47 protein-coding genes and 3 tRNA genes (1 of these 50 only partly in view) are annotated in these 56833 nt (G+C 72.6%); 22 read left to right on the top strand and 28 right to left on the bottom strand.

All coding sequences use genetic code 11. The features are described 5' to 3' along the window. Positions 1-110: 110 nt before the first annotated feature. A complete protein-coding gene (locus ABZZ04_RS01515) occupies positions 111-974 on the top strand; it encodes an RNA polymerase sigma factor SigF (protein ID WP_148837044.1) in 864 nt (287 codons plus the stop codon). Positions 975-1041: 67 nt separating this feature from the next. Next, positions 1042-1836: a hypothetical protein gene (locus ABZZ04_RS01510; protein WP_356930152.1), complete on the top strand. Its 795-nt coding sequence runs from the start codon at positions 1042-1044 to the stop codon at positions 1834-1836. 142 nt (positions 1837-1978) lie between these two features. Here the strand turns inward: ABZZ04_RS01510 and ABZZ04_RS01505 are convergent, their stop codons facing one another. Next, positions 1979-2188: a hypothetical protein gene (locus ABZZ04_RS01505; protein ID WP_148837043.1), complete on the bottom strand. Its 210-nt coding sequence runs from the start codon at positions 2186-2188 to the stop codon at positions 1979-1981. A gap of 436 nt (positions 2189-2624) precedes the next feature. Here ABZZ04_RS01505 and ABZZ04_RS01500 point away from each other — a divergent pair, with 436 nt between their 5' ends. From ABZZ04_RS01500 to ABZZ04_RS01485, 4 genes are all read left to right on the top strand, one after another. Then, positions 2625-3146: a MarR family transcriptional regulator gene (locus ABZZ04_RS01500; protein WP_356930151.1), complete on the top strand. Its 522-nt coding sequence runs from the start codon at positions 2625-2627 to the stop codon at positions 3144-3146. 23 nt (positions 3147-3169) lie between these two features. Continuing rightward, positions 3170-5743: a DHA2 family efflux MFS transporter permease subunit gene (locus ABZZ04_RS01495; RefSeq protein WP_356930150.1), complete on the top strand. Its 2574-nt coding sequence runs from the start codon at positions 3170-3172 to the stop codon at positions 5741-5743. A gap of 184 nt (positions 5744-5927) precedes the next feature. Beyond that, positions 5928-6743: a YceI family protein gene (locus ABZZ04_RS01490; RefSeq protein WP_356930149.1), complete on the top strand. Its 816-nt coding sequence runs from the start codon at positions 5928-5930 to the stop codon at positions 6741-6743. 95 nt (positions 6744-6838) lie between these two features. Next, the gene (locus ABZZ04_RS01485) at positions 6839-7309 is read left to right on the top strand and encodes a PPOX class F420-dependent oxidoreductase (RefSeq protein WP_356930148.1); all 471 of its coding nucleotides are present in this window, start codon (positions 6839-6841) and stop codon (positions 7307-7309) included. Between the two features lie 83 nt (positions 7310-7392). Here ABZZ04_RS01485 and ABZZ04_RS01480 read toward each other — a convergent pair whose 3' ends face one another. Both ABZZ04_RS01480 and ABZZ04_RS01475 read right to left on the bottom strand, forming a co-directional pair. Continuing rightward, positions 7393-8151, bottom strand: a complete 759-nt coding sequence (locus ABZZ04_RS01480; protein ID WP_356930147.1) for a TetR/AcrR family transcriptional regulator C-terminal domain-containing protein — start codon at positions 8149-8151, stop codon at positions 7393-7395. Between the two features lie 120 nt (positions 8152-8271). Continuing rightward, a complete protein-coding gene (locus tag ABZZ04_RS01475) occupies positions 8272-9795 on the bottom strand; it encodes an MFS transporter (RefSeq protein WP_356930146.1) in 1524 nt (507 codons plus the stop codon). A 131-nt stretch (positions 9796-9926) separates the two neighbouring features. On the opposite strand from ABZZ04_RS01475, the gene ABZZ04_RS01470 reads away from it, so the two are divergent. After that, positions 9927-10814: an endonuclease/exonuclease/phosphatase family protein gene (locus ABZZ04_RS01470; protein ID WP_356930145.1), complete on the top strand. Its 888-nt coding sequence runs from the start codon at positions 9927-9929 to the stop codon at positions 10812-10814. Between the two features lie 45 nt (positions 10815-10859). On the opposite strand, the gene ABZZ04_RS01465 is transcribed toward ABZZ04_RS01470, so the two are convergent. From ABZZ04_RS01465 to ABZZ04_RS01430, 8 genes are all read right to left on the bottom strand, one after another. Continuing rightward, a complete protein-coding gene (locus tag ABZZ04_RS01465; RefSeq protein WP_356930252.1) occupies positions 10860-13109 on the bottom strand; it encodes a glycosyltransferase family 39 protein in 2250 nt (749 codons plus the stop codon). A 47-nt stretch (positions 13110-13156) separates the two neighbouring features. After that, on the bottom strand, positions 13157-14515 hold the full coding sequence (locus tag ABZZ04_RS01460; RefSeq protein ID WP_356930144.1) for a bifunctional glycosyltransferase family 2/GtrA family protein: 1359 nt from the start codon (positions 14513-14515) through the stop codon (positions 13157-13159). 25 nt (positions 14516-14540) lie between these two features. After that, positions 14541-16133: a HAMP domain-containing sensor histidine kinase gene (locus tag ABZZ04_RS01455; protein ID WP_356930143.1), complete on the bottom strand. Its 1593-nt coding sequence runs from the start codon at positions 16131-16133 to the stop codon at positions 14541-14543. A gap of 50 nt (positions 16134-16183) precedes the next feature. Continuing rightward, positions 16184-17023, bottom strand: coding sequence for a response regulator transcription factor (locus ABZZ04_RS01450; RefSeq protein WP_356930142.1), 840 nt, complete (start codon positions 17021-17023; stop codon positions 16184-16186). Positions 17024-17113: 90 nt separating this feature from the next. Next, positions 17114-18001: an amidohydrolase family protein gene (locus ABZZ04_RS01445; protein WP_356930141.1), complete on the bottom strand. Its 888-nt coding sequence runs from the start codon at positions 17999-18001 to the stop codon at positions 17114-17116. 142 nt (positions 18002-18143) lie between these two features. Further along, the gene (locus ABZZ04_RS01440; RefSeq protein WP_356930140.1) at positions 18144-19025 is read right to left on the bottom strand and encodes a DUF2797 domain-containing protein; all 882 of its coding nucleotides are present in this window, start codon (positions 19023-19025) and stop codon (positions 18144-18146) included. A gap of 113 nt (positions 19026-19138) precedes the next feature. Beyond that, positions 19139-20224, bottom strand: coding sequence for a pyridoxal-phosphate dependent enzyme (locus ABZZ04_RS01435; protein WP_356930139.1), 1086 nt, complete (start codon positions 20222-20224; stop codon positions 19139-19141). Positions 20225-20394: 170 nt separating this feature from the next. Next, positions 20395-20790, bottom strand: a complete 396-nt coding sequence (locus ABZZ04_RS01430; RefSeq protein WP_356930138.1) for a DUF6578 domain-containing protein — start codon at positions 20788-20790, stop codon at positions 20395-20397. 354 nt (positions 20791-21144) lie between these two features. Between ABZZ04_RS01430 and ABZZ04_RS01425 the strand changes: the two genes are divergently transcribed. Genes ABZZ04_RS01425 through ABZZ04_RS01415 form a run of 3 tightly spaced genes read left to right on the top strand, consistent with a single transcriptional unit; the run spans position 21145 to position 23605 of the window. Continuing rightward, positions 21145-21594 (top strand): hypothetical protein, encoded by a 450-nt coding sequence (locus ABZZ04_RS01425; protein ID WP_356930137.1) that lies wholly within the window; start codon positions 21145-21147, stop codon positions 21592-21594. A 47-nt stretch (positions 21595-21641) separates the two neighbouring features. Further along, positions 21642-23099 carry a hypothetical protein gene (locus ABZZ04_RS01420; protein WP_356930136.1) on the top strand — a complete coding sequence of 486 codons (1458 nt, stop codon included), beginning with the start codon at positions 21642-21644 and terminating at the stop codon, positions 23097-23099. Further along, positions 23096-23605, top strand: coding sequence for a hypothetical protein (locus ABZZ04_RS01415; protein ID WP_356930135.1), 510 nt, complete (start codon positions 23096-23098; stop codon positions 23603-23605). Before ABZZ04_RS01420 ends, ABZZ04_RS01415 begins: the two co-directional genes overlap by 4 nt. Before the next feature lie 64 nt (positions 23606-23669). On the opposite strand, the gene ABZZ04_RS01410 is transcribed toward ABZZ04_RS01415, so the two are convergent. Further along, on the bottom strand, positions 23670-24800 hold the full coding sequence (locus ABZZ04_RS01410) for an ISAs1 family transposase (RefSeq protein WP_356930134.1): 1131 nt from the start codon (positions 24798-24800) through the stop codon (positions 23670-23672). Here ABZZ04_RS01410 and ABZZ04_RS01405 point away from each other — a divergent pair. Then, entirely contained in the window at positions 24763-25071 is a 309-nt protein-coding gene (locus tag ABZZ04_RS01405) for a hypothetical protein (protein WP_356930133.1), read from the top strand. The genes ABZZ04_RS01410 and ABZZ04_RS01405 overlap by 38 nt on opposite strands. 238 nt (positions 25072-25309) lie before the next feature. On the opposite strand, the gene ABZZ04_RS01400 is transcribed toward ABZZ04_RS01405, so the two are convergent. Next, positions 25310-25382 (bottom strand) — tRNA-Arg (locus ABZZ04_RS01400). A 639-nt stretch (positions 25383-26021) separates the two neighbouring features. Between ABZZ04_RS01400 and ABZZ04_RS01395 the strand changes: the two genes are divergently transcribed. After that, complete coding sequence (locus ABZZ04_RS01395; RefSeq protein WP_356930132.1) at positions 26022-27419, top strand: hypothetical protein; 1398 nt, start codon at positions 26022-26024, stop codon at positions 27417-27419. Between the two features lie 144 nt (positions 27420-27563). Here ABZZ04_RS01395 and ABZZ04_RS01390 read toward each other — a convergent pair. Next, positions 27564-27654 (bottom strand) — tRNA-Ser (locus ABZZ04_RS01390). 228 nt (positions 27655-27882) lie between these two features. On the opposite strand from ABZZ04_RS01390, the gene ABZZ04_RS01385 reads away from it, so the two are divergent. Together ABZZ04_RS01385 and ABZZ04_RS01380 are read left to right on the top strand one after the other, a co-directional pair. Beyond that, on the top strand, positions 27883-28347 hold the full coding sequence (locus ABZZ04_RS01385; protein WP_356930131.1) for an SSI family serine proteinase inhibitor: 465 nt from the start codon (positions 27883-27885) through the stop codon (positions 28345-28347). Positions 28348-28748: 401 nt separating this feature from the next. Beyond that, the gene (locus ABZZ04_RS01380; RefSeq protein ID WP_356930130.1) at positions 28749-32873 is read left to right on the top strand and encodes a PAS domain-containing protein; all 4125 of its coding nucleotides are present in this window, start codon (positions 28749-28751) and stop codon (positions 32871-32873) included. 115 nt (positions 32874-32988) lie between these two features. Here the strand turns inward: ABZZ04_RS01380 and ABZZ04_RS01375 are convergent, their stop codons facing one another. The 8 genes from ABZZ04_RS01375 to ABZZ04_RS01340 all read right to left on the bottom strand — a co-directional run bounded on the left by ABZZ04_RS01375 (position 32989) and on the right by ABZZ04_RS01340 (position 41241). Continuing rightward, complete coding sequence (locus tag ABZZ04_RS01375; protein ID WP_356930129.1) at positions 32989-34638, bottom strand: long-chain fatty acid--CoA ligase; 1650 nt, start codon at positions 34636-34638, stop codon at positions 32989-32991. A 183-nt stretch (positions 34639-34821) separates the two neighbouring features. Next, a complete protein-coding gene (locus ABZZ04_RS01370; protein ID WP_356930127.1) occupies positions 34822-35523 on the bottom strand; it encodes a SigE family RNA polymerase sigma factor in 702 nt (233 codons plus the stop codon). A 215-nt stretch (positions 35524-35738) separates the two neighbouring features. Next, positions 35739-36905, bottom strand: a complete 1167-nt coding sequence (locus ABZZ04_RS01365; RefSeq protein WP_356930126.1) for a lipid-transfer protein — start codon at positions 36903-36905, stop codon at positions 35739-35741. Then, complete coding sequence (locus tag ABZZ04_RS01360; protein WP_356930125.1) at positions 36902-37405, bottom strand: MaoC family dehydratase; 504 nt, start codon at positions 37403-37405, stop codon at positions 36902-36904. The genes ABZZ04_RS01365 and ABZZ04_RS01360 overlap by 4 nt, the downstream gene beginning before the upstream one ends. Further along, entirely contained in the window at positions 37402-38436 is a 1035-nt protein-coding gene (locus ABZZ04_RS01355) for an acyl-CoA dehydrogenase family protein (RefSeq protein WP_356930124.1), read from the bottom strand. The genes ABZZ04_RS01360 and ABZZ04_RS01355 overlap by 4 nt, the downstream gene beginning before the upstream one ends. A gap of 1 nt (position 38437) precedes the next feature. Further along, complete coding sequence (locus tag ABZZ04_RS01350; protein WP_356930251.1) at positions 38438-39403, bottom strand: OB-fold domain-containing protein; 966 nt, start codon at positions 39401-39403, stop codon at positions 38438-38440. A gap of 26 nt (positions 39404-39429) precedes the next feature. Beyond that, positions 39430-40650, bottom strand: a complete 1221-nt coding sequence (locus tag ABZZ04_RS01345; protein ID WP_356930123.1) for an acyl-CoA dehydrogenase family protein — start codon at positions 40648-40650, stop codon at positions 39430-39432. Positions 40651-40929: 279 nt separating this feature from the next. After that, on the bottom strand, positions 40930-41241 hold the full coding sequence (locus ABZZ04_RS01340) for a hypothetical protein (RefSeq protein WP_356930122.1): 312 nt from the start codon (positions 41239-41241) through the stop codon (positions 40930-40932). Positions 41242-41570: 329 nt separating this feature from the next. Between ABZZ04_RS01340 and ABZZ04_RS01335 the strand changes: the two genes are divergently transcribed. After that, positions 41571-42470: a bifunctional DNA primase/polymerase gene (locus ABZZ04_RS01335; protein WP_356930121.1), complete on the top strand. Its 900-nt coding sequence runs from the start codon at positions 41571-41573 to the stop codon at positions 42468-42470. A gap of 49 nt (positions 42471-42519) precedes the next feature. On the opposite strand, the gene ABZZ04_RS01330 is transcribed toward ABZZ04_RS01335, so the two are convergent. The 4 genes from ABZZ04_RS01330 to ABZZ04_RS01315 form a co-directional block, all read right to left on the bottom strand. Continuing rightward, a tRNA-Ser gene (locus ABZZ04_RS01330) sits at positions 42520-42604 on the bottom strand. 220 nt (positions 42605-42824) lie between these two features. Continuing rightward, entirely contained in the window at positions 42825-43475 is a 651-nt protein-coding gene (locus ABZZ04_RS01325) for a DUF2238 domain-containing protein (protein ID WP_356930250.1), read from the bottom strand. Between the two features lie 218 nt (positions 43476-43693). Continuing rightward, positions 43694-44149 (bottom strand): DUF5707 domain-containing protein, encoded by a 456-nt coding sequence (locus ABZZ04_RS01320; protein WP_356930120.1) that lies wholly within the window; start codon positions 44147-44149, stop codon positions 43694-43696. A gap of 348 nt (positions 44150-44497) precedes the next feature. Next, entirely contained in the window at positions 44498-46009 is a 1512-nt protein-coding gene (locus tag ABZZ04_RS01315) for a trypsin-like peptidase domain-containing protein (RefSeq protein ID WP_356930119.1), read from the bottom strand. Between the two features lie 279 nt (positions 46010-46288). On the opposite strand from ABZZ04_RS01315, the gene ABZZ04_RS01310 reads away from it, so the two are divergent. The 3 genes from ABZZ04_RS01310 (at position 46289) to ABZZ04_RS01300 (ending at position 49081) form a co-directional block, all read left to right on the top strand. Next, positions 46289-47116: a glycerophosphodiester phosphodiesterase gene (locus ABZZ04_RS01310; protein ID WP_356930118.1), complete on the top strand. Its 828-nt coding sequence runs from the start codon at positions 46289-46291 to the stop codon at positions 47114-47116. Positions 47117-47169: 53 nt separating this feature from the next. Beyond that, the gene (locus tag ABZZ04_RS01305; protein ID WP_356930117.1) at positions 47170-47970 is read left to right on the top strand and encodes an ATP-binding protein; all 801 of its coding nucleotides are present in this window, start codon (positions 47170-47172) and stop codon (positions 47968-47970) included. A 145-nt stretch (positions 47971-48115) separates the two neighbouring features. After that, entirely contained in the window at positions 48116-49081 is a 966-nt protein-coding gene (locus ABZZ04_RS01300) for a DUF5926 family protein (protein ID WP_356930116.1), read from the top strand. Positions 49082-50244: 1163 nt separating this feature from the next. On the opposite strand, the gene ABZZ04_RS01295 is transcribed toward ABZZ04_RS01300, so the two are convergent. After that, entirely contained in the window at positions 50245-51030 is a 786-nt protein-coding gene (locus tag ABZZ04_RS01295) for a bifunctional DNA primase/polymerase (RefSeq protein ID WP_356930115.1), read from the bottom strand. A 622-nt stretch (positions 51031-51652) separates the two neighbouring features. On the opposite strand from ABZZ04_RS01295, the gene ABZZ04_RS01290 reads away from it, so the two are divergent. Then, on the top strand, positions 51653-53023 hold the full coding sequence (locus tag ABZZ04_RS01290) for a PP2C family protein-serine/threonine phosphatase (protein WP_356930114.1): 1371 nt from the start codon (positions 51653-51655) through the stop codon (positions 53021-53023). 176 nt (positions 53024-53199) lie between these two features. Further along, the gene (locus ABZZ04_RS01285) at positions 53200-54663 is read left to right on the top strand and encodes an aminopeptidase P family protein (RefSeq protein WP_356930113.1); all 1464 of its coding nucleotides are present in this window, start codon (positions 53200-53202) and stop codon (positions 54661-54663) included. Between the two features lie 63 nt (positions 54664-54726). Here the strand turns inward: ABZZ04_RS01285 and ABZZ04_RS01280 are convergent, their stop codons facing one another. Further along, a complete protein-coding gene (locus ABZZ04_RS01280; RefSeq protein WP_356930112.1) occupies positions 54727-55329 on the bottom strand; it encodes an ATP-binding protein in 603 nt (200 codons plus the stop codon). 244 nt (positions 55330-55573) lie between these two features. Here ABZZ04_RS01280 and ABZZ04_RS01275 point away from each other — a divergent pair, with 244 nt between their 5' ends. Together ABZZ04_RS01275 and ABZZ04_RS01270 are read left to right on the top strand one after the other, a co-directional pair. Continuing rightward, complete coding sequence (locus tag ABZZ04_RS01275; RefSeq protein ID WP_356930111.1) at positions 55574-56377, top strand: hypothetical protein; 804 nt, start codon at positions 55574-55576, stop codon at positions 56375-56377. A 165-nt stretch (positions 56378-56542) separates the two neighbouring features. Further along, positions 56543-56833, top strand: partial view of a YcnI family protein gene (locus tag ABZZ04_RS01270; RefSeq protein ID WP_356930110.1) — the 5' portion only. Its footprint extends 444 nt past the window's final position; only the first 291 of its 735 coding nucleotides appear in the window; its start codon is at positions 56543-56545; the stop codon falls past the right edge of the window.

Here is a 56833-nt window from a genome sequence, read left to right as displayed (position 1 = left end):
TTCTGCGGGAACCGCGTTTGCCGTGGCCTCGCCTCCGGTATTCAGGTGGAGGCTGCGTTCCTCCGATGGTCGCGGCTCGACGCGACCGTCCGCGACCTCAAGGGGGTGGCATGTCCGAAGAACAGGGCAGCTCGAAGGTGCTCACGCTCACCAAGAACGAACCCGCACCCGCAGCGCTCACCAGCTCGCCGGAAGCCATCGACACCCGCACTCTGTCCCGCTCCCTGTTCCTGCGGCTCGCCGCGCTGGGCCCCGCCGACCCCGACGGAACGGACAGCCCGGAGCGTGCCTACGTACGGGACACACTCATCGAGCTCAACCTCCCGCTGGTGCGGTACGCCGCGGCGCGATTCCGCAGCCGCAACGAACCGATGGAGGACATCGTCCAGGTCGGCACGATCGGCCTGATCAAGGCGATCGACCGGTTCGACTGCGAACGGGGCGTGGAGTTCCCGACGTTCGCGATGCCGACCGTCGTCGGCGAGATCAAGCGGTTCTTCCGCGACACCTCGTGGTCGGTGCGCGTCCCGCGCCGGCTCCAGGAGCTGCGGCTCGCGCTGACGAAGACCAGCGACGAGCTCGCCCAGAAGCTCGACCGGTCGCCGACCGTGCCCGAGCTGGCCAAGGCGCTCGGGGTCTCCGAGGAGGACGTGGTCGACGGGCTGGCCGTCGGCAACGCGTACACCGCCTCCTCGCTGGACTCGCCCTCCCCCGAGGACGACGGCGGCGAGGGCTCCCTCGCGGACCGGCTCGGCTACGAGGACTCGGCGCTGGAAGGCGTCGAGTACCGCGAGTCGCTGAAGCCGCTGCTGGCCAAGCTGCCGCCGCGCGAGCGCCAGATCATCATGCTGCGGTTCTTCGCCAACATGACCCAGTCACAGATCGGCGAGGAGGTCGGCATCTCCCAGATGCACGTCTCGCGCCTGCTGACCCGTACGCTCGCCCAGCTCAGGGAAGGACTCATCGCCGACTGATCGCCGTGGACTCCCGCACCGGAGCACGAGGGTTCAGATTTGACGGTCCGTCAGCCACACTGGCGCGATGCGACGTCAGATGCTCGATTCGAACGGCCGCCGAGGCACCGTGACAGCCGCCTCGGCGGCCGTGCTGTGTCTGGGGCTGGGTGGTGCGCTGGCCGGCTGCGGCGGCGCGACGGGCGAGGGCTACACGGCGGTCGGCGCGGCGGGGGCGGGCTCCGGACGGAGTCCGGCCGGGGCGGTGGCGCCGTCGGGGAAGGTGACGCTGGTCCCGCTGGACCGGGACGGCCGCGACGGAGGACGCGGCCGTGACGACGGCGGGGGCGGGAGCGACGGAGGCCACGACCGGAGGGGCGAGGGGCGCTCCGGGAGCCCCGGGCCCACACCGGGGCCGTCGGCACCGGGCGACGGGCCGGAGAGCGGTACGGGGAGCGGTACGGGTGCCGCGGACGGCGGGGCCTCCCGGCCGCCCGGCACCCCCGGTACGCCCGGATCGGGGAGCGGGTCCGCGTCCCCTTCTCGTCCCGGCCCCGGCACCACCACCCCGGCGGGGCCCGCCGTGCTCACGGTGGGCGCCCCCGTGCGGGCGGCGGCGGACGAGCGCTGGTGCGAGAAGGTGACCGTGGAGTTCCGGAACACCGGAGGGTCTCCGGCGCGCTCGGGGACGGTCACGTTCGCCACGCACATCATCGGCGGGCTGGGAGTCGACTGGGGGACCGTCGAGTCGACCGGGCCGCTGCCCGCGCCGATCGACGCGGGAGCGGCGCGGACGAGGACGTACACCGTCTGCGTGGACGCCTGGCGGGTGCCCCTGGGGATGCATGTCGAGACCAGGGAGGTCACCGCCGTATCGGAGTGACGGGTGGGGACGGACGGGGACGGGCGGTGGCTGCGGTGATCACCCGGCGATCGCGGTGATCACGCGGCGGCCGCTGTGATCATGCGGCGGTCGCGGCGATCGTGATGATCACCCGGCGGCCGGTGGAGCGGTCCTGCTCCGGTCAGCCGAGCGCGAGCCAGGCGACCGCGCCGAGGACGACGACCACCGCGACGACGGCGGCGATCACCCCGACCTTCGGTCCGGACGACGCGGCAGGCTGCTGCCGGCGCTGCGGCTCGCCCTCGTCGACGAAGGCGCGGAACATCTGGGTGCTGCCGGCCGGGTCGTGATTGCCCTCGGGGCCCTGCGGGGCGTGGGGGTTGTGTGCCATGTGCCAGGACCCTAGCGAACTCGGCACAACCGCCCAACCCCCGGGTCGGCGAAGGGCCGGAGCCGGGACCGGCGGCCGGAGCGGAACCCCCGGAAACCGGTACGGAAGCCTCCGTGCCCGTTTTCCCGAGCCGCCGCCGACCCACCCTCGCAGCCCGTTTCCCGCGACCACCCCGCGACCGCCCTCCCGGCCGCTTCCGCGACCACCCCGGGACACCGTCCCGGCCGCCTCCGTGCCCGCCCCACCGGCCCTGCCTGTGTCAGGAGACACATCCGTCGCGAGGCACCCCTCGCATGCTGCGCCTTTGACTCGCACCCTACGGAGCCTTTTGCGTTCCTTTACTTCTGCAAGCCCCTTTTCGTTTGCCTGTAGCAACCAACGGCTCATATGGTTGCCCTAAGCAACAACATGAACTGATGAGATGTCTGGGGGTCCCGTGGCCGCACGGAGTCAGTACGAAGAGCTGGCCCGGCAACTCAGCGCCGTAGGGGCCGTCAAGCGGGGTCTCGCCCGCAGCCTGCCCGCCGACTGTCCGGCCGGCTCCGCCGTCGTGCTGTCCCTTCTCCGGAAGCACGGCGAGATGCGGATCAGCCGGCTGGCCGAGTTGCTGGACGTCGACATGTCGGTGACCAGCCGCCATGTCGCCCACGTGGCCGAACGCGGCTGGATCGAGCGGTACCCCGACCCGGCGGACAAGCGGTCCCGCATCCTGCGGCTGACCCCCGACGGGATCGATGTCCTCGGCGATCTGAACCGGCGGACCACCGAGATGTTCGCCCACAACCTCTCCGACTGGTCCGACGACGAGGTCGGACAGCTCAACACGCTGTTGACCCGGCTGCGCGACAGCTTCACCTGTCGCGGCCCCGGTGGGTGCGGCCCCGGGAAGCACGGCGGCGACTGCCGTTCCCGGCAGTCCGACGGCGACAACGACCTGCACACCCGTACACCTGTGTAACAGAAGCAAAGACAAGGAACTCAATGGCTACGACCACACCCACCGGTGTGCGGGGCGGCCACGCCAAGCACGGGGGGTCATCCGATCCCTCGTCCGGCGCGCCGATGACACACCGGCAGATCATGGAGGCCCTGGCCGGGCTGATGCTCGGCATGTTCGTCGCGATCCTGTCGTCGACGGTCGTCTCCAACGCCCTCCCGGAGATCATCTCCGACCTCGGCGGCGGCCAGAGCGCCTACACCTGGGTCGTCACGGCCTCGCTGCTGGCGATGACCGCCACCACCCCCCTGTGGGGCAAGCTCGCCGACCTGTTCAGCAAGAAGCTGCTGGTCCAGATATCCCTCGTCATCTATGTCGCGGGTTCGGTCGTGGCCGGTCTGTCGACCAGCAGCGGCATGCTGATCGCCTGCCGCGTGATCCAGGGCATCGGCGTCGGCGGTCTCTCCGCCCTGGCGCAGATCGTGATGGCGGCGATGATCGCCCCGCGCGAGCGCGGTCGTTACAGCGGTTACATCGGTGCGGTGTTCGCCGTCGCCACCGTCGGCGGCCCGCTGCTCGGCGGTGTCATCACCGACACCAGCTGGATGGGCTGGCGCTGGTGCTTCTACGTCGGTGTGCCGTTCGCCGTCATCGCGCTGATCGTGCTCCAGAAGACGCTGAAGCTCCCGGTCGTGAAGCGCGAGGTCAAGGTCGACTGGTGGGGCGCGTTCTTCATCAGCGCCGCCGTGTCGCTGCTGCTCGTCTGGGTGACCTTCGCGGGTGACAAGTACGACTGGCTGTCCTGGCAGACCGCCGTGATGGTCGCCGGTTCCGTCCTCCTCGGCGCGGTCTTCGTCGCCGTCGAGACCCGGGCCAGCGAGCCGATCATCCCGCTGCGCCTCTTCCGCAACCGCACCATCACGCTGGCCTCGCTGGCCTCGCTGTTCGTCGGCATCGCGATGTTCGCCGGCACCGTCTTCTTCAGCCAGTACTTCCAGCTGGCGCGCGGCGAGTCGCCGACGATGTCCGGTGTCCTGACGATCCCGATGATCGCGGGCCTGTTCATCTCCTCGACCGCCTCGGGCCAGATCATCACCAAGACCGGCCGCTGGAAGGCCTGGCTGGTCGGCGGCGGCTTCCTGGTCACCGCCGGGCTCGGGCTGCTGGGCACCATCCGGTACGACACGGAGTACTGGCACATCGCGGTCTACATGGCCGTGATGGGTCTCGGCATCGGCATGATGATGCAGAACCTGGTGCTCGCCACGCAGAACCAGGTCGACCCGTCCGATCTCGGTGCCGCCAGCTCCGTCGTCACCTTCTTCCGTTCCCTCGGCGGTGCGATCGGGGTCTCGGCGCTGGGCGCCGTCATGGCCAACCGGGTCACCCACTACGTCAAGGACGGCCTGGCGGACCTCGGTCCCCAGGGCGCGGCCATGGGCCACGGCGGTACCGGCGGCGGGGGCATCCCCGACCTGGACAAGCTGCCCGAGCCGTTCCGCACGGTCGTGGAGAGCGCCTACGGGCACGGGGTCGGCGACGTCTTCCTGTACGCCGCTCCGGCCGCGCTGGTCGCCTTCCTGATCACGATCTTCATCAAGGAGGTCGCGCTGAAGTCGAACACGGTGAGCGAGACCCCCGCCGTCGAAGCCACCGCTGTCGAGGCCACCGCCGTCGAGTCCGCCGTCACGGACACGGTCCCCGTCGCCGCCGCGGTCGAGGCCCCGGCCGCCGCCGTGGAGACCCGGACCGCCACCGCCACCGCCGTCGCACCGGCAGCCGTCGCCGTCGAATCGGCCGGGAGCGCCCCCGCCCCGGCCGACACCCTGGAGGCGCCGGTCGCCACCACGCACGGCACGGCCGTGCGCGGTGTGGTCCGCGGCTCCGAGGGCGCGCCCCTGGCGGGTGCCGCCGTCACGCTGATCTCGCTGGCGGGCCGGCAGCTGGGACGCTCCGTCGCCCGGCCCGACGGCGGCTACGAGCTGGACGCGCCGGGCTCCGGCAGCTACGTCCTGATCGCGTCCGCCGACGGCTTCCAGCCGCAGGCGTCCACCGTGGTCGTCGGCGACGAGCCGGTCGCGTTCGACATCCTGCTCTCCGGTACGAGCGGACTGGCCGGGACCGTGCGGACCGCGGAGACCGCCGAGCCGGTCCGGGGCGCCATGGTCATCGTGACCGATGTGCGCGGCGACGTACTGGCCACGGGCGCGTCCGGCGAGACGGGCGAGTTCGTCTTCGGGGAGCTGGTGCCCGGTCCGGTGACCGTCGCGGTGAACGCCGCCGGGTTCCGTCCGCTGGCCCTGCCGGTGGAGATCGGCGGCCAGGGCGTCACCCGGATCGAGGCCGCGCTGCGGTCCGGCGCCCTGGTGCGGGGCGTCGTGCGGGCCGGTGCCGCCCGGGGGCCGCTGGCCGACGCACGGGTGACATTGGTGGACGCGGCAGGCAATGTGGTCGCCACCGCGACGACCGGGGAGGACGGGGCGTACGCCTTCGCCGACCTGGACGCGGGCGAGTACTCGGTCATCGCGACCGGCTACCCGCCGGTGGCCGGCGCGCTGACCGTGGCCGGTCACGGGGTCGACGGCCACGACATCGAACTCGCCCACCCCGGCGAGTAACGGACCTCCGGCGGGGGCGGCGCTTCGAGCGGAGGCGCCGCAGCCGCGGGTGGAAATGGGCCCCGGTGGCGGGGACGGCAGGCAGGGGACGGCCTGCCGTCGTCGCCCCGGGGCCCGACTCATGGGGGCACCGAGCAGAACGAGCAGTACCGGCAAGGCGAGCAGGAAGAGCAGGGAGAGACGGATGGGACTTCGCGCACAGGTACGGACGCGGGACGGCTGGGCGGTCCAGCACGCGATCGTGACGGTCACCGACATGACCGGCGCGCAGGTGCTGCGGGCCGCGGCCGACGAGGACGGGGCGGTACGGACCGACACCCCCTTCCAGGCCGGCGCGTACACGGTGATCGTCACGGCGATCGGGTACGCCCCCGCCGCCTCCACCGCCCTCGTCACGGCGAGCGGCCGGGTCGAGGCCGGCACGGTGGTGCTGGCCCGCCAGGGCGGCGTGGAGCTGCCGCCGCCGGGCACCTGGTCGCTGGACCCGGCGCACTCCTCGGTCGGCGCGTCGGCGCAGCACCTGGGGATCTCCAGCGTGCGCGGCCGGTTCACCGATTTCAGCGGCCGGATCGAGATCTCGAAGGACGTCGAGCAGTCCCGGGTGGAGGCCGTGATCGGCGCGGCCAGCATCGACACCGGCAACGGCATGCGGGACAAGCACCTGCGCTCGCCGGACTTCCTGGACGTGGACCGGTTCCCGGAGATCACGTACCGCTCGAACGGGCTGTCCCCGGTCGGTCCCGACCGCTGGCTGGTCCACGGCGAGCTGTCGCTGCACGGCGTGGTGCGCCCGGTGGACCTGCACCTGAGCTACCTGGGCACCGGCCCGGACCCGTGGGGCGGGGTGCGCGCGGCCTTCAACGCGACGGCGGAGCTGCACCGCGAGGACTTCGCGATGAACTACAACCAGGTGGTGCGGGCGGGCATCTCGGCGATCGGCACGACGCTGCGGGTGGACCTCGACATCCAGGCCGTGCAGGGCGACTCCCTGCCGTCGTGATCCGGCTCCGGGCCGTGCGGGGCGGGCCCCGTCGTCGTGGTCCCGGTCGTGGTCCGGGCCGTGCGGGGCGGGCCCCGTCGTCGTAGCCTGCGGGCATGGCACCGAACATCGCGACGAACACGACCGTGGAGCTCGACGGCCTGCTCGCCTTCGTACGGCCCCGGCACCGGGCGATCCTGTTGACCGCCCGGGCCGACGGCCGTCCGCAGGGCTCCCCGCTGACCTGCGGTGTCGACGACGCGGGCCGGATCGTCGTCTCGACCTACCCCGAGCGGGCCAAGACCCGCAACGCGAAGCGGGACCCGCGGGTCAGCGTGATCGTGCTGTCCGACGAATGGAGTGGCCCGTGGGTGCAGATCGACGGGGTGGCGGAGGTGATCGACGCACCGGAGTCGGTCGAGCCGCTCGTCGAATACTTCCGCAACATCTCCGGTGAGCACCCGGACTGGGACGAGTACCGGACGGCGATGGTCGAGCAGGGCAAGTCGATCATCCGGATCACCCCGGAGCGCTGGGGTCCGGTCGCCACCGGCGGTTTCCCGGCCCGCCTGTCGTCCGGCGGCTGACAACCGGGCGGGCCCCGCCCGGGCCCGTGTACGGCGGCCGACGGCCGTACGCCCCTCGCGCCCGGGCCCCGCTACCGGCCCCGCTACCGGTCCCGCAGCGCCTCGATGCCCGCGATGAGCAGGTCCAGGGCGACGTGGAAGTCGCGGTCGCGGATCTCCTCGACCGTGTCGCCGCCGCCGGCCTCCATCAGCTCCTGCGCGGACTCCATGATCCGGTTCGCCTGCGGCTGGTCCCGGACGGTCCCCAGCGCGTACTGGTAGTACTCCTGCTGGGTCATGCCCGCGGCCGCGCTGCGCTGGACGAAGTGGCCCTCGATGGTGCCGAATCCGTACACGAACTGGAAGACCGCGGAGATCGCGCCGGCCTGGCGTTCCAGGGGCAGGCCCGTCGCCCGGATCACGTCCTGGACGGAGTGCGACATCAGCAGCGCGTGCGGGCCGATGTTGAGGTAGTGCCCGGCGAGCGTGGACACCCAGACGTGCCGGACCAGCAGGCTGCGGTACTCGGTCGCCAGTTCGCGCAGCCGGTCGTGCCAGTGCGCGTCCTCGCGCAGGGGCGGCAGTTCGCCGAAGGCCGCGTCGAGGGCCAGTTCCAGCAGGTCGTCCTTGTTGTCCACGTACCAGTAGAGGGACATCGCCGTGACGTTCAGCTCGGCGGCGAGCCGGCGCATGGAGAACTTGGCGAGGCCCTCGGCGTCCAGCAGCCGGACCGAGGCCGCGGTGATCCTGTCCCGGTCCAGGCCGGGCTGCTGGTCCGCCCGGCGGGTGCGTGACGGCGCCGACCGGTCCAGCCACACGCTGGGCCTGGCGGGCTTCTTCACACGACCGGTCGCGGACACCATGGCGCAACTCTCCTCATCTTGCCCGTGGGGGACGGGACCCTGCCTTTGGGACGGTTCCGCCACGTGCGCCCGTGCGCGCGCGGCGGACCTGCGGCAGGACCCGCACGCCCCGGCACGATGCTATGCCGCGGTCCCCGCAGTGGCTCCCCGAGCGTCTTCGGTCCGCTCCGCACGGCGCAGGAGCAGTGCGGCGAGCAGCCCGCCGGCCAGCACCGCGGCCGCCCCGACGAGCTGACTGGTCTCCAGCCCCGAGGCGAAGGCGTCCGTGATCCGCGCCCGTTCGCCGTCGTCGCCGGCCGAGGCGAGCGCGGCGGGCAGCGACGCGGTTCCGACGGCGGCCGGGACGAGGGCCCCGAACCGGGAGTTGAGGACCGCACCGAGCACGGCCACGCCCAGGCCGTTGCCGAACTCGGCGAGCGTGCCGTTGACCCCGGCGCCCACGCCCGCCTTCTCCGGCGGAATGGCGCTCATGATCGCGTTGGCCATGGCGGGCCCGGCGAGCGCGATGCCCACCCCCATCACGACCAGGCCGAGCAGCATGCCGCCGTAGCCGTTGCCGCCGAGCAGCGCGACGGCGGCCAGCCCCGCGGACAGCAGGCCCATCCCGGCCGCGATCGTGACCGGCGTGCCCAGCCTGGGCACCAGCCTGGCGCTCAGGCCGGTGAGGTTGAGGGCGATGACGCTCAGCGCCATCGGGGCGGTGCGCAGACCGGCCTCCAGCGGCCCGTGGCCGAGGACGAACTGGAGCTGCTGGGTGAGCAGGAAGAGCGAGCCGCCCATCCCGAAGGCCACGAGGATCGCGCCCGCGACCGCCCCGACGAACTTCTCGTTGCGGAAGAAGTGCATGTCCAGCATCGGGTACGGGATGTGCAGCTCCCACAGCACGAAGGCGGCGACGAAGGCGATGCCGACGGCGGCGGTCAGCAGCACCCGGCCCGACGTCCAGCCGTGCTCCGGGCCGGAGATGATCGCGTACACGGTGGCCGCCATGCCGATGGTGGAGAGCAGCGCGCCGAGCAGGTCGGGACGGTCGCCGCTGGGGTTCCTGGTCTCCGGGACCAGCCGCGCGACGGCGATCAGGCCGAGCAGCGCGACCGGAATGTTGATCAGGAAGATCGCACCCCACCAGAAGTGGTCGAGCATCACCCCGCCGACCAGCGGCCCGACGGCGAAGCCGAGCGAGCTGACGGTCGACCAGATGCCGATCGCCTTGATCCGCTCGCTGTCGTCGAAGATCTGCACGACGACGGCCAGGGTCGTGGTCATCAGCAGCGCGCCGCCGATGCCCATGCCGGCGCGGGCCGCGATCAGCTGCCCGGACGACTGGGACAGCCCGGCCGCCAGCGAACCGACGCCGAACAGGGCGAGCCCCGTGATGAGCATCTTCTTGCGGCCGTAGCGGTCGGCGGAGCTGCCGGCCGTGAGCAGCAGGCCCGACTGGACGAGCGAGTAGGCGTTGATCATCCACTGCACATCGGCGGTGGATGCCTTCAGCTCCCGGGTGAGGGAGGGGATCGCGACGTTGAGGACGGTGTTGTCCAGCAGCACGGTGAGCTGGGCGAGACAGATGACGCCGAGGATCAGCCAGCGTTGCGGATGGCTCGGCGGCGAGAGGGGGCTCTGCTCCGCGGCGGTCGCCGTCATACGGTTCCCCGCTTTCCTATACGACGTACAAGAGATGGTCGTTGTACACCGTACAAGGGTTCTCGTACGGTGTACAACGCGTTTGTCCGCGGTACCTTGCTCGCCGCTGATCCGACAAGGGCTGGAGTGGTATGTCACTGCGTCGTCGTACGGTGGGAGTGCTCGTCGCGGCAGGGCTGTCGGGGGCCGTTCCGGCGCCTCCCGCGTCGGCCGCGGAGACGGCGGCGGGGCGGGGGCCCGCGGTGCCGCTGCGCGTGGTCACGTACAACATCCACGCGGGCGCGGACGCGGACGGCGTCTTCGACCCGGCCCGCCAGGCCGCCGAACTGCGCGCGCTGGACGCCGATGTGATCGGGCTCCAGGAGGTCGACTCCCACTGGGGCACCCGCAGCGAGTGGCGCGACCTGGCGGCGGAGCTGGCCGAACGGCTGGACATGCGGGTGTCGTTCGCCCCGATCTACAGCCTCGATCCGCAGGACCCCGGGGCGCCCCGGCGCGAGTTCGGGGTGGCGGTGCTGTCCCGGTACCGCGTGGTGGGCGCGGAGAACCACGAGATCACCCGGCTCTCCACCCAGGACCCCGACCCGGTGCCCGCGCCCGCGCCCGGTTTCGGCGAGGTGGTCCTGCGGGTGAAGGGGCTGCCGGTGCACGTGTACGTGACGCACCTCGACTACCGGGCCGATCCGGCCGTACGGGCCGCCCAGGTCGCCGACACCCGGCGGATCATGGCCGAGGACGGGCGCAGGGGCGGGGACGGGGCGGCCGGGCCGGGGGCGGTTCGGCAGATCCTGCTCGGCGACTTCAACGCGCCGCCCACCGCACCCGAACTCGCCCCGCTGTGGAAGGAGTTGACGGACGCCGATCCGGGCGGGCCGACGTACCCGGCGGCGGCCCCGGCACAGCGGATCGACTACGTGGCGGTGTCGAAGGGCTCGGTGCGGGTGCGCGACGCGGCGGTGGCCGAGACACTCGCCTCGGACCACCGCCCCGTCGTCGCGGACCTGCTGCTGCGGCGCTGAGCCCCTGGGCCCCCTGGGCCCTTGCGCCCCTGCGCCCCTGCGCCCCTACGTGTCGATCTTCGGGCTGGTCAGGTCGTAGAAGGTGGCACTGCCGACCGTGACCTCCTCGAAGTTCTCCGCCACCCACGAGGAGATCGAGGACGAGGTGCCGTCGCCACCGCCCGGACCGCCGCCCATGCCGCCCGTGCCGCTCCCGATGAAGTAGTGGATCCGGCCCTCCTCGACGTACTCCTTGAACCGGGAGAGCGTCGGGGACGGGTCGCTCCCGTTGAAGCCGCCGATCGCCATCACCGGTTCCTCGGTGGCGAGTTGGTAGCTCGCGGCATTCTGCGAGCCGATGGCGGCCGCGACCCAGGTGTAGTCCCCGGCGTCCTTCTCCAGGAGTTTCTTCGCCTCGGAGCCGACGGACGCGCCGTTGAGGAGGCCGCCCATGCCACCGCCTCCGCCGCCGCCGGGACCGCCCCGACCGCCCTCGAACGTGCCGCCGGGCATCCCGCCGGGGAAGGTGCCGGTGGTGCCGCCGGGAGGCGTCCCCTGGTTCGGTCCCTGGTTCGAGCCCTGACCGGCTCCTGGGGTCGTGCCCGGGTTCGTGCCCGGGTTCGTGCCCGGCTGGTTGCCGTTCTGCTGACTGCCGCCGTTCTGCTGGTTGCCGCCGTTCTGCTGGTTGTTCTGGCCCGGGGGGCGCATGCCGCCGGGGAAGCCGCCGTCCCCGCGTCCGCCGCGACCGCCGCCGCCCGGACCGCCCATCGGGCCGCCGCCGGAGGGCCCCGCCGTGACGATCGAGCCCTGGTGCCCGGTGCTCAACGTGCTGAGGGTGTACGCCGTCGGGCCCGCCAGCGACGCGGCGAAGCCCACCGCCACCACCGCGACAGCCAGCCGGCGCCCCGCCCGCGCGACGAACAGCAGCCCGACCGCACCCGCCAGGCCGCCGAAGAGGACCGCCCAGCGCAGCCAGGGAAGGTGGTCCGGGGCCCGGCCCAGCAGGACGTACGCCCAGAGCGCGGTCACGGCGACCGAGCCGGCCAGCACCGCACGCGTCCACCACCTGGCCCGTTCCTCCCACAGGACCGTGACGCCCATGCCGATGAGCGCGGCGAGGTACGGGGCCAGGGCGACCGTGTAGTACTGGTGGAAGATGCCCGCCATGAAGCTGAAGACCACCGCCGTCATCAGCAGCGAGCCGCCCCAGGCGAGGAACGCCGCGCGGGCGGTGTCGGTGCGCTTCGCCCGCCGGGTCAGCACGACGCCCGCGACGAGCAGGATCAGCGCGGCGGGCAGCAGCCAGGAGATCTGGCCGCCGATCTCGGAGTTGAACATCCGGCCGATGCCGGTCTCCCCCCACTGACCGCCGCCGCCACCGCCGCCGGGACCGCCGCCCCGGCCGCCCCCGCCGACGCTGCCGGTCTCGTTGCCGTTGATCCGGCCGAGGCCGTTGTAGCCGAAGGTCAGCTCCAGGAAGGAGTTGTTCTGCGAGCCGCCGATGTACGGGCGCGACGAGGCGGGCCACAGCTCGACGATCGCGACCCACCAGCCGCCCGCGACGGTCATCGCCAGCGCCGAGAGCCCCAGCTGGCCGAACCTCCGGCGGACGGACACCGGCGCGAACACCGCGTACAGCACGGCCAGCGGCGGCAGGATCAGGAACGCCTGCAGGGTCTTCACCAGGAAGGCCGCCCCGACCGCGACCCCCGCCCACACCAGCCACGCCGTCCGGCCGTTCTCCATCGCGCGCAGCACGCAGTGGACGGTGACGGTCATCAGCAGCGCCAGCAGCGCGTCCGGGTTGTTGAAGCGGAACATCAGCGCGGCGACCGGCGTGAGCGCGAACACCACCACCGTGATCAGCCCGGCCGCGGCGTTGAAGCGGCGGCGCACCGCCGCGTACAGCACTCCGGCCGTGGCCACCCCCATCAGCACCTGCGGGGCCAGGATCGCCCAGGAGCCGAGGCCGAAGACCCGTACCGACAGGGCCATCGGCCACAGCGAGGCGGGCGGCTTGTCGACGGTGATCGCGTTGGCAGCGTCCAGCGAGCCGAAGAAGAGGGCCTTCCAGCTGCGGCTGCCCGCCTGGGCGGCGGCGGAGTAGAAGGAGTTGGCGTAGCCGGAGGCGCTGAGGTTCCAGAAGTACGCGAGCGCGACGACCAGCAGCAGGCCGAGGAAGGCCGGGCGCACCCAGCGCGGGTCCTCGGGCCGGCCCCGCAGGACGCGGCCCGCCGGGCCGCCCGGACGCCCGTGGCCCGGCGCGGCGGCGGCCGGGGACGAGGACGGCGAAGGCGAAGGCGGCGAGGACGGCATCGGGGGCGGGTCCTGCGGGGGCGGGAAGCGATCGGGATGCAGCGTGCTCATCGGGCGTTCCCCTGTTCGTGGTGGGTGTCTGCGGCGGTCCCGGCGGTCTCGGTGACCCCGGTGGTCTCGACGGTCCCGGTGCCCCCGGTGACCCCGGTGGCCCGGTCCGGGAAGACCCAGGCGCGGAAGAGCAGGAACCGCAGTACGGTCGCCGCGAGATTGGCCGCGATCAGCACGGCGAGTTCCGTGCCGTGCGACGGCGATCCGGAGGCCGCCCCCAGCGCGGCCAGCGAACCGCTGGTCAGGGCGAGGCCGATGGCGAGGACGACAAGGCCCTGTGCCTGGTGGCGGACGGCCCCGCCCCGGCCCCGTACCCCGAAGGTGAGCCTCCGGTTGGCCGCCGTATTGGCGACGGCCGAGACCAGCAGGGCGCCTCCGTTGGCGAGCTGCGGGCCGACGCCCAGCCGGAAGAGCGAGTACAGGGCGAGGTAGAGGAGCGTGGAGAGCGCGCCGACGGCGCAGAACCCGACGAGCTGGCGGGCCAGGCCGCCGGGCACCCCCTTCAGCACGCGGTCGCGCGGATCGTCCCCGAAGGGCCGCGCCAGCCGGTCCAGCGGCAGTGCGCCGACCGCCAGCGCCCGCCCCACCCGCCACACGCCCTTCAGGTCCTCCGTGGCCGTCCGCACGATGTGGACGGTGGAGTCGGGGTCGTCGACCCAGTCGACCGGCACCTCGTGGATGCGCAGCCCGGCCCGCTCGGCGAGGACCAGCATCTCCGTGTCGAAGAACCAGCCGGTGTCCTCGACCATCGGCAGCAGCCGTTGCGCCACCTCGCGGCGGATCGCCTTGAACCCGCACTGCGCGTCGCTGAACCGGGCGGCCAGCGACGAACGGAGGATGAGGTTGTAGGCGCGCGAGATGAACTCCCGCTTCGACCCGCGCACCACCCGCGAGCTGCGGGCCAGCCGGGAGCCGATGGCCAGGTCGGAGTGGCCCGAGATCAGCGGCGCGACCAGCGGCAGCAGCGCGTTGAGGTCGGTCGAGAGGTCGACGTCCATGTACGCCAGGACCGGGGCGTCCGAGTGCGACCAGACGGTGCGCAGCGCCCTCCCGCGGCCCTTCTCCTCCAGCCGGTACGACCGCACCCGGGGCATCGCCGCCGCGAGCCGGGCCGCCACCTGCGGCGTCCGGTCGGTGCTGGCGTTGTCCGCGACGGTGATCCGGAAGGCGTACGGGAAGGTGCGCGTCAGATGCTCGTGCAGGCGCAGCACACAGGGTTCGAGGTCCTTCTCCTCGTTGTAAACGGGTACCACCACGTCGAGCACGGGGGCACCCGCCGGACCGGCCGCGTCGGCTGTCGCGGCGAGCAGGTGGTCCCGGGCCGGCAGGGCGCTCCGGGGAGTGTCGGTTCGCATGCCCCGACGTTCGCCAACCGCGCTGTCACACCGATGTGCCGAGCCTGTCCCCCACCTGTGAATGCGCCGGCGCGTGCGGCGGCGGAACCGGCAGGTGCACGGCGAAGACCGTGCGCCCGGGCGCCGATTCCACCTCCACCCGGCCGCCGTGCGCGGTGACGACGGCCTCCACGATGGCCAGCCCGAGCCCGGTCGAGCCCGCGCTGCGCGAACGCGAGGCGTCACCGCGCGCGAACCGTTCGAAGACGTGCGGCAGCAGTTCCGGCGGGATGCCGGGCCCGTCGTCCCGGACCTCCAGCGTCACCCGCGGCCGACCGGTCGCGGCCCGCACGACGACCGTCACGGTCGTGCCGGGCGGGGTGTGGGTGCGGGCGTTCGCCAGCAGGTTGACCAGCACCTGGTGGAGCCGGGTCGGGTCGCCGTGCACGGTCGCGGGCTCGTCCGGGAGTTCCAGACGCCAGTGGTGACCGTCCCCGTCGGCGGCGCGGGCGTCGCTCACGGCGTCGACGACGACCGGGGAGAGGTCGGTGCGCTCCGGGGCGAGCGGGCGCCCGGCGTCCAGCCGGGCGAGCAGCAGCAGGTCCTCCACCATGCCCGTCATCCGCTCCGCCTCGGACTCGATCCGCCCCAGGGCGTGCCGGGTGTCGGGCCCGGTCTCCTCGCGCCCGCGCCGGGTCAGCTCGGCGTAGCCGCGGATCGAGGCCAGCGGGGTGCGCAGTTCGTGGCTGGCGTCCGCGACGAACCGGCGCACCCGCGTCTCGCTCTCCTGACGCGCCGCCAGGGCCGAACCGACGTGGCCCAGCATCCGGTTGAGCGCTGCGCCCACCTGGCCGACCTCGGTGCGCGGGTCGGCCTCGGCGTCCGGCACCCGTTCCAGGAGCGCCACCTCACCGCTGTGGAGCGGGAGTTCGGAGACCCGGGTGGCGGTCGCGGCGATCCGGCGCAACGGGCGCAGCGCGACGCCGACGATGACGGCGCCCGCGATGCCGGCCGCGATCAGGCCCGCCCCGGTGACGCAGACCTCGACGAGGATCAGGATGGTGAGCGCGGAGCCCACCTCGGCGGCGGGGAGGCCCACGACGAGGGTCTTCCCGTTCGGGTCCGTGACCGCCCGCACCCGGTTGGAGCCGAGCCCCGGCAGGTCGACGTTCCGCGCCCCGTCCCCGGCGGCGATGTCCGCCGCCGCCAGGGCGTCGCGCTGGGCGGCGGTCATCGGCTGCCCGCTGTCCTCGTCCCCGGGCCCCGGTGCGGTGGCGCTCTCCACGACCACCCGTGACCCGGTGACCGAGCCGTCGTCCGCCACCACGGCCCCGAAGGCGCCGACGGGCAGCCCGCGCGCGTCGACGAAGGCCAGCGGGTCGCGGGTCCACGGCCGGTCGCCGCCGGGCATCGGCAGCCCGCCGCCGGGCGGCTTCGCGGCCCGTACGGCGACGGCGTCCAACTGGTCGTCGAGCTTCTTGTACATGTAGCTGCGGTAGGCGATGGTGGTGACCGACCCGATGACCGCGGCGACGACGGCGATCAGCGTCACCGCCGAGACCACGAGCCGGGTCCGCAGCGTCCACGGCCCCTTCCGCGACCACCGCCCCGCGCGTCCCGCACGTCCTGTGCGCCCCACGCGTCCCGTGCGCCCAGCACGCCCCGCCCGTCCCGTGGTGCCCATCGGGGTCACTCCCCGGGCTTGATGAGGTATCCCGCCCCGCGCCGGGTGTGGATCATCGGCGACCGCCCGGCGTCGATCTTCTTGCGCAGGTACGAGATGTACAGCTCGACGACGTTGGCCTGGCCGCCGAAGTCGTAGTTCCACACCCGGTCGAGGATCTGCGCCTTGCTCAGCACCCGCTTCGGGTTGCGCATCAGGAAGCGCAGCAGCTCGAACTCGGTGGCGGTGAGGTGGATGGAGGTGCCGCCCCGGCTCACCTCGTGGCTGTCCTCGTCGAGCACCAGGTCGCCGACGGTGAGCGTCGAGCCGCTGCGCGCGGTCGCCGTGCCGGAGCGCCGGATCAGTCCGCGCAGCCGCGCCACGACCTCCTCCAGGCTGAACGGCTTGGTGACGTAGTCGTCGCCGCCCGCCGTGAGACCGGCGATCCGGTCCTCCACCGCGTCGCGCGCGGTCAGGAACAGCACCGGTACCTCGGCGAGTTCCCGGCGCAGCCCGCCGAGCACGGCGAACCCGTCCGTGTCGGGCAGCATCACGTCGAGGATCACCACGTCCGGCCGGAAGTCCCGCGCCATCCGGACGGCCCCGGCACCGTCCCCGGCGCTGCGCACCTCCCAGCCCTCGTAGCGCAGGGCCATGGACAGCAGCTCGGCGAGCGGTGCCTCGTCGTCCACCACCAGCACACGGACGGGGCTGCGGTCCGCCCTCAGCAGTTCGGTACGCCCCTGGGGCGAGGCCGTCGTGGTCCGGGGCGAAGGCGCCGCCGTCCGGGGCGAGGGTGCCGCCGTCCGATGCGAAGGCGTCGTGGTCCGGGGCGGAGTCGTGGTCCGGGGCGAGGTCGTCGTCATGCCCCAACCCTGTGAGGCCCCTCTGAGAGAGGTCTTTCCCGTTTCTGTGAATTCCCTGAGAAAACCCGGAGGACGGACCGCCCCGGCAGGTCAGTCCACGCCGAACAGCGCGCTCGCGTTCCCGTGGCAGACCGCCCGCAGCCAGTCGTCCCCCAGCCCCAGCCGTTCCAGCGCGTGCAGCTGGTGCGCGTACGGGTACGGGATGTTCGGGAAGTCCGTGCCCAGCAGGATCCGGTCGCCGAGCGCCGCGAGCCGCCCCCGCTCGGCCGCCGGGAACGGGGTGAGCTCCTCCGTGAAGTCCGTGAACGCCATCGTCGTGTCGAGCCGCACCCGCGGATACCGCTCCGCGAGGTCCAGGAAGTCCGTGTACTCCGGCATCCCCATGTGGGCCACGATCAGCGGCAGCCGGGGGTGCCGGGCGAGCAGCCGGCCGACCGGTTCGGGGCCCGTGTGCTTCCCGGGCGCCGGGCCCGAGCCGCAGTGCATCACCACCGGGACGCCGGCCTCCGCGAGCAGCCCCCAGACCGGTTCCAGCAGCGGGTCGTTGGCGTCGTACGCGCCGACCTGGACGTGCGACTTGAAGACCCGCGCCCCCGCCTCCACGGCCTCGCGCACGTACCGCTCCACGCCCTCCTCCGGGAAGAAGGTCGCGGTGTGCAGGCAGTCCGGCACCCGGCGCGCGAAGTCGGCCGCCCAGCCGTTCAGCCAGGCCGCCATGCCGGCCTTGTGCGGGTACAGCATCGAGGTGAACCGGCGGACGCCGAACGAGCGCAACAACGCGAGCCGTTCGTCCTCGTCGTGCCGGTAGGCGATCGGCCACTCCATCCCGGTCAGCGGACCGGCCGAGTCGAAGTACGCCCAGACCTTGCGGAGCACCCGTTCGGGCATGAAGTGCGTGTGGACGTCGATGAGTCCGGGCAGCCCGAGCCGCTCCCGGAACCGCACGACGTCGTCGATGTCACCGCTCGTGCCGCTCATCCCGTACGCCTCTCTCCCGGCCGTCGGACGGACCACCGTCCCGGACCGACGATCCCAGAGCCCCCCGTTCCCCGCCCCACCGGCCCCTGACCTCGCCTGTCTCACCCCTGCACCTGCCCCTGCCCTGCCCCGCTCCTCCGGCTCAGAACAGCCCGCCCTGCACCCCGCCGCCCCCGATGTCGCCCAACGGCACCCGGGCCCCGCTCCCCGCCCCGGCGGCCCCGAGCTCCCACCCCGTCATCAACCGGGTGTCCAGCACCACGGGCCCGTCCGTCGCCGTCTCCAGGTGCAGATCGGGCCCGGCCGCCGCCACCAGCCGCCCCACGACCGCGCCCCCGTCCACCAGCTCGGTGACCGCCCACGCCACCTCCACCCCGCCGTCGAGCCCGAACAGCGCGGCATGGTCGACCGCCTCCAACGGCAACCGCTCCAGCGTCTCCGGCCACCCCGCCCCCTCCAGCGCCACGGCCCGCCCGTACAGCCCGGCGACCTCCGCACCGCGTTCCGCCGCCCCCGGCAAGGCTCCTCGCACCGCCCTCTTCCTCGCGTACGGAATCCGGTCCGGCACCCCGAGCGCCGACCGCAGCACCTCCTCCGTGCGGCGGCACGCCATCAACGGCCCGCGCCCCAGCCAGCTGAACACCACGGCCCCCTGCTCCCGCAGCCGCGCCGCGCCCCGCTCCTCCGCGGTGATCCCGACCTTCACCATCCCGGGCCCGAACCACGCCAGATACACCCGGTACGTCCTCGGGTCGTCGACGATCGTGTCGGCGGCCACCGAGTGCGCCCGGTCCAGCCGCGCACACTCCGGGCACCGTGCCCCCGTGCTCCGCCCCGGCACCACGGCCCCCACCGGGCACACGTTCCCCCGAGCGCCGACGCAGTGCCGCTCACCCCCGGCCCGGAACCCCAGCTCCGCCCCGTACGCCGGCGCGCTCTCCCGCACCTCTCCGCCCCGCCGCCACCCCAGCACGGGCACCCCCCGCTCCTCGGGCCACCGCATCCCGGTGCACTGCCACCCCATGTGTACAAACCCCCGCGCAGGACCACTGAAAAGAACCCCAAGGCTCCCAGAAGAACCCCGCCCCGGGGGAACCACGTCCCCCGGCCCCGCCGCTCACCGCTCACCGGGCGGCATCACACCCCCGGCCACCGCCCGGTGCGGGCGAACTCCTGGAGAACGGCCTCGTGGGGCGCGCAGTCGAGCCCCTGCGCCCGCGCCCGGTCCGGGTCGAGGCACGTCGCCCGGTACGGCTCGGCGGTGTCCCCGATGACGGTGACCAGGCTGCCCCGCACCCCCTCCTCCCGCATACGGGCCGTCAGCCGGCAGATCCCCCAGAGGTTGGTTCCGGTGGCGGGCCCCGCCTCGATCCCGGTGACGGTGCAAAGCCACCGGGTGGCGGCGATGGACGCCGCGTCCGGTACCGGGATGACCAGGTCCATCACCGTCGGCAGGAAACCGGGCTCGGTCCGCGGGCGGCCGATGCCCGGTATGCGCGAGGGCATCCCCGTGGCGTAGTCGGCGCAGCCGCTCGCCCACGCCGGGAAGTAGGCCGAGTTCTCCGGGTCCACCACCGCGAGCCGGGACCGGTACCCGTGCCTCCGCAGATGGCGCCCGATCGTGGCCGACGTCGTACCCGTCCCGGCGCCGACGACGATCCACGCGGGAACGGGGTGCGGTTCGCCCTCCATCTGCTCGAAGATCTCGTCGGCGACGGTCGGCTCACCCGATCCTGCCGTCGCCGGCTCCGCGTCGGTGAAGTGGTCCAGGAACCAGCCGCCGCACCGCCCGGCCAACGCTCCCGCCTCCTCCTGCACCGCGGCCGGAGGCAGTTCGCCCACCTGCCAGCGCCCGCCCTCCCGTTCGATCCCGGCGAGGGCACGCGCGGGAGTCCGCCCCGGTACGACCGCCGTGAACTCCAGCCCCAGAAGCCTCGCGAAACGGGCTCCGGCGACAGCGACCGCCCCGCTCGTCGCGGCGATCACGGGCGTGTCCGCCGTGAGGGTTCCGCTCGCGATCGCATGGCAGAACATGGCCCGCACCAACCGGTACTTCATGCTGCCGGTGGGATGCGCCGACTCGTCCTTGGCATGGACCTCGACGTCCTGGAAGGCGGGGCCCGGAAGCCGGAGCCGACGCAGCGGCGTCGGTGCCGGAAGGCCGTCGCCCCGTACCCGCCGGATCGCGTCGACCGCCCACCCGTGCGGATGCACCACGCCCATGACCGTCCTCCCCGACACCATCGACATCGACGTGCCCGTCACCGTACGGCCGACGCAGGAAGCCCTGGAAGCCGGGGAGCCCGGGGAGCCCCGGAAGGCCTGGGAGGACGGGGAGCCCCGGAGGACCACGCCTCCCGCCGGCTCCCCCGGCGTCCACGAGCAGCCGCGCCCTACACCCCGTCCGCGGCACGCCGGGCGGTCACCAGGTAACCCGCGAAGCGGAGCTTCGGCCTGGCCTTCGCCCACCCGTCCGCCGCCTCGACCGGAACCAGCACGGTCGTGCCCGGAACGGGGCAGTTCACCTGGTCCGTGAAGCCCGGGAGCACCTCGTAACGGCAGTGCACCTCGTCGATCGACACCACCTCCACCGAGGTGGGCGCGGTCTCCTCCCCCTGGCCGTGGTGCTCCTCGCGGAAGTCGATCCCGGCCGCGCGCTCGCCGCCGACGACACCGGTGTACTCCTCCGGATCGGCCTCCAGCAGCGTCCACGAGACGACGTCCCCCGGCGCGAAGCGCTCTCCGCAGCACTGCATCTGCCAGTCATCGACCCAAATCGTCAAAGTCATGCGGCCATTTTCTCGCTGACGCGGATGCTCTCGGTCAGGGGTGCATTGCGGTGGGGCACAAGGGCCTTCTGATCGCTCGGCGGAGATGTCGCAATCCACACCGAACCCGGAGAAGACCCTCACTCGTTCAAGATCCGCAAGCCGTGGGATACGTCACCGACCTCCGTGGCCGGAACACCGCCCGCCGCTTTGCCGCAGTTGCGAACATCGCTCCTGCGGCTCTCGCCCGTTACGACTGTGCCGTCCGGCACGAGAGCCAGTCGTATGCGTGGCGCGGGAGGTGAGTCATCCAGCCGAACGAGGCTCTCCTCGCCTCACCGGACCTCTGCCGCCCCAAGTGCGCCCCGCATAAAGTTGCGGCATCTGATCACACTCGGGGGAGAGATCTTCACCGAAGGCGACACCTCACCGGGCAGCGCGGCGCCGACTCGGATGCGCCCGAACCATCTGGCCCCACTCGATGGCAGTGGAGGCTCGCCGTCCGGCGGCAAGGACCTCGCCTCGAGCCCGGCCGAGAAGAAGAAGGCGGCCGAGGCGATCGAGAAGCACCTGGAGCCGGACACTCATCGGGACGGTACTCAGGCGCGCGAGAGCACAGGGGCAGCCGCACGGGAGTTTGAGGGGTGGCTCACCGGCCCTGCCCTGAAGACCGCGCGTAAGACGTGGAGCGAGCAGCTCACCACGCTGATGAACCGCCTCGGCTCGGAGAAGGTCGCATTGCGCGCCACGAACACGCTGCTGCAGAACACCGACACAGGCGTGGAGTTGGGGATCCGCAAGTCCTCCGCGCTCGACTCGCTCTGATCGCGCAGACCCAACCGAACTGCGAGCGCTGCAATAGGAGTTCAGGCGTGGCGACGTACTACGAGATCATGGGCACCGACCTGTCCAAACTCACCGCTGCTGCCGATGACTGGGCCACCATGGCCAAAGACTTCGACAAGCTGGCGCGGGCCTACGAACAGGACGTGCGCAAGATCTCCCTCGGTGACACATGGGTGGGCCTGAGTGCCGACGCTGGCTCCGCGCGCTTCGACGTGACGTGGAAGGAGTACCAAGGGGCGCAGAACGAGGCGAAGGCCGTCGCTGAACTGCTCCGTGACGCACACGCGGAATTCAGTCGTCTTCGAAAGAAGATCGAGCATGTGCGAGAGGACGCGGTGAAGTCCGACATGAAGGTATCCGAGCAAGGCTCGGTCGAATTCGACACGTCCAAGCTGAATCATGGCGATTACACGGCCTACGCGCACGACCCTGATTACCAAGAGAGCGCTCGCCAGGCTGCTGCCGGATGGACCGAACAACTGGACGCGGCAGTCGCGGCCCTGAACGACGCGGACGAAGGATTCAAGGTCGCCCTCGCCTCACTGATTCAGGACAAGAACCCCCTGGACGGCACGGTCGGCGGTTTCAACCGTGACGTGGAGTCGAACCCGTACCCGTCGCTTGAGGAGACGGCGAAGGCGCAGCACATCCCCAAGGGCAAGAAGGCGGTCGCCGAGTGGTGGCGTGGCCTTGATCCGGTAACGCGCGGCATCCTCCTCCAGGAGAAGGGCGACGAACTGCGCAAGGCGGGGATCATGAGCCCGCTGTACAAGTGGCATGCTGCTGATGAGGGTTCCGGAGCGTTCAACACCGAAGATCCGACGGCCAAGGATCTGTGGTACCTGGCTCGCGCGCAGGCCATCGCGGCCGGCGGCGACTTCACGGGGGAGAACGCCGCGTCGCGCAACATGGAGCACTATCTGGGTAAGTCGGGTGAGCCGCTGGATCTGGACATCGACCGCATCCTCAAGGACGATTCCGGCTTTCGCGACGACGTCTCGGTCCACATCGCTCAGAACCAGGACACGTGGCGTCGGCAAGGGCTCGATGCCTTCGAGAGGGCCGGCAACGACAGGACAGTCGTCGTGCCGGTGGAGAGCAAGGCAGTCGGTCGCACCTTCCAGAGCGACGAGTGGTTCCACGCGGTCGGCTCCCACCAACAGAATGTGTCGGGGATGGTCACCGTCACTCCCGGGGCCGACGGCAAGCCCAAGGTCTCGCTCGACTACCAGGCCAACGTGTGGGACCGGTACAACTGGGACGCCGGCAAGTCGGCCACTTTCCCCGGAGGCGTGGTGGTCCCGGACTCCGAGATGGGACGCCTCCACAAGACCGGTCTTGCCCAGGAGTTCGACATGCGGGGCAGCAGCTCCACGTGCACGTACGACCTGGACAACGACGCACAACCGACGGTCGACCCACCGGACCAAGGACGAGAAGGAACCCGCGGCGATGTCTCCCGCGGCGACGAGGAGAACCGGTGACGATCAAGCGAGGTGCCGCCCTCATCTCGGCGCTGACTGCCGCCCTCCTGCTTTCCGCGTGCTCCAGCCCGGACACGGACGATCGTCGTGTGACCGACGGGCGCACCTCGCAGTGGGACAAGAACGCCGGCGCGCCCGAGGCGTCGGCGTTCATGGACGTGGCGGCGCCGACGGGTGCGACCGAGGTCAAGGGAGCCGTACAGATCAACCCGCAGGAGGACATCTACCTCCTCTCGTTCGTCACCAGCGAGAAGAAGGCCGAAGACATCGCGAAGGACCTTCGTTCCGAAGAACCGCTCAAGGCGAAGAAGGTGGACTTCGCCCCGGATGGCGAGCTCTTCGAGCACCTGGGGCTGGCCGAGCCCCAGACGCTGAAGGAAACACGCTCGGCCGGGGTCTGCCCCCCGTGCGTGAAGGACGACCGCCGCAAGAAGGTGCAGTGGATCGACATCTACGTCCAGACACTCAAGGACGATCAGGCCAGGGTCTACCTGAAGGCGTTCTGAGCTCAGTCTCAGCCGAGCACGGCGGCCCAATCGGGGAGCCTCGGCTTCGAAGGACGGCATACGCTCACCGGGCCGGCCGGGCGCAAACGGTCTTTCCGCAATACTGGCGCGGGTGCCAGGTCACCGACTCGGCAAGGGCCATGATCAAAGGCAGGCCGCGCCCGTCCTCGGGCATCTCGTCCAGGTCGGGTGAATCGAGGGAGGGGCCGGGAAGCGACCCTGTGGCGAGGATCTGCTCAAAGTTGTCGAAGTGCACGACAAGGTCGGAGAGTTCAGCAACGAGACTGCCGTCCTCGCATACCGCGAGCCGCATTTCCATGAGCTTGCCCCTGCGATGCGCGTGACGCAGGGCGTTGGAAGAGAGCTCCGCGACGACCTGGGTGGCCGTGTCGCTGTCGCCGATCCAGCCAAGCTCCGCCGCCCAGCGGCGCGCGTGAAGCCGTATCAAGGACAGGCTGCGCGGGACCATCGTGTACTGCACCGACCGGGATGATCTCGGCGGCGAGGCCCGCCCAGGCGGTGCCGGTGTGGCGCTGAAGGCCGGTGCCGGTGTCGCGGTACTGGCCGCGGCAGGTACCGGCCGCGCTGCAGGGAGTGATGGGAGGCTTCCCCCGATGGCGAGGTTGCGCAGGGAGGCCATGGCGCGGGGCAGGGTGCCGGTGCGGACCTTGGAGCCGTCTTCGCGGAACGTGCGGTCCCGGACGTGGTGCAGGAGGCTCTCGATACCCCAGTGGCCTCTGATCCAGGTGGCGAGTTCGGCGCAGGTGGCGTCGAAGACACTCAGGCTGGTGATCCGGTAGACGCGCTCGATGGTCAACTTTCCGGTGCTCACGTCGCGTCGCCACCGTACGACTTGGATCGCCTGGCGGGCGCCGGGGTAGTCGAGGTGGCTGAAGGCGGCGGCCCTGAGCCGGCGGACCTCGTCGCGGTGGTGGGCGTGGTCGCGAGTGCGGTGCCCGAGCGGGATGTACACCCAGGGCAGCTTCCTGACCTGGGTGTACAGGCCCGGGTGGTTCTTCTTCACGACGGCCACGCAGTGCGTGCCGCGACTGGTCGGACAGGCCCCGTGGTCGTGCTGGGGGTGCAGGGCGTCGGCGGTCACTGCCGTGTTCTCCAGCTCGAGACCGTCCAGCAACGGCGCGAAGGAGGGAATCTCGTTGCTCTTGGAAGCGACCTGCCGCTGGGCCAGGACCATGCCGTCGTGGGCCGCTGCCAGTAGCTGGATCGATGCGGCCGTCGGCTACTGGAACATCTGGCTCATCGCCGCCGGCCACACCCCCGCATCGGCCGACCGCTGGGCCGCCAAGATCCCCGCCCGGCACACCGCCCCCGGCGAGGGCATCACCGCCTTCGCCACCGCCAACAACAACGTCTGGGCCGAGATCAGCACCCCCAACCCCGACCTCTGGACCCTGCGCCTCGCGGCCGCCGCAACCACCTGGCGCGAATACCGTCGGGCTCCTTGAACCGGCTCGCCGTCGCGGACTGTCCGAGCGAGCTGCCTGCCAGTCGGCCGGAGCAGCCTGGCCGGTGTCCTGTTCGGACAGTGCCAGGGACACGTCGAAGAGAACAGCAACAGGCCGGACAGTGGCAGCAGGACGTCCGACCGATCCGACAGCCACCCCAGAAGAAGTTGCCATCAGCCGTTGCCGTCACGACACAACGCAAGAGGCCCCGGATTTCTCCGGGGCCTCTTGCTTGCTGTGCACTCGGCAGGATTCGAACCTGCAACCTTCTGATCCGTAGTCAGATGCTCTATCCGTTAAGCTACGAGTGCTTGGCGTTCCGGGCTTTTTTCTTCCCGGTCGGCGTTGCGAGAACAACATTACATGACCTGCGCCGTAGCGCGAAATCCATTAGCCAAACCCGCCCCTACCTGCAGAAACGCCTCGATTCGAGGTCGTGCGGGGCAGTCGGTGGGCGACTCGGGCGGGCCTCTCCGCCGCCATTCGTGCAACAGCTCCCCGCGCGGGGTCCCGGTCGCGGCGCGGAGCCGGTGCGGGATCCGGAACGTCCAGGTCCGCGGCGACCCGCGGGCCGCGAGGCCGTTTCCTCACGGGCGTCGTCGTGGCGCCGGGGGCGTCAACTCCGTTGGGGACGGTTTCACCCTGCGCGAGGGTGGGCGCCGGGGGCACGGCGGAGGTTTCCGGCCATGACGGGGTGGGCGGGAGGGGACCGGGGGACCTGCGCGACGGGTGCGGCGCGAGGAGGCCGGGCCGGGCGGCGGGGGCGGCATGCGGGAAACGGGAGCGGGGGCGCAAACCCGTCGTGCGGGATTGACCGAACCACCTCGATCGTCACTTTACGTGGCGTCCTCGATGCATTGCGCTACCGGGTGTGTCGGCTCCGCCGCGGCGCACGGACGTGCGGCCGGACGGCGGCGCACTCCAGCAGCGTCGACTTGAGGGGAAGAACCATGTCCACACCTCCGGCTCCGCTCCGGGTCAACCTGGCCAACGGCAGCTTCGAACAGCCCGCCGTCGCCAGTATGGAATTCCTGCCGGACGCCTCGCAGCCGCAGGCGCCCAAGCACGTTCCGGGCTGGCGCACCACCGCCTCCGACCACCTGATCGAGCTGTGGCACTCGGGCTTCAACGGGGTGCCGGCGGCCGACGGCGCGCAGTTCGCCGAACTCAACGCCAATCAGGTCTCCACGCTCTACCAGGATCTGCCCACCACCCCCGGGACGAAGCTGTACTGGCGGCTGTACCACCGCGGCCGCCAGGGCGAGGACACCATGGCGCTGGACATCGGCGCGCCGGGCGCCGCGGTGCAGCAGCGGCGCTTCACCGACGGCAACACCGCCTGGGGCCACTACACCGGCACCTACACCGTCCCGGCCGGTCAGACGCTGACGCGCTTCGCCTTCCGCTCCGTCTCCGCCGCCGGCGGCAACCAGAGCATCGGCAACTTCCTGGACGGGATCTTCTTCGGCACCGCTCCCCACGTGGTGCTCACCAAGACCGCCGCGCCCACGGGACCGCTGGAGGTGGGCGACGTCATCACGTACCGCGTCAACGCCAGGAACGACGGCGGCGGCGCGGCCGAGAACCTCGTACTGACCGACGGCATCCCGCCGGGCACGACGTACCTGCCCGGCTCCCTGCGCATCGTCGACGGCCCGAACGCCGGGGTGAAGACCGATGCACGGGACGGCGACCAGGCGTACTACGACGCCTCGGCCGACAGGGTCGTCTTCAGACTCGGCAACACCGCCACCACCGGGGAGGGCGGCAGTCTGCCCAACACCGAGACCCTGCCCGGGGGAACCACGGCCGAGTACCGGGTCACCATCGACCGCGCCTCCGGCGGCAGGCAGATCAGGAACACCGCCACCGCCACCTACGAGAACCGGCTCGGCGACGCCCCGGAGCCGCTGACGGCCGTCTCCGACGAACAGGTCACTCAGGTCGATCCGGCCGCGGACCTGTCCGTGGTCAAGGCGGCCGACGCGACCACCGTCACCGTCGGCCAGACGGTGACCTACCGCGTCACCGTGCGCAACGCCGGACCGAACCGGGCCACCGGGGTCACCGTCACCGACCGGCTCCCCGACGGCCTCGTCCTGCTGTCCGCCGACGGGCCCGGGAGCCACGACCCGGCCACCGGCCGGTGGGCCGTGGGCACCCTGGACGTCGGTGCCGGGGCCACCCTCGTGCTGCGCGCCAAGGCCACCGGGCCCGGTCCGGTCGTCAACTCCGCCACGGCCACCGCCGAGGAGAAGGACCCCGACCCCCGCGACAACACCGACACCGTCGTCATCTGCGTCGAGCCGGCCCCGACCTGCTGCGACCCCTGCGCCGACCGGAAGTAGCCGACCGGGATCAGCCGGCCGGAAGCAGCAGTCGCCGGACGGCGCGAGCACCGCGGGCCGCGGACCGCGGACCGGCTCCGGAGAAAGCTTCGGAAACGACTTCGGGGAGTCCGGCCGAAGTGGCCGGACTCCCCGAAGAGAAAGCGGAGGCGGAGGGATTTGAACCCTCGATGGGCTTTAAGACCCAAACCGCATTAGCAGTGCGGCGCCATAGACCGGACTAGGCGACGCCTCCATACACTCCCCGCGCGAGCGCGAGCGGTGTGTGCAGATGATGACACAGCTGAGCGCCGTGTCACCAATCGCCGCCTACGGTACTAGGCATTCGGGCGCGAGGGCAAAGTGCCTGCGGTTGCGCAACGCCGCGGCGTGCGGAGCGTTAGTGAAGGCGGAGGCTCGTCCTCCGGTCGTTCACGTCGTTCCACCGGCACTCCCTTCGAAGTGCACGAGCACAGGAGCCCGCATGCTGCGTCGTCTCGCCCTCACCGCCGTCGTGTCCCTCGCCGTGCTGTCCGCGGCGGCACCGGCCGCGACCGCGGACAGCCGTCCGTTCCCGCTGCCGATTCCGCTGCCCCTGCCCGGACCGGAGGGGGAGGACGGCCCCACCCGGCTGACGATCACGGTCTCGGACTCGGGGGACCCCTCGGCCGAGGGCACCTTCGAGCTGCGGTGCGACCCGGCGGGCGGGACCCACCCGGTGGCGGGGCGGGCATGCGGGCGGCTGGAGGAGCTGGCGGACGAGGGGGAGAACCCGTTCGCCCCGGTGCCCGCGGACATGCCGTGCACCATGCAGTACGGGGGGCCCGCCACCGCCCGCGTCACCGGCACCTGGGACGGGCGGAGCATCGACACGGTCTTCACCCGGACCGACGGCTGCGAGATCTCCCGCTGGAACAACCTGCGGCCGGTGCTCCCCAACGTCCGGTGAGGCGGCCGTCGAATCCGTTCGACGAAACGATCCGATGGATTCGGCGGCTCCGGCGGAACCGATGAGTCCGACGAATCCGGATCCGTTCGAACGGATCCGGAAGATCGACGACGGGGGCGAGTGGACGGGGCCGCTCCGGGTACGGGCCGGGGGACGACCCCGGTGACCAGGGGTTCGTCACCCCGGACGGGCGCGGCGCGCGCCGTGCCGGGGCCATCGGACAGCACACGACGGGCAGGAGTCGTACACCACATGCACAGGTCCTTGGTGAGAGCTCCCCCTCATCCGCCGTCCCCCGCCCCCCGGCTGCCTTTAGACTCGTCCAGTGACAGCCTGCGGCCCGAGGGGCAAGATGGGGCCCGCTGTCGGCAAGGTGCGGTAATCAGGGAGGAAGCGTCGTCGTGAGCAGCAGGCCGTCCCGAGGCACTGCTCGCCTCGCAGCCATACTCGATGCCCTTCCTGACGGGCTGCTGCTCGTCAACTGCAACGGCACCGTCGTCAACGCCAACACCATCGCGCTCGAAATGTTCGAGACGCCGGGCACCGCGCTCGTCGGGCGCGGGCTCCTCGACCTGCTGCCGGAGTTCGACTCCAAGCTGATCCCGGGTTCGATGCGCCTGCCCGAGACGGCCGACGAACGCGGCCGTACGAAGCCGACCCGGATGACCGCGCGCCGGACCGACGGGACCGAGTACCCCGTCGAGGTCACCAGCGCCGGTCTGGAGGACGGGCAGGCCGCGTACAACGACTTCCAGAACGGGTACGGCGGCGGCTACTCGGGCGACGAGCTGCTGATGCTCGTCGTGCGGGACCTGTCGGGCACCGTCGACACCGAGGCGGAGCTGGCCCGTTCGCAGCGGCAGACCGAGATGATCCTGCGCGCCGCGGCCGAGGGCGTCGTCGGCACGGACACGGACGGCCGGGTCGTCCTGGTCAACCCCGCCGCCGCGCAGATACTCGGTTACCGCGCCAGCGACCTGGGCGGCCAGGAGCTGCACCCGCTGATCCTGCACTCGCGGGCGGAGGGCGAGTCGTTCCCGTACGAGGAGTCGCCGCTGGCCGACACCCTCAGGTCCGGGCGCAAGCACCGGGTGCGCGGACAGGTCCTGTGGTCCAAGAGCGGGGCCCGGGTGCCGGTCGACCTGACCACCGCGCCGGTCCGCGACGGGGACCAGCTGGTCGGCGCCGTCATGACGTTCACCGACCGCAGGCCGTACGAGGAGCTCACCGAGCGGCACCGGGCCGAGATCGCCGAGCTGACCGGGAACCACACCGCCGAGATCACCTCGCTCGACGAGCGGCACCGCACGGAACTGGCCGACCGCTCCGAGCGGGCCGCGGCCGAGTTGGAGGCCCGGACCGAGCAGCTGGAGGCGCTGACCGCCCGGCACACCCAGCTCACCGCCGTGCTCGGCGAGTCGCTGCGCGGCCCGCTGGAGGAGCTGCGCGGCGAACTCGCCACGCTCGCCGCCGACCCGGCCGGCCAGCTGTGGCCCGAGGCCAACCAGATCCTGCATCACCTGGCGGCGGGCTACGCCCGGATGACCACGCTCGTCGACAACGTGCTCGGCTACCAGCGCCTGGACGCCGGTGCCGAGAAGCTGGTCAAGTCGAACGTGCTGCTCGACTCGGTCGTGACGGCCGGCATCGACGCGTCCGTCGAGCTGATCGGCCCCGGGCGCGCCCAGTTCGCGGTGCACGCGCCGCCGATCGAGGCCGAGGTGGACGCGGCCCGGCTGGTGACCGCGCTCGCCCACCTGGTCGCGGACGTCGCCGGGGTCGACTCGACCGGCAAGGCCCGCGTGGTGCCGGGCGGCGGCTACGTCGACTCGACGATCGTCGTGGCGGCGGCACAGCGCGGCGAGGTCGTACGGATCGAGGTGCGCGGCCCGTTCGCCGGAGGGGACCCGGTGCACGAGCCGATCGTGCGCGGGATCGTGCGGGCGCACGGCGGCGTGCTCCAGACCCACGAGGTACCGGGGACGAGCGGCAGCGCGTACGTGCTGGAGGTGCCGTTGGGCGCGGGTTCGGGCACGGTGGCGCCGCCCGCTCCCGGACCGGAGGCGGAGGCCGGGCCGCAGGCCGGTGCGCCGGCCGGCGACGGGAGCCCGGAGAGCACGGGGCAGCAGACCGGTGGTGGCCGGCGGCGGGCGCGCCGGGCGTCCACGGACGCGTTCCTGGAGAGCCCGGTGGGCGGTTCCGGTCCGGGCGGCGACACGGCCGCGGCCGAGCCGACCGGGCGGCGCCGGGCCCGTCGCGGCCCCGAGGCGAACGACTCGCAGGGCGGCAACGCCTACGACCCGCAGGAGCTCGCCGCGGCCCAGCAGACCCAGGGGTCGGGGCGCAGGCGGGGACGGCCCAGCCCGGCCGAGAGCGGTGCCCGGATCCCGCTTCCCGCCCAGCTGCTCCAGTCGCCCGAGCCGGGGCAGGAGCCCGGTGCCGGGCAGTCCGGCGGTCAGCAGGCCCCGGGCCAGGCGTTGGCGCTGCCCGCGGCCCCAAGCGCGGTGACGGCGGACGCCGGCGCGCAGGACGGCGACCGTCCGCAGCTCGGCCGGACCGTGCCGCCGCAGGGCGTTCCGGCCGGGGAACAGCTGCCGGAGCAGGCACCGGTGCCGGTGCCGACGGGCAGTCACCGGGCGCGGCACGGCGCGGGGAACCAGCCGGCCCTGCCGGCCGCCGCCCCCGTACCGGTGCGGGCCCCGGGCGCGGACACGGCTCCGGCCCCCGTCTCCCCGGACGCCGCTTCCCCGGCCCCGGTGCCGGACTCCGCGGCCGTTCCGGCGCAGGCTCCCCAGCAGCCGACCGGGCGCAGGGCCCGGCGGGCGCTGGCCTCCGCCCAGGAGCGGTCCGCCCGGAACGGGCCCGCGGAGGCCCGTACGGCGTTCGCGCTCCCGCCCGCGGAGGCCGACCGGTCCCCGTCCGAGGCGGCCGATCCGGACGCCTCGCTGCCCGGACGCCATGACGCCGTGGTTCTCGCACCGGGCGAGGACCACACCCCGCCCCACCCGCACCCCATGCCGACCGGTCGTCGCCGGGCCCGCCGTCCCGAGACCCCCGAGCAGCCGGGGCAGGCCGCCGCCCAGGACGGGCAGGGCGTGGGGCAGCAGGCCCATCCGCCGCAGGGGCCCCAGGGACCCGGCGGCTGGGACGAGGACGACTCCTCCGGCCAGGGTCCGGCCATGCCGGTCGCGCCCGGCGAGCGGTCCGAGGACGCCGTGGCCGCGGCCGACGCCCCCGGGCTCACCACGCACACCACGGGCACCACGGCCGTTCCCGCTCCCGCGGGCGGTGCGGAGGGCCCCTCGCGGGATGCGGCGCCCGTGCAGGACGCGCGCAGGCAGCCGCTGCCCGCGGAGGCCCCGATGCCCGGCGGCTCGTCCGACTCGACGCAGGGGCGCGCGTTCAGCGTGCGGACGCTCGGGCAGGGCGTGCCGTTCGCCCAGCACATCGCGCACCAGCAGAACCAGACGCTCGGCGGTGCCGGGCGGCGCCGCAAGCTCGCCGCCCCGCCGGAGGACGAGCACGCCCCGCAGCCCGTGCCCCCGGCGCAGGGCGCCCCGTCCCAGGCGGCCCAGCCGTCGCCGTCCGTGCCCGCGCCGTCCGCCGGGACGCCGGAGGGTCCGGCCGGGGCCGCGCACGGCCAGGTGCCGGGGCAGCGTCTCGCCGCGCCGGAGGCCGAGGGGCGTTCGTTCGCCATAGGCGCGCCCGACGAGGGCGCCGAGGGACCGGAGCCGCTGGACGGTCCGGGCGGTGCGGTCGAGGTGGCCAACCGGCCGTCCCCGCAGCCGGTCGACGACGAGCTGCCCCCGGAGCCGCTGGACAACCCGCGCCGGCTGCTCGTGTGGCCCGCGCCCGACGTCTCCACCCAGCAGGCACTGAGCGACCGCGGCTACCGGCCGGTGATCGTGCACTCCCGCGAGGAGGTCGACGCCCAGATCGCGGCGTTCCCCGCCGCGCTCTTCGTCGACCCGCTCACCGGCCCCATCACCCGCAAGGCCCTCCAGTCGCTGCGCCAGGCGGCGGTGGCGGCCGAGGTCCCGGTGCTGGTGACGGCCGGTCTGGGGCAGGCCTCGCGGGAGGCGGCGTACGGTGCCGACCCCGCCGTGCTCCTCAAGGCGCTCGCCCCGCGCGACAGCGAGCAGCACCCGTCGCGGGTGCTGCTGATCGAGGAGCACGAGGAGATCGCGGAGGCGCTGACGGAGGCGCTGGAACGGCGCGGCATGCAGGTGGCGCGGGCCGCCACCGACAGCGAGGCGGTATCGCTCGCCGGCCGGATGCGGCCCAACCTGGTGGTGATGGACCTGATGCAGGTGCGCCGCCGCCGGGCCGGCATCATCGACTGGCTGCGCGCCAACGGCCAGTTGAACCGGACCCCGCTGGTCGTCTACACCTCCGCCGACATGTCCGGGTCGGACCTGTCGAACCTCGGCTCGGGCGAGAGCGTCCTCTTCCTGGCCGAGCGCTCCACGAGCGACGAGGTCCAGTCGCGCATCGTCGACCTGCTCGCGAAGATCGGCACGAACTGATCCGGCGGATGCACGGATACGGCGAGGGCGGTACGGGAGATCCCGTACCGCCCTCGCCGCGTTCCGCCGGACGCCGGACCGGCCCCGGCCGGGGCCGGGGCCGGTCGTCGGCGGGTCAGAGCCGGGTGATGTCCAGCTCGCCCTCCGCGTACTGCTTGCGGATCACCTTCTTGTCGAACTTGCCGACGCTGGTCTTCGGCACCGCCGCGATGACCGTCCAGCGCTCCGGCAGCTGCCACTTGGCGATGCCGGACTCGGCGAGGAAGTCCTTCAGCGCCTCGTAGTCGACGTCGGCCCCCTCCTTGAGGACCACGGTCGCGAGCGGGCGCTCGCCCCACTTCTCGTCCGGGACGGCGACGACCGCGGCCTCGGCCACCTCCGGGTGCGCCATCAGGGCGTTCTCCAGCGCGACGCTCGAAATCCACTCGCCGCCGGACTTGATGACGTCCTTGGCCCGGTCGGTGAGGGTGAGGAAGCCGTCCTCGCTGATCACCCCGACGTCGCCGGTCTTCAGCCAGCCGTCCGCGCTGAACTTGTCCGCGGGCCGCAGGTCCTCGCCGTCCGCGCCCCCGTAGTAGGCACCGGCGATCCACGGGCCGCGCACCTCCAGCTCACCGGCCGACTCGTTGTCCCACGGCAGGTGCTCACCGCCGGGGCCGACCAGCCGTGCCTCGACCCCGGCCGGGAAACGGCCCTGGGTGACGCGGTAGGGCCACTCCTGCTCCTCGGTCAGACCGGCGGGCGGGTGGGCCATGGTGCCGAGCGGCGAGGTCTCCGTCATGCCCCACGCATGGCAGACCCGGACGCCGAGCTCGTCGTACGCCTTCATGAGGGAGGGCGGGCACGCGGCGCCGCCGATGGTGACACGGGCCATGGAGGACAGGTCGCGCGGGTTGGCCGTGACCTCGGCGAGCAGACCCTGCCAGATGGTGGGCACCGCGGCGGCGTGGGTCGGTCGTTCGCGCTCTATCATCTCGGCGAGCGGGGCGGGCTGGAGGAAACGGTCCGGCATGAGCATGTTGACGCCGGACATGAACGTCGCGTGCGGCAGGCCCCAGGCGTTCACATGGAACTGGGGGACGACCACCAGCGTGGTGTCCTGGTCCGTCAGCCCCATCGACTCGGCCATGTTGACCTGCATGGAGTGCAGGTAGATGGAGCGGTGGGAGTAGACGACGCCCTTGGGGTCGCCGGTGGTGCCGGAGGTGTAGCACATGGCGGCGGCGCTGCGTTCGTCCAGCTCGGGCCAGTCGTAGGTGGTCGGGCGGCCGGCGATCAGTTCCTCGTAGTCGTGCACCCGGGGCGCCGCGCCGTCCAGGAGGGAACGGTCGCCGGGCCCCGTCACGACCACGTGCTCGACCGACTTCAGGTGGGGGAGCACCGGTGCGAGCAGCGGCAGCAGGGAGCCGTTGACGATGACGACCTTGTCGTCGGCGTGGTTGACGACCCAGATCAGCTGCTCGGCGGGGAGCCTGAGGTTGAGGGTGTGGAGCACCGCGCCCATCGAGGGGATCGCGAGGTACGCCTCGACGTGCTCGGCGTTGTTCCACATGAGGGTGCTGACCCGCTGGTCGTCCCGGACCCCGAGCTCGTCGCGCAGCGCGTTCGCGAGCTGTGTGGCGCGCCGGCCGATCTCGGCGAAGCTGCGCCGCTGCGGCTCGGGTTCGCCGGTCCAGGTCGTCACCTGCGACTTCCCGTGGATGGTCATCCCGTGGGTGAGGATGCGGGTGACAGTCAGCGGTACGTCCTGCATGGTGCTCAGCACGGCGTCCTCCCGTTGGGCGCTACGCGGCAGTAGGGTTTCGCTGATTCTGCGCGCATACCGCGCGGTATGTCACTAGTCCCGGGGGCACGAATCGGTGTCGTTCGGCAAAATCGGCCCGGCCGGGCGCATCGACGTCGCCCCTGGTCACCGGGGGACAGCCCGGTGTGACCGGACCGGGGCCGGTCATCTGACCGGGGCCAGCTCCGGGTCCTGCCGGAGCTTGCCGAGCGCCCGCGAGACGGCGCTCTTCACGGTGCCGACGGACACCCCGAGCACCTCGGCCGTCTGGGCCTCGCTCAGGTCCTCGTAGTAGCGCAGGACGACCATCGCCCGCTGCCGGTCCGGGAGCTTCAGCACGGCCCGCCACATCGCGTCGTGCAACGTCTGCTGCTCGGCCGGGTCGGGGGCCGGGGCGGCCTCCTGCTCGGGCAGTTCGTCGCAGGCGAACTCGTCGACCTTGCGCTTGCGCCATTGCGAGGTCCGGGTGTTGAGCAGCGCCCGGCGCACGTAGCCGTCGAGCGCCCGGTGGTCCTCGATCCGCTCCCAGGCGATGTACGTCTTGGCCAGCGCGGTCTGCAGCAGGTCCTCGGCGTCGCTCGGGTTGGCGGTGAGCGAGCGCGCGGTGCGCAGCAGCACGGGCCCTCTCGCCCGTACGTAGGAGGAGAACGACGGGTACGGGACGTACTGGGGCCGCGAGGCGTACGGGGCGTACGCGCCGTGCGAGGCGTGTGCACCGCCCTGTGACGCGTGCGGGCCGTGGGAGCCCGGCTGGTTGTACGAGCCGTGCCCCGTGCTGTGCGGCGTGTGCACCGGGTACGGCGTGTGCGGCGCACGACCGGTGGCGGCGGCTCCCCCGGAGCCGCCCGTGCAGACTGGCGTGGTCATGGCTCCACGCTAGGAGCGGGCGCAGCCGGGGGGATCGGCCCCAGGTCCCGAAACCGCGTCCCCCTCAGGGTGTAGGGGTGGTGCGGGCCCCACCTCCTGAAGGTGGACCGCCGCCGTAGGGGGATCAGGGGCGTCCCCGAGGTCCGGGCCCGCACCGGGCGGGCCCCGCGGGGTGCTCCTCGCGGGTGCGGGCACGGGTCCCGGGCCGTGTGCGGTCAGTCGTCCGTGCCGAGGATCAGCCCCGAGGTGGGCACGCCGGTACCGGCCGTGACCAGGGTCCTGGCCGCCCCGGCCACCTGGTTCACCGACGAGCCCCGGATCTGCCGGACCGCCTCCGCGATGCCGTTCATCCCGTGCAGGTACGCCTCCCCCAGCTGGCCCCCGTGCGTGTTCAGGGGCAACGCGTCCGCCGCGACGAAGTCCGCGGCCTCGCCCGGCGCGCAGAAGCCGAACTCCTCCAGCTGCATCAGGACGAACGGGGTGAAGTGGTCGTAGAGGATGCCCACGTCGATGTCCGAGGGTGAGAGCCCCGAGCCGCGCCACAGCTGCCGGGCCACCACCCCCATCTCCGGCAGGCCGGTCAGGTCGTCGCGGTGGAAGCTGGTCATCTGCTCCTGCATCCGCCCGGCCCCCTGGGCGGCGGCGACGACCACGGCGGGCGGCCGGCGCAGGTCCCGGGCCCGCTCGGTGCTCGTGACGACGATCGCCTGGCCGCCGTCGGTCTCCTGGCAGCAGTCGAGCAGCCGCAGCGGTTCGACGATCCACCGCGACGCCGCGTGATCGGCCAGGGTGATCGGCTTCCCGTGGAAGTACGCGGCCGGGTTGCGGGCCGCGTGGCGCCGGTCGGTCACCGCGACGTGGCCGAACGCCTCCGGCGTCAGCCCGTACGCGTGCAGATAGCGCGCGGCGGCCATGGCGACCCAGGAGGCGGGCGTGAGCAGCCCGAAGGGGAGGTTCCAGCCGAGCGCCGTGCCCTCCGCGGTGGGTTCCCGGCGCTGCACCCCGGAGCCGAACCTGCGGCCGGAGCGCTCGTTGAACGCGCGGTAGCAGACCACGACGTCGGCCACCCCGCACGCCACGGCCATCGCCGCCTGCTGCACGGTGGCGCAGGCCGCCCCGCCCCCGTAGTGGACGCGGGAGAAGAACGACAGCTCGCCGATCCCGGCCGCCTGGGCGACGGTGATCTCGGGGCTGGTGTCCATGGTGAAGGTGACCAGGCCGTCGACGTCGGCCGGGGTCAGCCCGGCGTCGTCCAGGGCGGCCCGCACCGCCTCGACGGCCAGCTTGAGTTCGCTGCGGCCGGAGTCCTTGGAGAACTCGGTCGCCCCGATGCCCACGACCGCCGCCCTGCCGCCGAGCGAGTCGGCCCTGCGGATGCTCATGCCGCCCCCTCCCGCTCGTTCCGCTCACCCGGAGCCCCTGGAGCCGCCGGAGCCGCCGGAGCTGCCGGAGCTGCCGGAGCCGCCGGAGCTGCCGGAGCTGCCGGAGCTGCCGGAGCTGCCGGGAGGGCGACGGTCACGGTGCCGGTGACGTGCCGTCCGAGCCCGTTCGTGCCGACGACCGCCACCTCGGCCGTCCCGTCCTCCCCCACGGCGGCGACCCTGCCGCTCAGGACCATGGTGTCGCCGGGGTAGTTGGGCACGCCCAGCCTGATGACGACCTTGCGGAGCACGGTCGCGGGGCCGAGGCGGTCGGTGACGTACCGACCCACCAGGCCGTTGGTCGTCAGGATGTTCATGAAGACGTCCGGGGAGCCCTTCCGCCGGGCGGTCTCCGCGTCGTGGTGGACGTCCTGGTAGTCGCGGGAGGCGATGGCGCCCGCCACGATCAGGGTGCGGGTCACCGCGATCTCCAGCGGCGCCAGTTCCTCACCGGCCCTCATTCCGCGTCCTCCTTCGCCAGCGATTCGCCGAGTTCCTGGAGCACCTCGCTGCCGCAGCCCAGGTGGGCGTCGAGCTGCCGGCCCCAGAGGAAGTGGCGGTGCACCGGGTGGTCGAGGTCCGCGCCGGTGCCGCCGTGCAGGTGCTGTCCGGCGTGCACCACCCGCTTGCCCGCCTCCGAGGCCCACCAGGCGGCGGTCAGTGCCTGGCGCCCGTACGGCAGGCCCGCGTCGTGGCGCCAGGCCGCCTCGTACGCGGTGACCCGTATCGCCTCGGTGTCCATGTGGGCGTCGGCGGCTCGCAGCAGGACCCCCTGCTTGGTGGAGAGCGGGCGCCCGAACTGCACCCGGGTGTTCGCGTGGTCGACGGCGCGGGCCAGCGAGCCGGCGCACACCCCCGCCTGGAGCCCGGCGAACGCCGTCCGGCCCGCGGCCAGCACCTCCTCGTACGCCCCGTCCCCGCCGAGCCGCTCCCCGGGCGCCCCGTCCAGCACGAGCCGGGCCGCCGACCACGGCGCCGTGGTCTCCACCGGCTCCGTCGTCACCCAGGGATCACCGGTCCGTACGATCCACAGCCGTCGCCCCGTGTCGGGGACGAGCACGAGGCCGGCGTCCCGCAGCCACGGCACGTACGGCACGCCGCCGCTCAGCCGGCCGTCGGCGTCCGCCCGCACCCCGCCCCGTTCCGGGAACGCCCCGGTGGCGACCGCGCCGCCGTCCCGGAGCATGGGCAGCAGCCGTTCCCGCTGCTCGTCGGTGCCGTGCCGGGCGACGGCGAGCACCCCGTACGCGCAGCTCGCCGCGAACGGCACCTGCGCGGTCGTCCGGCCCTGTTCCTCCAGCAGGAGCACCAGCCCGAGCAGGCCGATCTCCTCGACGGCCGCGACCAGTCCGGCCCCGCAGAGGCTCTTCCACAGCTCGGCGTCCGTGCCCGTACCGGCCCCGGCCAGGCGCTCGGGCGTCGACAGGTCCGTGAAGATCCGCGCCGCCAGCCCCTGCGCGGCGGCCTGTTCGTCGGTGGGTGCGAAATCCATCTCAGCCCTCGTCTCCCCGGAAGACCGGAATCTCCAAGTCCGGGTCCGTGCGCAGGAATTCCAGCCGGACCGGCATGCCCGTGCGCACCTTGTCGTACGGCACGCCGACGACGTTGCCGACCATCCGCACGCCCTCGGCCAGCTCGATCAGCGCCACCGCGTAGGGGCCGCCGCCCTCCTCGTCCGCGAAGGCGGGGAACCGCGGGTGGTGCATCACGACGTGGCTGAAGACGGTGCCCCCGCCGCTCGCCTCGACCGTGTCCCACTCCTGGCCGCCGCACGCGTTGCAGCCGGGCAGCCAGGGGAAGCGCAGGGTTCGGCAGTCCTCGCACCGCTGGATCAGCAGCCGGTGCTCGGCGACGCCCTCCCAGAAGCCGGCGTTGTCGCGGTTGATCACCGGCCGGGGGCGCAGGTGCTTCTCCCGCGACCGCCCCTCCGGTCCCGGCCGGGGTCCCGCCGCGGGTGCGTACTTGAGGATGCGGAAGCGGTGCGTCCCGGCGGGTTCGCCGTCCGCCCGGACGTCCATGCGCGTCGTGACGAAGTACCCCGTCCCCAGCCGGGTCGTCTTCCGCGGCGAGACCGACTCGATCACCGCGTCGAAGGTGATCCGGTCCCCGGGCCGCAGCGGGCGCAGGTACTCCTGCTCGCAGTCGGTCGCGACGACCGAGGTGTACCCGGCGCCGTCGAGCAGCCCGAAGAGCTCCTCGTACGCCGCCGAGCGGTCGGTGTGGCCCGACAGCCCGCCCATCGTCCACGCCTGGAGCATCGTCGGCGGGGCGATCGCGTCCGGCCCCGTGTACGCCGGGTTGCCGTCGCCCATCGCCTCGCACCAGTGCCTGATCATCGGCTCGTTGACCGGGTCCTTGCCGACCCCGGCGGTCGCGGCCGGGCGGCCCTCGAACTCCTTGAGCCGCCCGTGCAGCCCGTCGTGCTCCCGGTCCCCCTCCGGGGGCCGCTCCCGGGACACCCGCTCCTTCTCCTCCCGCGGGCCCGTCACCGCGCACCCCTCTTCATGCCGAGCCGCATCGTCGCGACGATCTCCCGCTGCACCTCGCTCACCCCGCCCCCGAAGGTGTTGATCTGCGCGGCCCGGTTCATCCGCTCCAGTTCCCCGTCGCCGAAGCAGCCGGGCGAACCGGCCCGCAGCACACCCGCCTCTCCCGTGATCTCCTGGCACATCCGGTACACCTCAACGGCGCTCTCGGTCCCCGCGAACTTCACTCCGCTCGCCTCGCCCGGCGCCGGTGAACCCGCCCCGACCTCGCCCACCAGGCGCCAGTTGAGCAGTCGGGTCGCCGCCAGCCGGGCGTACGCCTCCGCCAGCCGGGCGCGCACCCACGGCTCGTCGGCCGGGCGCCGGCCCGTGACCGGGTCGGGGGTGCGGGCGAAGGCGAGCGCCGCCGCGTAGAAGTCCTCGGCCTGCATCCCGATCGCGGCGAGCGCCACCCGTTCGTGGTTCAGCTGGTTGGTGATCAGCCCCCAGCCGCCGTTCTCCGCGCCGACCAGGTTGGCCGCGGGCACCCGCACCCCGTCGTAGTACGTGGCCGTCGTGGTCAGCCCGCCCACGGTCTCGATCGGGGTCCAGGAGAACCCCGGCGCATCGGTCGGGACGAGAACGATCGAGATGCCCCGGTGCTTGGGCGCGTCGGGGTCGGTGCGGCAGGCGAGCCAGATCCAGTCCGCGTTCTGGGCGTTGCTGGTGAAGATCTTCTGCCCGTCGATCACCCAGTGCTCGCCGCCCCCGTTCCCGTCGGCGGCCGGCGGGGGTGCCTCCCGTACCGCCCTGGTGCGCAGTGCGGCGAGATCCGTACCGGCCTCGGGCTCGCTGTAGCCGATGGCGAAGACGAGGTCGCCGCTGAGGATCCGGGGCAGGAAGTACGCCTTCTGCTCCTCGGTCCCGTACGCCATCAGCGTCGGGCCCACCGTGTTCAGGGTGACCATCGAGACGGGTGCGCCCGCCCGGTACGCCTCGTCGAAGAAGACGAACTGCTCGTCGGCGCCGCGCCCCTGGCCGCCGTACTCGACGGGCCAGCCGAGTCCGAGCATCCCGTCGGCGCCGATCCTGCGCAGCAGCCGCCGCTGCTCGGCGGGGTCCTCCGCGCCGGGGGCCGCCCCGGGGACCGCCCCGGCGTCCCGGTGTGGCATCACCTCGCGGAAGTACGCGCGGAGTTCGTCGCGCAGCTGCCGCTGGCGTTCCGTCTGGACGAGATGCACGGCGGCCGCCTTCCGGACACGGACATACGGATCGGGCTTCCCCTGACCAGTTTCTGACTGTCCGTCAGATACAGGGTGACTGTCAAGGTCACCGACGCCCCGAACCCGCCCTGGCGCCGCCCTCGCCGGCGCACGACGCACGGCGCCCCGGAACCGCCCCCCGTCGGCAGCGCGATGAACGACGCACGGCGGCCCGCGCGGGTGCCGGAGCACCTCGCGCGGGCCGCCGCCCGACCGGTCACGGTCCGCCCCCCTGCCGGACCGCGCCCGGCCGGGGACTCACCAGAGGTTGGTGAAGTTCACCGTGACGCTCTCGTCGTGCTGGTCGATCGCGGTGAACGCCGAGCCGTTCACCTGCGCGGACGTACTCCGGTTCGACGCCCCCTCGCCGACGGCCTGCTGCTGCGACGTGGACGAGTTGCCCAGGTTGTCGTCGGCGACACCGCCGCCGACGACCGTCGCGACGCCCGCGTTCGATCCGTCGTTCGCGAACGAGCCGCTGTCGGCCGTCGCCACCCCGCCGAGGAGCACGGCGGCAAGGGGCAGAGCGGCAACGGCCGCGAGAACACGAGCGGTACGGATGCTTGCCATGTGAATTCCTCCAGGAACCGGAAGTACGGCTTGTACCGAGGCAGTTGGCCCACCGTCTCGGCGTCGGTCGCGACGTCGCGAGACCAGGACTGCCCGCCGCCCCCTCGGCGAATCACCCGTACGGCCCGATTCCCCCGCAAGCATGAGGACCTTCCGATAAACCTTCATGCGCCCCGGAAGTGCCGACTCACACCCCTCACGCCCCCCGTTCGGCCGCTTCCGGAACTCGGGATCCCGCACCACGCCACAGGAGAAGCGTTCCGGCACCCGCCCCGCAGCCGACCTCGCGCCCTCTTCCTTTCATCGAACATTCGTACGAAAATAGAGCCATGGCCATCACTGCCCGGCAGACCGCCGCCCTGGCCCTCGCCCACGCGCTCTCCGCCGCCGAGCGCGGGCTCCCCGTCTTCCCGCTGACCGCCCACAAACTCCCCGCGCTCCCCTCCCCGCACCGGAACGACGGCCGCCGTTCCACCTGCCGGGGCGCGTGCGGCCTCCCCGGCCACGGCGTCCACGACGCCACCACGGACCCCGCCGCCGTACGCGCCCTCTTCTCGGCCGCCCCCTGGGCCACCGGCTACGGCATCGCCTGCGGCCGGTCCCCGCACCACCTCATCGGCATCGACCTGGACATCGACACCACCGGCGGCAGCGACTCGGCCGCATCGCTCCAACGGCTGGCCCTGCACCACCTGTTCACGATCCCGCCGACCATCACGGTGCTCACCCCGAGCGGCGGACGGCACATCTGGCTGACCGGCCCGCCGGACGTTCCGGTGCCGAACTCGGCGAGCCGGCTCGCCCCCGGCATCGACGTCCGCGGCACCGGCGGCTATCTGGTGGGCCCCGGCTCGGTCACCGCCCACGGCGGCTACCGACTGGCCCCGGGCACCGCCGACCTCCCGCCGGCCCCCTGCCCCCGCGCACTCCTGCGCCTGCTCGTACCACCCGCACGCCCCCGCCGCCCGGCGACGGCCCGGCCCGACCGGGGCCGGGGGCTGGTCCGCTTCGTCCTCGCGGCCCACGAGGGCCAGCGCAACACCCGGCTCTTCTGGGCCGCCTGCCGCGCCTACGAACACGGCTTCGGCGACGCCCTGGCGGACGCCCTCGTCCGGGCCGCCGTCCACACCGGCCTCCCCGAGCACGAGGCCCGCGCCACCGTCGAGTCGGCGGCCCGCCTCACCACGGACGGCACCAAACGACACCGGCCCGACGGGGACCACCCGTGACACGAAACGACCCCCGGCCGGTGGTGCTGGTCGGGGGTTGAATCAGCTGCGGTGGGTGTGGGATTTGAACCCACGGTGACTCGCGCCACGACGGTTTTCAAGACCGTTCCCTTAGGCCGCTCGGGCAACCCACCCACGCCCCGCCCGCCTGCTGCGGAGCGGCTACAGCCTACCGGCCCCGGGCCCCGCCCGGGGGCCGTGGTCCGTACGAGGTCCATCGCCCCTGTTCGCGCCCGGGTCAGCACTCCGCGAGAACCGTCATCGGTCCTTCGCAGGAACTGCCCGCAGCACTTCGCGAGAACCGTCATCGACCCTTCGTGGGACCCGTCATCGGTCCTTCGCGGGGTCCCGGCGTCAGTCCTTCGTGAGGACCGTCAGGCGGGCGAGGGCGCGGTCGTGCGGGCGGCTGAGGAGCAGCAGCGCGCAGGTGGCGCCGATCAGTGCGCAGAACATGTCCCACTGGGTGTCCCAGACGTCGCCCTGGGTGGCCAGGAACGCGTCGGCCGCCTGTCCTCCGGTCACGGCCGCCAGCCACTCCAGCATCTCGAAGACGGCACTGAAGGCGAGGCAGGCGCAGACCGTCAGCGGGGCGAGCCAGCGGCTGCCGCGCAGGGGCGAGGTCCGGACGAGGAGTTCCCGCACCAGGATCGCCGGGACGAAGCCCTGCATGAGGTGGCCGAAGCGGTCGTAGGGGTTGCGGTCCAGATCGAACCAGTCGCGCACCCAGTCGCCGGCCGGCACCTCCGCGTAGGTGTAGTGCCCGCCCACGACGAGGACCGTGGCGTGCACGGCCAGCAGGCCGCACAGCAGTCCGCTCAGCGGGAACCGGCGGCGCAGCAGGATCAGCAGCGGCAGCCCCAGCATCACCCACACCGTCTCCAGCACCCAGGTGACCGGGTCCTCGGCGCCGAACGCCGACACCACGAGCGCCACCGCGACGAGGACCGCGAGGACGGTGGGCAGTCGGCGCCCGGTGCGGCCGGTGCGGCCGGAGACCGGCGGGATGTCGGACGACGGTTCGGCGTACGTGGGGAAGGCGGACAACTCTGGCTCCTCGTGTCTGGTCCGGGTCTCCGGGGGTGTGTCACCGTCCTCGGGCGCGCCATGACGCCCCGGCGTGAGCGCACCTGCTCAACTGCGTTTCCGCGGTACCCGATCGGGGGCCCGTACCGCGGGAGGCCTCTGCCCGATCACTCGACGCGTCCCGTCCCCGGGTTCGCGCGTCAGCCGGTCGTGAAGGTCGACGTCTTCCCGTCGAACACGGTCTCGCCGTCGTCCGCGGTGGCGAGGGTGGCGACGTGCCAGGTGCCCTTCCCGGAAGCTGCGGCGTCGGCGGCGGTCACGGTGACCTCGTAGGTGCAGCGGACGATGTCGTCATCGGCGGACCGGCAGGTCGCCGATTCCACCTCGGCCATGTCCTTCGCGGTCGGCCCGTGCTTCGCGAAGGCGGGGTCGGCCGCCGGCCAGGCCAGTACCTTCAGGCTCTTGAGGCCGGAGGGCGCCGTGACGTCGGTGGTGAAGGCGAACGAGCCGTCCCGGTTCGCCTCGGGGGCCGTGTAGCGGGCAGCACCGTTCTCCACGGCCAACGGCCGGTCCCCCGCGTGGGCGAGGGCGAAGGCTCCGGCACCGCCGAGGGCGATGACGGCGGCGGCCGAGGACAGAACGATGCGTCGGGACATGACAGGTCTCCCCGTGAATGTGTGTCAGCTGTTTCCGCGACGCCCGTCCGCGCCGCCGAGTCACAGGCTGTCAGCCCTGGTTGACCCCGGATTGAGTACATGTACTCAACCCCGCATGGGGACTTGCCGCTGCCCGAGCGTTCGCGTACCCGACCCGGACAGGGCGGGGCCGGCCCATGCGGAAGGGGTGCCCCCCGATGAGGGACACCCCTTCCGACCAGCACGTCCACGGCCCGCGGTGACGCTCTCGCGCCACGACGGCCCCGGGACCGTTCCTTCAGGCAGCTCGGACGGGCCGCCCCGCGCTCCCGGCCGTGGACCGGGGCCGACGCGAGGACGGCCGGGCGGTCAGTTGTCGCCCTTGCGCTCGCCCAGGACGACCTCGGCCGTCGACGACTTGCCGTCGCGCGTGTAGGTCAGGGTCACCCGGTCGCCGGGCTGGTGGGTCCAGATCTCGCCGATCAGGGTCGGGCCGCTGTCGACCACCGTGTCGTTGAACTTCGTGATGACATCACCGGCCCGGAGGCCCGCCCGGTCCGCGGGGCCGTCCTTCGAGACGGCTTCCGTACCGCCCGCGCCCCGGTCGGAGATGACCGCGCCGCCCGTCTTCTCGTTCATGGTGACCGTGGCGCCGATCACCGGGTAGACCGGCTGACCGGTCTTGATCAGCTGCTGGGCGACGTTCGTGGCCTGGTTGATCGGGATCGCGAAGCCGAGGCCGATGGAGCCCGACTGGGCCTGGCCGATGCTGCTGCCGGTCGACTGGATGGCCGAGTTGATGCCGATCACCGCGCCGCGTGCGTCGAGCAGCGGGCCGCCGGAGTTGCCCGGGTTGATCGAGGCGTCGGTCTGCAGGGCGCTCATGTACGAGTTGCTGCCGCCGGAACCGTCGCCGGAGGCGACCGGTCGGTTCTTCGCACTGATGATGCCGGTGGTGACCGTGTTGGACAGGCCGAACGGTGCGCCGATCGCGATCGTGGAATCGCCGACCGCGACCTTCTCCGAGTCGCCGAGCGACAGCGGGGCGAGGCCCGCGGGCGGGTTCTTCAGCTTCAGGACGGCGACGTCGTAGCCCTGGGCCCGGCCGACCACTTCCGCGTCGTACTTCTTGCCGTCGGAGAAGGTCGCCGTGAGCTGCCCGCTGTCCGCCGCGGAGGCCACCACGTGGTTGTTCGTGAGGATGTGGCCCTCCTTGTCGTACACGAAGCCGGTGCCCGTGCCGCCCTCGCCGTCGCCGCCCTGCGCGTCGATGGTGACCACGCTGGGCAGCGCCTTGGCCGCCACGCCCGCGACCGTACCGGGGTCGCGCTTGAGGTCCTGCGGGCTGGCCGACGCGGAGACCGTGGTCGATCCCGAGGAGCCGCCCCGGTCGGCCGCCCAGAAGCCGAGGGCGCCGCCGAGGCCGCCCGCGACCAGGGCCGCGACCGCCACCGCCGCGATCAGACCGCCCGCGCCGCGCCTGCGCGGCTGCTCGGGGGAGGGGTGCGGGGGCGGGGCGCCCCAGACCGGACCGCCCCCACCGGCGCCGTGCTGCGCGTACGCGGGAACGGCGGGGGGCGGCGGCCAGTTCGCCTCGGCCGCCGACTGGGGGGCGGGGGGCGTGTGGGGCGCGTGCGGAGGAGGCGTCGCCGGGACGGGGGCCATGGGAGTGGTGGCGGTCGTCCCTTCCACCGGGGCGGGCACCTGCGCATCCTGCGGCTGCGGGTACGCCGGGGCCGGGGCCGCTCCCGTCGGGGCGGGCGCGGGCGTGCTCCCGGGCGTCTCCCGAGGAACGTCGGCCGGCACGGGAGGTGCGGACGGAACGGACGGCTGGACGGCCCCGGCCGCAGTGCCCTCGTTGTCCTCGTTCTCTGTGCTCACAGCTCTTTACTCCTCGGTTCCACATCATGTTCGGCAAGAGATCCGCTGTGTACGTGTCCTGAGTCAGCTTTTCCCAAGGCACGTCAGGCCACTGTAAGCAGGACCTGTGCATCCGCACACCAATCTTTACATCGGGCAAAACGACTACCCGCCGCAAGACGCACCGCAGCCGCGGCCCTCGGTGCCCGGACCCCCTCGCGATGCGCCGCACACGCCCCGGCCGCACCCGGGTCACGCGACGTGTGCACAGCGGTCGCCTCTCGGTGACACCATGACGCGGTGACCCACCCACGGCAGCAGACCACGCCCCAGACCACCCAGGTCGTCGCACACCGGGGCGCGTCCGAGGACGCCCCCGAGCACACCCTGGCCGCATACCGGAAGGCGATCGAGGACGGCGCCGACGCCCTGGAGTGCGATGTACGGCTCACCTCCGACGGCCATCTCGTGTGCGTGCACGACCGCCGGGTGAACCGTACGTCCAACGGCCGGGGCGCCGTTTCCGCGCTGGAGCTCTCCGAGCTCGCCGCCCTCGACTTCGGGTCCTGGAAGGACCGCGAGGAGTCCCCCGACTGGGACCCGGTGCCCGGCGAGCTCACCTCCGTGCTCACCCTGGAGCGGCTGCTCGAACTCGTCGTCGAGACCCGGGCCGCCGGCCGCCCGCTCCAGCTGGCCGTCGAGACCAAGCACCCCACCCGCTGGGCGGGCCAGGTCGAGGAACGGCTGCTGCACCTGCTGAAGCACTTCGGGCTCGACGACCCGCCGGCCGACGCCCCGTCACCGGTACGCGTCATGAGCTTCTCGGCGCGTTCGCTGCACCGCGTCCGGGCCGCGGCCCCCAACCTGCCCACCGTCTATCTGATGCAGTTCCTCTCGCCGCGCCTGCGCGACGGGCGGCTGCCGGCCGGGGCGCGGATCGCGGGTCCGGGCATGCGGATCGTACGCAGCCACCCCGGTTACATCGAGCGGCTGCACCGCGCGGGACACCGCGTGCACGTATGGACGGTGAACGAGCCGGAGGACGTCGAGCTCTGCCTCGACCTGGGCGTCGAGGCCATCATCACCAACCGCCCGAAGCAGGTTCTGTCACAACTGGGACGCTCCTGACATCAGTCACGCGGAGTACACCGGCGCATTCGAAACGTATTCGATCGTTACGAGTGCGTCATTGGCAGACCATTGGCCGGTTTCCGGTCCAGTCCAGGGGGGCATCCACTCCGTGGCGTGGGGCAAAGGAGGTCTCGGGGGTGGCGTTGGTGGTGGCACAGGAGGTGCCCACGTCGTCGAGCATGGCCGTTCCCCATGGCCCTGCGGGCGTGGGCCAGGCGCGGCACCGGATGCGCGAGCAGTTGCGCAGCCACGGGGTGTCGGATTCGGTCGTCGACGATGCTGTACTGATTCTTTCCGAACTGCTCAGCAACGCCTGCCGGCACGGCAGGCCGCTGGGGCGACACACGGATGTGGGGGACGGCGACATCCGCGCCGCATGGCGCGTCGACGGAGCCGGCGGGCTGACCGTCGAGGTGACGGACGGGGGCGGCCCGACCAGGCCCGTCCCGGCCACGCCCTCGGTGACGGCACGCGGCGGCCGCGGGCTCAACATCATCAGCGCGCTCGCCGACGAGTGGGGCGTACGCGACAGCTCGTCGGGAGAGGTCACGGTCTGGGTCCTCGTCAACGAGGGACACGACGTCGACGAGGGGCACGACCGGGCGCCGTCCGGGCTGCCGGGCACCCCGGGTGCCCAGGGCGTCCAGGGCGTCTCCGGTACGACGGTTGCCAGTGGTGCGCCTCGTACGTCGTATGCGTCGCATACGCCTCATGTCTCCCGTGGACCCCATGGGACGGGTGCGTCCGGGGTGTCGGGGGCCTCGGGCCGGCCGGGGATGCCGGGCGGTGTGCCGGGGATCCCGGATCTCGACGAGCTGGGCTTCGCGGACGTCTTCGACGACGTCGGCTGACGTCGCCGTACCGGGCGGACCCGGCGTCGGACCGCATTCCGCGCACCGGGACCGGCGGACGTCCGGGCAGATGTGTCCCCGACTCGACACGGGCGGCTAGGCTCGCGGCCCAGACCGCACTGTCGCAATCGGGAGAAAGCCCACCATGGCCAAGAAGCGCCCTCAGACCAAGGCCGGGAAGCAGCAACTCAAGGACGGCGAGATCCCGGTGGTCGGGGCTCGCGAACCCTGCCCGTGCGGTTCGGGCCGCCGCTACAAGGCGTGCCACGGCCGCGCCGCCGCCCAGGCCGTCACCGAGCTCGTCCACCGTCCCTTCGAGGGGCTGCCCGGCGAGTGCGACTGGGTCGCCCTGCGCGAACTGGTGCCCGCCGCCACAGTCGAGCTGAAGCTGAAGGACGGGCTGCCCGAGGGCGTTCCCTCCGTGACGCTCGCGACCGTCCTGCCGATGGCGTGGCCGGCCCTGCGCCGCGACGACGGTTCGGTGCTGCTCGCCCTGCAGAACGACACCCCGTCCGGCGACCTCAGCCGCGACCTCGCGGACACGCTGCTGCGGGCCCTGGCCGCCGAGCCCGGTTCGCCCGTGGCGGCGCAGCGCGTGGCGGCCGACGGTCCGCGCCTGCAGGACGTGCTCGACCCCGGTGCGGCGTTCGAGCCCTCGGTCCACACCGGCTTCGAGTTCTGGGTGCCGGACGCGGAGAACGCCACGCCCGAGGTGGCCGCTTCCCTGGAGCGCGCGAACGGGGCGGCGATCCCGACGACGAGGCTCGCCGGTGTGGACGCCGCCTACTGGTGCGAGACCCCGGAGAAGAACCACCTCCGCTGGGTCATGCCGCACGCCGAGGAGCAGCTCCTCGATGCGCTCGCCCGGCTGCACGCCGCCGGCAACTCCTCGCTGGGCGAAGGGACCAGGCTGGTCGGCTCCTTCAGGGCGCACGGCCTGATGGTCCCGGTCTGGGACCTGCCGAGCGCGATGGGGGCCGAGGAGTGCGAGAAGCCCGCGGCCGAGTTCGCGGAACGACTGACCGCGGCGCTCGCCGTGGACGCGCCCCTCACCGCCGAGGAGCGCCGGGCCCGCGGCGGGCTCACCAACCGCCAAGTGACCCTCAGCTGACAGTGACGAGCACCCCGCCTTATGGTGACACGCGTCACAACTAGCCGTACTCGCAGGTAAATCCCTGTCCTAATACGCGAGATCGAATTTGCGAACGGCAGATCTCTTGTTACCGTTCTGGAAGCCCGGTCGCTGGTGCATCCCCCGTCGCCAGCGATCGGGCATCCTCATTTCCGGATACGGCGCACAGCGCGCGACGCGGCGCACGTACCGGCGCACGAGCCCGCGCCGGTCCACCCCGGGCCCGTCGCCCCGCTCCACCGCCCCGGTGTTCCCGCGCCTTCACCGCGCACGCCAACCCCGCACACCGGAAGCCGCTTTGACGTCCGGCGCCCTCACCGGCGGGGATGCCCGCCCGTCGCCCCGCCCGCGCGAACGGCCTCCCGAAGCCCGCCCGGCCAGGGGATCTCCGCACCGGGACCCGTGCGACGCCCCGTACCCGACGCCCCGGCCCGCGTTCCGCACCCCGCCCCCGACTCGCCCCGCGGCCGGGGCCGCCTCCGCGCCCACGGGGGACAAGGGCCCGGAGGGCCGGAGGCCGTAACACCCGTGGGTGCGCAGGGCCCCCGACACCGGCGGGCCGTACGGAAGGACCGATCGGTCTCGGACAGATACCGAACATCGGACGGCCCCCCTGGGGGCGTGTCCCCTCACGAGGAATTTCGAATAGATATTCGAAATGCCTTTCGAAGGCCCGGAAAGTCCATCAGAAAGTCATCGAACGGAAGACTTTGCAACGGCAGAGTTTGCATTGCCCGGGATCCGACCGGAAGCCCGCCCCCATCCGCGATATCGATCATCGCGAGGAATCACTCGGCGTCACCTGTCGGTCTCGACCGAATTCCTGACGGATCGCCCGACATGACGACCGAATGCACGGCCCCGGACGTTCGGGACGGCTCGCCCTTTCTCGTCGGCTCCTGCGGAAAAACCGGGATTCAGACCTTCAGACCCTCCCGGGGCTCCGGTTCCGAGGTCCCGGGGTCCGGACCCTTCGGCGTTCCGGCCCCGTCGGGGCCGGTGCGTCGGGGCCGACCGCTCGGGAGCGGGACCGGGCCGGGTCCGGTCCGGCCGCGCACCGTACCTGCCGGGGCGCGGTTCCACCGACGGGCGCGATGCGCCCGCAGGGCGTCCCGCGCCCTCCGACTGCAAAGCCCCTGCCGTCAGTACGCGAGCCGGCTTCCGCCGCCCGGGGCGCTGCTGCTCGCCTCGACCAGCGCTTCGAGCACCGTCCCCACGTCCGGCAGCCACGGCGCGGCGGCCCCGGAGGCTGAACCCTCCCCGCGCGAGGACGACCGGGAACCACGCAGGGGCGACCGGGAGCCACGCGAGGACGACCGGGAACCGCTCGACGAGACCGAGGGGTCCGCGGCCGGGGCCCGCTCCCAGCGCACCTGCCCCGTCCCCGCCTCGGACGGCGGCAGGACGAGATAGCCGCCCTCGCTGTGGAACCGCAGCGAACTGGGCACCCGGTCCTGGGCGTACAGCAGCTCGCCGAGCCGTTCGAGGGTGTAGGGCGCGACCAGCAGCGACCACCGGGTCGGCGTCGCCACCACCGGCCCGAGCCGCACCCCCATCCGGTCCAGCTCGGCCAGCGCGCGGGCACCGGCCACGGCCGGCAGGCTCAGCGCGCACGGGGCGCGCCCGCCGGTGGCCAGGACGATCGGCGCGGCGGGCCGGTTGGTCCACCACCAGCGCACCATGCGCTCATCGGTGGTCGCCGCGAGGAGACCGGGGTCGAAGGGGTGCGCGCCGGGCACGGCGCATTCGGGATCGGGACAAGCGCAGCCCCGGCCGCGGTCGCCGCGGCCACCGGCCGCGGCGAGTCCCACTCCGGGAAGCACGGGCCACCGCCATGCCGTGGCACAGGTCAGGGCCGCGTCGAGCCGGGCGGGCCTTCCCCCGCGCCGGAACCGGAGCCTGCGTCGCCTTCCGAGGATCTCGCGCATGAGCGCTCGTTCCTTTCCGTTGAACGCCGAGGGTCCACATCACACCACGGGCGCGTTGCCGTACGTGTGCATCAATTCACCGTGCGTACATGCTTCCCGTGTCCGCGGTACGGAAGGTTCGTCGTACCGGGCACGGGCCGAGCCGAGTCGTGCAGGGGCGATACGGGTCGGGACGCGGAACATGGCGGGGGAGCGGCGCATGCTCGCGCCTGCTGTCCCAGGGTGCAAACCCCGCCACTCGGGGGTGGGGACGTGACCGTCACATGAGAGGACGTTCGGGCCCGCTGCCGGGTTCCGGGGCGATCAGAACTGCCCCCGACCATCATTGATTACGTACCCAGCATGCCCGAAATGACGCTCTCTCCGGGACTTCACCCCGAGAACACCCCCTTGTCGAGCGGACCCAGTCGACCTCAAATACCTGTCGCAAGGTGCGTTTTTTGGCCAACTTAGCAGCCGGTCGGACACTGCAAAACCCGTAGGGACAATGCTGGACATCGCCTCACTTCTGCGTGTACATCTGGTGCTACGTGTACATGCGGATGCACTGATAACGGCGCAGAATGACATGGGGGTTCGCGATGCTATTCCATGAAACGCGCCGGTCGGAAAGCCGACAGCCATGAGTACCCCTCACCTGCCGAAAGTGGCTGGAATCGATCCCACGGTTCCGGTTTCAACGCACACTGCCGGGTCTTCGTCCGATGTGCCGGCCGCTCCGGGCGCCTTCATCCAGGACCGCCTCGCCGGCTGGGTCTCCGACCTCACCACCCTTCACGAACTCACCGAGCGGCTGGCCGGTACCCGCACACTCGACGACGCGCTCCACGAACTGCTGGAGGCCGGAGCCGCCCTGGTCGGCGCCCGCCGCGGCCTGGTCGTCCTCGAACCCTCCGACCGCCGCGGCCCCGTCAGCACCATCGGTCTCGGCCTCGCCCACGCCGAGCTCGGGCACATCGAGACGGTGCCGCGCAGCGCCACCTCCTACGGCCGGATCCTGGAAGGGTTCCCGGACGCCGACGGCGCGCTGACCACCCCCGACCTGCTCGGCGACACCAGCCTGGACCCGCGCCGCCGCGAGGTCGCCGCCCGCCTCGGATACGCCGCCAGCTACGCCCTGCCGCTCACCGCCGGGGCGACCGGCAGGCTCGGCGCGGCCGTCTGGCTGTACGACGAACCCGCCGAACCGCTGGAACGCCAGCGCCACCTCGTCGGTCTCTACGCCGCGTACGCGGGCGAGCACCTGGCCGGACTGCTGGAGCTGGAGCGGGCCAGGGCCGACATCGCCACCATCTCGGAGGAGCTGCTGCCCACCCGGATGCCCCGGGTGCCGGGCGTGCAGCTGGCCGCCCGCCACCGCAGGGCGCCCCAGGGCGGCGGCCACTGGTACGACGCGCTGGCCCTGCCCGAGGGCGCGCTCGGCCTCGCCGTGGGTTCGGTGAGCGGCTCCGGGCCCAGCGCCCTGGCCGCCTCGGGACGGCTGCGGGCCGGGCTGCGGGCGTACGCGGTGATGGAGGGCGAGGACCCCGTCGCCGTGCTCTCCGATCTGGAACTGCTGCTGCGGCTCACCGAACCGGCCCGCTCCGCGACCGCCCTGTTCGCCTACTGCGAACCGGCCAGGCGCAAGATACTGCTGGCCGGTGCCGGGCACGCCCCGCCGCTCGTCGTCGGTGAGCGGCGCACCGAGTTCGTGGAGACCTCGGTCTCCGCGCCGCTGGGCATGCTCGCCTGCTGGGAGGCGCCCAGCGTGGAGATCGCCCCCGCAGAAGGCGAAACCGTTCTGCTCTACACCGACGGGCTGCTGCGGCGCACCAGCGACTCCACGGACCGGGCGTTCGCGCGGCTCCACTCGGCGGCGGCGTCCGTGCCGAAGGCACTGCGCCACGACCCCGGTTCCGTCGCCGACCACGTGCTGCGCGCCGTACTGCCGGACGGGCTCGACCGGTCCGGCGGCACGGAGGACGTGGCCCTGCTGGCCGCGCGCTTCGACTGAGCCCACGCACGCCCCGCGCCTCCCCGCGCTCTCCCCGTTCCGCCCCGTCCTCACCGGCCCGGCCCGGCCGGGCCCTCCCCCGCCCCGGCCGTGTAACAGGTCTTCCGGCCCTGTGCCCCCTTCCGCACGCCCGTACGATGGACGGGGTCCAGTGTCGTATCAAGGAGAGACAAGTCGTGGCTGAGGAGCTCACCCCGGAGAACCCGGAGACCGAAGAAGAGCAGGCTGTCAAGCAGCGGAAGAACGGCCTGTACCCGGGCGTCTCCGACGAACTCGCCGCGAACATGAAGTCCGGTTGGGCCGACACCGAACTCCACGGCCTCGAACCGATCGCCCAGGCCGCCCACACGGCCGCCCGCCGCGCCGCGCTCTCCGCGCGTTTCCCCGGCGAGCGCCTGGTCATCCCCGCGGGCAACCTGAGGACCCGCTCCAATGACACCGAGTACGCCTTCCGCGCCTCCACCGAGTACGCGTACCTCACCGGCGACCAGACCCAGGACGGCGTCCTCGTCCTGGAGCCGACCGCGGACGGCCACGAGGCCACCATCCACCTGCTGCCGCGCTCCAACCGCGAGAACGGCGAGTTCTGGCTCGACGGCCAGGGCGAGCTGTGGGTCGGCCGGCGCCACTCCCTCACCGAGGCCGAGCAGCTGCTGGGCATCCCGGCGAAGGACGTGCGCGAGCTCCCGGCCGCGCTGACCGAGGCCACCGGCCCGGTCCGCAACGTCCGCGGCCACGACGCCGGCATCGAGGCCGCGCTGACCGACAAGGTCACCGCGGAGCGCGACGAGGAGCTGCGCGTCTTCCTCTCCGAGGCCCGGCTGGTCAAGGACGAGTTCGAGATCGCCGAGCTGCAGAAGGCGTGCGACGCCACCGCGCGCGGCTTCGAGGACGTCGTGAAGGTCCTCGACAAGGCCGAGGCGACGAGCGAGCGCTACATCGAGGGCACCTTCTTCCTGCGCGCCCGCATCGAGGGCAACGACATCGGCTACGGCTCGATCTGCGCCGCCGGCCCGCACGCCACCACCCTGCACTGGGTGCGCAACGACGGCCCGGTGCGCTCCGGCGAGCTGCTGCTGCTCGACGCCGGTGTGGAGACCAACGACCTCTACACCGCCGACGTGACCCGCACCCTCCCGATCAACGGCACGTTCACCCCGCTCCAGCGGAAGATCTACGACGCGGTGTACGAGGCCCAGGAGGCGGGCATCGCGGCCGTCAGGCCCGGCGCCGACTACCGCGACTTCCACGACGCCGCGCAGCGGGTCCTCGCCGAGAAGCTCGTCGAGTGGGGCCTGCTGGGCGACCTGTCCGTGGACAAGGTCCTGGAGCTGGGCCTGCAGCGCCGCTGGACGCTGCACGGCACCGGTCACATGCTCGGCATGGACGTCCACGACTGCGCCGCCGCCCGCACCGAGACGTATGTGAACAGCACGCTGGAGCCCGGCGTCTGCCTCACCGTCGAGCCCGGTCTGTACTTCCAGGCCGACGACCTGACCGTGCCGGAGGAGTACCGGGGCATCGGTGTCCGGATCGAGGACGACATCCTCGTCACCGAGGACGGCAACCGGAACCTCTCCGACAAGCTGCCGCGCCGGGCCGACGAGGTCGAGGCGTGGATGGCCGGCCTGAAGGGCTGATCCCGGACCGGTCCGGCGAGGACCGGGGAAGCTCCAGGAGAGTTCCGGGGAAGGACGCTTTGCTCAGGACACCATGAGCAGGGCGTCCTTCCGCCATTTCAGGACCTTGTCGAAGCTGACGACGGCACCGCGGCCGGGGCGGTTGCCGAAGTGGACGTGGTCGGCGAGCTGCTCGATCAGACACAGGCCCCGCCCGTCCTCGGCACTGAGCGACGGGTACTGCGGGGAGAACCCGCGCGGCTGCGCCTCGTACGGTTCGCATCCCTGCGCCTCGTACGGCTGCGGCCCGTTCCGCTCCGCGGACGTGCCGGACGGCTGCCGGGCGGGGAAGCCGGGGCCCGAGTCGGCGACCTCGATGCGGCACTTCTCGCCGTCCAGATAAGCGGTGACCCGGTACTGCCCGGAGGCCGATCCGGGCAGCTCGTCCCACGCGTCCCACGGGTCGAGGGCGACGCCCCGGCCCTCCCTGCTCTCCCGGTCCTCGGCGTCCCGGTGGTCGCCGCCGTGCTCGACGGCGTTCGCACAGGCCTCGCTGAGCGCGAGCGAAAGATCGAAGGAGATGTCCGGGTCCACCCCCGCGGTCTCCATCGTCCCCAGCAGGAAGCGGCGGGCGAGCGGAACGCTCGCGGCCTCACGCCGCAGATGGAGGGACCACCAGATGCTCATGCTCCAGCCTCCTGGCCGCGGCTCGACATACCGATACCTGTATTGCCGCACCGCACCGTTCGTAAGCACGGACCGGATGTGAGACCGCTCATTCGGCGGATGGCCGTGCTCCACGCGCCCGTGTATGCCGGGGCGGGTCCGGTACGGGTCCGGGGCGCGGGTCGGTACGGATCCGGCCGAACCGGGGCGACCTTCCGGACCTGCCGTTCCCGGGCACGGGGCCCGGTGCGATGATGGCTGCGCCATGTCTATGCCTGTCGCACGCGCCGGAGCCGGTCTGCGGCTCCTGAGGGCCGCGGTGTTCACCGCGGTCTGTGTCGCGCTGTCCGCGGCAGGCCACTCCCTCGCCTCGTACGCGGCCGTCCCCTGGTGGACGCTGCTCGCCGGGTTCCTGGGAATCCTCGCGCTGACGGTGCCGCTCGCCGGACGCGAGCGTTCGCTGCCGGCCATCGCCACCGCGCTGGCCGGCGGGCAGATCGCCCTGCACACCCTCTTCGGCGTGGGCACGCACAGCGCCCCTGCGCACACCGCGGCGGGCGACGACGCGTTGATCCGGTTCGCGGCGAGCCTCGTGTGCGGGGCGGGCCCGGACCGGCTGAACGCCGCCGCAGCCCACCGCATCGTCACCACCGCGGGCATCGACCCGGCGGCGGTGACGGGCGACGGCCAGCAGCACCTGGCCTCCGCGTCCGGCACGCAGGCGGCCGGCCTCGCCGCGCTGCTGCCCAGCCTGCCCATGCTGCTCGGCCACCTGCTGGCCGCCACCGTCACGGGCTGGCTGCTGCGACGCGGCGAGATCGCCCTGTTCCGGCTGGTCCGGCTGTCCGCGCACGGCGCCCAGCAGATCGCGGCCGGGGCCCGGCTGCGCGCCCTGCGCACCGCGCTCGCCCTGGTCAACGCCCTGCGCGCCGGGCTTCCCGGAGGCCCGACGACCGGGCCGCGCGTCGCCCGTACCGCGGCCGACTCCCCGGCACTCGCCTCCGGGGACCCCCTGCAGCACCTGGTGATCAGGCGCGGACCGCCTCCCGCGTACGCGCTCGCAGCCTGACGCGACACCCACCGCCGGCGTACGCACGCCCCGGGGCACGGACCTCTCCGCGCCGTACCGGTCATCAGTGCGCACGCCGTACCCGGGGAAGAGGTGTCGCGATGCCGTCGCGCACCCGCGCGCCGGGCCACCTTTCCCCCGTGCTTCCGTGGAGTGATCCCTGTCATGAACGTTTCCCGCATCGCCCTCGCCGGTGGCATCGCCGCCTCCGCCGTCCTCGTCCTCGCCGGTACGGCCTCCGCGCACGTCAGCGTGCAGCCGGAGGGCGAGGCCGCCAAGGGCGGCTACGCCACCGTCAACTTCAAGGTCCCCAACGAGCGCGACGACGCCTCGACGGTCAAGGTCGAGGTCAACTTCCCGACCGACCACCCGCTGGCCTCCGTCATGCCGCAGGCCGTGCCCGGCTGGAACGTCGAGGTCACCAGGAGCAAGCTGGCCGAGCCACTGGAGATGCAC

It is taken from the genome of Streptomyces sp. NPDC006435 (assembly GCF_040612315.1).
Taxonomy (GTDB): Bacteria; Actinomycetota; Actinomycetes; order Streptomycetales; family Streptomycetaceae; genus Streptomyces.
The sequence above is the reverse complement of the archived record's forward strand: the minus strand, read 5'-3'. Positions and strand labels throughout refer to the sequence as shown.

What these genes read in the sequence shown, in the direction of transcription:
- ABZZ04_RS01280 (WP_356930112.1), bottom strand. Translation starts at nt 55,329, where the DNA reads ATGAGCATCTGGTGGTCCCTCCATCTGCGGCGTGAGGCCGCGAGCGTT.
- ABZZ04_RS01450 (WP_356930142.1), bottom strand. Translation starts at nt 17,023, where the DNA reads ATGACGACGACCTCGCCCCGGACCACGACTCCGCCCCGGACCACGACG.
- ABZZ04_RS01295 (WP_356930115.1), bottom strand. Translation starts at nt 51,030, where the DNA reads ATGCGCGAGATCCTCGGAAGGCGACGCAGGCTCCGGTTCCGGCGCGGG.
- ABZZ04_RS01515 (WP_148837044.1), top strand. Translation starts at nt 111, where the DNA reads ATGTCCGAAGAACAGGGCAGCTCGAAGGTGCTCACGCTCACCAAGAAC.
- ABZZ04_RS01410 (WP_356930134.1), bottom strand. Translation starts at nt 24,800, where the DNA reads ATGGTCCTGGCCCAGCGGCAGGTCGCTTCCAAGAGCAACGAGATTCCC.
- ABZZ04_RS01490 (WP_356930149.1), top strand. Translation starts at nt 5,928, where the DNA reads ATGGGACTTCGCGCACAGGTACGGACGCGGGACGGCTGGGCGGTCCAG.
- ABZZ04_RS01320 (WP_356930120.1), bottom strand. Translation starts at nt 44,149, where the DNA reads ATGTCCCGACGCATCGTTCTGTCCTCGGCCGCCGCCGTCATCGCCCTC.
- ABZZ04_RS01510 (WP_356930152.1), top strand. Translation starts at nt 1,042, where the DNA reads ATGCGACGTCAGATGCTCGATTCGAACGGCCGCCGAGGCACCGTGACA.
- ABZZ04_RS01385 (WP_356930131.1), top strand. Translation starts at nt 27,883, where the DNA reads ATGCTGCGTCGTCTCGCCCTCACCGCCGTCGTGTCCCTCGCCGTGCTG.
- ABZZ04_RS01370 (WP_356930127.1), bottom strand. Translation starts at nt 35,523, where the DNA reads ATGACCACGCCAGTCTGCACGGGCGGCTCCGGGGGAGCCGCCGCCACC.
- ABZZ04_RS01470 (WP_356930145.1), top strand. Translation starts at nt 9,927, where the DNA reads ATGTCACTGCGTCGTCGTACGGTGGGAGTGCTCGTCGCGGCAGGGCTG.
- ABZZ04_RS01460 (WP_356930144.1), bottom strand. Translation starts at nt 14,515, where the DNA reads ATGCGAACCGACACTCCCCGGAGCGCCCTGCCGGCCCGGGACCACCTG.
- ABZZ04_RS01430 (WP_356930138.1), bottom strand. Translation starts at nt 20,790, where the DNA reads ATGACTTTGACGATTTGGGTCGATGACTGGCAGATGCAGTGCTGCGGA.
- ABZZ04_RS01335 (WP_356930121.1), top strand. Translation starts at nt 41,571, where the DNA reads ATGGCCATCACTGCCCGGCAGACCGCCGCCCTGGCCCTCGCCCACGCG.
- ABZZ04_RS01355 (WP_356930124.1), bottom strand. Translation starts at nt 38,436, where the DNA reads ATGGATTTCGCACCCACCGACGAACAGGCCGCCGCGCAGGGGCTGGCG.
- ABZZ04_RS01365 (WP_356930126.1), bottom strand. Translation starts at nt 36,905, where the DNA reads ATGAGCATCCGCAGGGCCGACTCGCTCGGCGGCAGGGCGGCGGTCGTG.
- ABZZ04_RS01495 (WP_356930150.1), top strand. Translation starts at nt 3,170, where the DNA reads ATGGCTACGACCACACCCACCGGTGTGCGGGGCGGCCACGCCAAGCAC.
- ABZZ04_RS01300 (WP_356930116.1), top strand. Translation starts at nt 48,116, where the DNA reads ATGGCCAAGAAGCGCCCTCAGACCAAGGCCGGGAAGCAGCAACTCAAG.
- ABZZ04_RS01475 (WP_356930146.1), bottom strand. Translation starts at nt 9,795, where the DNA reads ATGACGGCGACCGCCGCGGAGCAGAGCCCCCTCTCGCCGCCGAGCCAT.
- ABZZ04_RS01465 (WP_356930252.1), bottom strand. Translation starts at nt 13,109, where the DNA reads ATGCCGTCCTCGCCGCCTTCGCCTTCGCCGTCCTCGTCCCCGGCCGCC.
- ABZZ04_RS01485 (WP_356930148.1), top strand. Translation starts at nt 6,839, where the DNA reads ATGGCACCGAACATCGCGACGAACACGACCGTGGAGCTCGACGGCCTG.
- ABZZ04_RS01480 (WP_356930147.1), bottom strand. Translation starts at nt 8,151, where the DNA reads ATGGTGTCCGCGACCGGTCGTGTGAAGAAGCCCGCCAGGCCCAGCGTG.
- ABZZ04_RS01360 (WP_356930125.1), bottom strand. Translation starts at nt 37,405, where the DNA reads ATGAGGGCCGGTGAGGAACTGGCGCCGCTGGAGATCGCGGTGACCCGC.
- ABZZ04_RS01505 (WP_148837043.1), bottom strand. Translation starts at nt 2,188, where the DNA reads ATGGCACACAACCCCCACGCCCCGCAGGGCCCCGAGGGCAATCACGAC.
- ABZZ04_RS01340 (WP_356930122.1), bottom strand. Translation starts at nt 41,241, where the DNA reads ATGGCAAGCATCCGTACCGCTCGTGTTCTCGCGGCCGTTGCCGCTCTG.
- ABZZ04_RS01445 (WP_356930141.1), bottom strand. Translation starts at nt 18,001, where the DNA reads ATGAGCGGCACGAGCGGTGACATCGACGACGTCGTGCGGTTCCGGGAG.
- ABZZ04_RS01435 (WP_356930139.1), bottom strand. Translation starts at nt 20,224, where the DNA reads ATGGGCGTGGTGCATCCGCACGGGTGGGCGGTCGACGCGATCCGGCGG.
- ABZZ04_RS01395 (WP_356930132.1), top strand. Translation starts at nt 26,022, where the DNA reads ATGTCCACACCTCCGGCTCCGCTCCGGGTCAACCTGGCCAACGGCAGC.
- ABZZ04_RS01275 (WP_356930111.1), top strand. Translation starts at nt 55,574, where the DNA reads ATGTCTATGCCTGTCGCACGCGCCGGAGCCGGTCTGCGGCTCCTGAGG.
- ABZZ04_RS01290 (WP_356930114.1), top strand. Translation starts at nt 51,653, where the DNA reads ATGAGTACCCCTCACCTGCCGAAAGTGGCTGGAATCGATCCCACGGTT.
- ABZZ04_RS01440 (WP_356930140.1), bottom strand. Translation starts at nt 19,025, where the DNA reads ATGGGGTGGCAGTGCACCGGGATGCGGTGGCCCGAGGAGCGGGGGGTG.